This window comes from Paenibacillus sp. VTT E-133280 (genome assembly GCF_002264385.1).
In the GTDB taxonomy this organism is placed as follows: Bacteria; Bacillota; Bacilli; order Paenibacillales; family Paenibacillaceae; genus Paenibacillus_AQ; species Paenibacillus_AQ nitricinens.
In genome coordinates this window covers 1-57,671 of sequence record NZ_NFUX01000035.1, presented here as the reverse complement: position 1 = coordinate 57,671, position 57,671 = coordinate 1, and the positions used below count along the sequence as shown (strand labels likewise).

Sequence of the window (57,671 nt, the reverse complement as noted above, 5' to 3'; positions counted from 1 at the left end):
TCACAAGCTCTTCCAGCGCGCAGTTCCCGGTACGCTCGCCGACTCCGTTGACAGTGACTTCGATCTGCGTCGCACCTCCATCAATGGCTGCCAGACTGTTGGCTACAGCCAGCCCCAAATCATTATGACAGTGGGCACTGTAGCTTACCGTTTCTCCACCTCTTGCTCCCAGCCGCACACGTCGGAACATTTCCCCATATTCATGTGGCAATGCGTATCCGACCGTATCGGGCAGATTGATAATAGAAGCACCTTCCTCAATAACAGCTTCAATCATTTCAATCAGATCATCGATTCCTGTTCGCGCAGCATCCATCGCCGTGAATTCAACGACATCAGAGAATTGACGCGCATAAGCCGTCATCTCGCGGGCTTTGGCTACGACTTCGGCTCTGCTCATACGCAATTGATGCTGCAAATGAATATCAGAAGAGGAGATGAACAGGTGAATCCGCCGGCGTTCAGCATCTTGGGTTGCCCGGACTGCCGCGTCAATATCCCCTTTAACCGCCCGTGCAAAACCGCAAATTTCCACATTTCGCACCTTACGGGAAATCGTCTGTACTGCTGCAAAATCACCAGGGCTCGATATCGGAAATCCAGGCTCCATCACATCAACACCCAGATCCGCAAGCTTATAGGCCAGCAGTATTTTTTGCTCTGGGGTTAGACTTGCACCCGGAGCCTGTTCACCATCTCGCAGAGTCGTATCGAAAATTTGTATACGTTTCTTTACTGGAATAATCATCTGAATTCCTCCTGTTTTCCTCTTATTGGATATCTTACCTTTAGCTTATGCTTCAGCGCAGAGTCACACGTCGACTTGTGATCCTGCTAAATTCCCCACCCACTGCTGCCGGCAGCTGATACGAATGAATCCTCTGCACAATTGGCGAAGTGCAGAGCGTTCACTCTTGACGTCTTATGTAGCGATGAGTCCGTAACCCGAATCACTTCAATAAGAACGCAAAAACCCGCCGTCTCTAATAAAGAGACGGCGGGTCACCCCTCCGCGGTACCACTCTTTTTGACGCATAGGCTATTCATAGAATCAAGCCGTTAAGCTGCGTCCAGCTCTTCTTCCCGGTCCATCCTGATCGTGTCAGGAAGGACTGGGAAGGTCCGATAACGGGGACAACCGTAGGCAGCGTACTATTCTTTCCGCCGCTCCGCTCCCGGGCGAGATTCAAGACATCCGGTGACTGCGTCGCACCACCCCGCAGCTCTCTGTTCACCGTCATTCCCTACTACTCCCGTTCTTAGCGTGTATTATATACATTACTCACTACTCAAAATCCATACAAAAAAGCCTGCCATCTCATTCAAGAGACGACAGGCTGTTAACCTTCGCGGTACCACTCTTGTTGATGCTCTGTACCGGTTAAATTACTACCGATTCCAATTGAACATCCACTCAACGGCCCAGTATGTTAGTACTCGACCACCCTATCACGGAGGTTACCCGTAGACGGTGTACGAACGTTCCGGCGACAATTGCCGGTAATGCTTCCACCGTTCCGCTCCCAGACGAGTTCAGGTCCCCTTCGACTGCGTCGCACCTACCCGCAGCTCTCTTATTATCCCAGAGTATCCTTACTACTTCCGCTCATCGCGTTTCCTTATATAATTGAACTGATTATACTCGTTAGCTCCAAATGATGTCAATAGGCGGATACAGACCATTGTTCCAGTGAGAATCCAGGGTCTGCAACCATATCCAGCGGAGTACCGCCATCATGCTGCCACTTCACATAAGCAGCAGCTCCAATCATAGCTGCATTATCCGTGCAGTATACCGGAGGTGGAATAATAAGCTCAATGCCCTCCGCTTCACAGCGTGAGATCAATGCTGCGCGCAATCCAGCATTAGCAGCAACCCCTCCACACAACAATAACTGCTTGGAGTTAGTAGCCTTAACAGCGCGTACGGCTTTTTCCACCAGCACCTCGACCACAGATTCTTGGAACCCGCGGGCAATGCCTGCCACATCTGGTGTAAGACCTTTCATCTTACTTTGATTCACAACATTCAGCACAGCCGACTTTAGGCCACTGAAGCTGAAATCATAAGAACCCGGCTCCAGCCATACGCGTGGCAACGGCACAACCTCAGTCGCCTCGCGTGCTAGACGATCCACGTGGGGTCCCCCGGGATAAGGGAATCCTAGTGCCCGTGCCACTTTATCATAAGCTTCGCCTACTGCATCATCACGGGTCCGACCAATAATTCGAAACTCACCCTCCCGCTCCATATGAACCAGTTCAGTATGCCCGCCGGACACCACTAGTGTCATGCATGGATACTGCAACTCTGCCACTAAACGGTTAGCATAAATATGTCCTGCAATATGATGTGTGCCAATTAGCGGCTTCCCCCATGCGAGGGCAAGGCTCTTGGCAGCCACTACCCCGACAAGTAAAGCCCCCACCAAACCTGGGCCTTGTGTAACCGCCACCGCCGATAACTGAGCTGGTGTAACCCCTGCTGTAGCGAGTGCTTCTTCTATCACCAGTGTAATTACTTCCACATGCTTACGGGAAGCTACTTCTGGTACTACGCCGCCGAAGGCGCGATGCGTCTCAATCTGACTCGAGATGATGTTGGATAACACTTCAGAGCCATCTTTGACTACAGCGACCGACGTTTCATCACAACTCGTCTCAATAGCAAGTATTAGTACAGGCTGAGCTGCGCCCGTTTCTGTCTTCATTTCAAGTCCACGCTTCCTTCCATATTGCCATGCTCCTCGTACTCTGGCAGATCCGCCCACATAATGAGCGCATCCTCGCGATTATCGGAATAATATCCTTTGCGTATGCCAGCAGAACGAAAGCCTTTTTTACGATATAAATTCTGTGCTACCTCGTTCGATACCCGTACCTCAAGTGTAATAGACTTCATACCTACATAAGACGCCGTCTTCATCAGCTCTTCCAGCAGGCGCTCGCCCCATTTACGTCCACGATAGGCTTCAAGCAAGGCTATATTCGTCACATGCGCCTCATCCACGATGGCCCACATACCAGCATAACCGATTATATGACCTGCCAGCTCCATAACCATATATTTTGCAAAATGATTATGCGTTAGCTCGTTGCGAAAAGCTTCCTCTGTCCAAGGCATCGTGAAGGCTTCCCGTTCAATGATAAGAATGTCAGGAATATCCGTAAGCTTCATCAAACGAAAAACAAGTTCAGCCTCTTGAGCTATCATTGATTCCGCTTCCGTCATAGTTTCTTTAAGCCCCCTTCTCTGCTTAACCGCAGATTGGCCTCCGCTTCTGAGATCTGAGTATAGTTAGGGATCAAGCTATGGATATCATCTTTCCCTACCTGAAGCCGCGCTTCTCCAAGAAATCCTGTCCAGCGGCCTTCCATTTCATAAGGAACCGCAATAGAAATGCCAAGATCCTTCAAAGGACGAAGCGATTCCGCACTGCCATGAACTTCAGTCTCCCCAACAAACCAAAGAACAGCAGGCTTGTTTCCCTCGACTGACGCCTGTCCTAAACGTTCAGCTAAGTACTCCACCCAATCTGCCATCAGACGGATGGCATCAGGCTCAAGACGGCTAGGAGCATGATTTCCCTCAGCTGCGAATAATCCTGTATACACCTGTCCTCGGCGCGCATCCATTAGTGGAATGATCCAATCAGGCCCGTAGCTGTTATTCTCGGTAGTTTGTTCCGGCGCTTTGGTCATCACGTTATTCTTGAGGGCTGTTTGATATCCGCCCCATGCTACTGCATGTAGACTCGAAATACCGACAACGGGGACATCCCATGCCCATGCCAGCGTTTTGGCAGCGGTAACTGCGATACGCGTCCCTGTATACGATCCAGGACCCACACCAACAGAAATCCCGCCCAGCATTGCAGCAGTAGTTCCTGTTGCTTGCAGCGCCTGCTCAATGATCGGCAGTAAATGCACCGAATGATTCCGTTCTCCGGAAGCATTTATTTCATGCAGTAGTTCCCCATTCTCTGTAACTGCCACGCCTAATACTGCAGTTGATGTATCCAGCGCTAAAAGCCGCTTGCGCGGCTCTGTATTCTGATTCGTCATATTCCTTAACCCCACTTCTGGATCAGCTGCCGGCAAAGCTCACCATACGGCTCTCCGATTCCGGTCACCGTAATCATTCTTTCATCTGGCCCCACTGTTTCCATGTATATATGCATATGCCGCGGCGGCATTAAATCCGTAATAATACTGCTCCATTCCACCAAGCAGACCCCTTGCCCATAGAAATACTCATCAAGTCCAAGCTCGTCCGCTTCCTGAAGCGAAATCCGATATACATCCATATGATATAGGGGCAGACGGCCCTCATACTCTTTAATAATTGTAAAAGTAGGACTGTTTACAATCCCTTTTACGCCGAGATGCCGAGCATACCCTTGTGAGAATGCTGTTTTTCCTGCGCCCAGATCGCCATCCAAACCGATAATCATCCCTGGCGTTGAAGCAGTAGCTAGAGCAGCTGCAAGCAACTCCGTATCCTGGAGGCTGTAAGAACGGTAAGTGAACACCGTTTCGTCTGTATTGTCCAACTACAACTACCACCTTTTAAAATGTACCTGCCAAAAACCATTACTATTAATTATATCGGTATGCTCCATCCACCGCAACAACTGTCCCCATTCAATCTTCCATGCCAGTATGCCAACAATAGAAAAAGAGACCTCTACGCAAAGATAAGCATACAGAGTCTCTTTTATAAAAGTGTGATTTAGATTATCTCAGCTCTTCGAACAAACCCTGTTAATGTTCTTGCTCCTCTAACCGTTCAACACCTACCGTATGCGTATTCGTTGGCCGAGAACCCACTTGAACCGTAGCCATTCCGTTCTGTGCATCCACATGCTCAATCCATACAGCCTCGCCATCCAAATGTACACTTACCGTCTCTTTCGAAGCATAAATATCCTGTGCTCGCTTGACGTCCATAACTATTCTCCTCCTTTATTTTTCCTAAAGTTTACGATTCTAAGGGTGATGTATCTTCGAGGGTTCGTTCTGCATCCAGCTTCTCCGAATCAGATACCTGACTAGCCTCCGGGGGAGCAATAATACTATCCCAATCCACAACCGCCGCTGGAATATCCTGCTCACTCAATGCATCGCTCCACTCGTTATCCCTGGGTTCCATTCCTTGTATTCTCCTCCTCAGCTTTAAAGGCCTGATTTTATATTTTCCCATGCTTCTCAAAAAATGCACCCGGCTAGAAAAGCCTTTCCTGCCTCATACTAACCCAAAGCAGACTAACTTAGATCAGGAGGTGTTTCTCATGCATACCGTTTGGAAAGGAGCCATCAGTTTCGGGCTAGTGCATGTTCCGGTTAAAATGTTCTCCGCTACGGAAGATAAGGATATTTCTCTGCGTTATATCCATAAAGAATGCGGCAGCCCTCTGTCGTATGTACGTAAATGTCCAGTGTGTGACAAAGAGGTGGCTTGGGAAGAAATCGGCAAGGGTTATGAGTATGAGAAGGGGAAGTTTGTTCTCTTCGACAAAGAGGAACTGGATCAGTTGACCGACGAAAGCAGCAAAAGCATTACCATTCTCGACTTTGTTGACCTGACGGAGATCGATCCGATTTATTTTCAAAAAACCTATTATTTATCCCCGGATCAGGCAGGATCAAATGCTTATCGACTTCTAATGGAGGCCATGAAGCAAACAGGTAAAATTGGCATTGCTAAAATTTCAATTCGCTCGAAAAGCAGTCTGGCAGCGATTCGTGTGCTCGAAGATTGCTTGGCAATAGAGACCATTTTTTATCCCGATGAAGTACGGCCGATCTCGCAAGTGCCGGGCCTGCCCGAAGCAGGGGCGGTGAATGATAAAGAGCTGGATATGGCCAAGCTGCTGATTTCACAACTGTCCACTCCTTTTGATCCGGCCAAATATACCGATGATTATCGCCAGCGTATGCTTGATCTAATCTCACATAAAATTGCAGGCGAAGAATTTCATATCGCTCCTGCCAAACAGGAAAGCAATGTAATTGATCTAATGGCTGCATTGCAGGCCAGTATTCAAGCAGTACAGCATGTTCCTACAGATCCAGGTCCTTCAATAGCAGGTTCCAAAAAGACAAAAACAAAAGCGACTCCGGCTGCCAAAAGAAAAACTTCCAAAACCAAAGCCGCAGCTCAACCTGCCGAACTGCAGAATGAGGCTTCTGGGCCGATTCCAGTCATCGCACCTAAACCGAAGCGTCGTAGCCCCAAAAGTAAAACAACCGTATCTTAGGAGGCTCTGCTGATGAAGCTTCAGCCTATTATTCCTTTTGAACCCATACTGGCTGGGCAGCTTCCAGCAGGCAATCAGTGGATCGCACAGATTAAATGGGATGGTGTGCGCATGTTGTCCTATTACGACGGAAGCACTACTCAGCTTATTAACAGACGTGGCAATTACCGTACAGCGCAATACCCTGAGCTTACCGATGTATCTGCTTACTGCAAAGCTGACTCCGTTATTCTTGATGGTGAGATTATTGCACTCAAGGATGGAAAACCTTCATTCCACGAGGTCATGCGGAGGGACAGCTTAAAGAATGGCTCCACTATTTCTGTCGTTAGGTATCAGGTTCCTGTCATTTATATGATTTTTGATATTCTGTTGTACAATGGCCAATCGACGATGAATCAACCTTTATGCTCGCGGCAGCAGTTGCTAAGTGATATTCTGCTGCCCCATCCTCATGTACAAGTCGTACCGAGTTATACCGATCCTGTGGAACTGTTTGCCGCCGCTCAGAATCAGAGCCTTGAGGGAATCGTCTGCAAGGATATCCACAGCACTTATGCTCCGGGCGGAAAAGATAAACGCTGGCAGAAACGTAAAATCATTTCTGACATTGTGGCTGTAGCTGGGGGTGTAACGTTCCGAGATGGCATCGTAAACGCACTACTTCTTGGGCTGTATGATGATGATGGCAATCTACACTATATCGGGCATGCCGGACCTGGCAAATTGACTGTACAGGATAAACGCGACTTAACTGCGGAGGTACATCAATTAAAAATAGATCAAATGCCCTTTGCAGAGGTTCCACAACGAGGCAAGAATGCTTTTTGGATAAAACCAAAGCTTGTCTTCAAAGTTCATTTTCTGGAATGGAATACCTCAGGCACTCTGCGTCAGCCAGTTACTCAAGCTAAAGTCGATCTTCCTCCGGATTCATGCACTATGGAGCAAAAAGGATGAGCTCTTTCCAAAAAAACGTCCTCCCGACCGTATCGGGAGGACGTTGTTTATTGCGCTGTAAGACTTGTTACAATGGCCTCCAGCTCCGCTTTTGTCTGTGCAGTATTTTTTGTACTCGTAAGCTTATAATCAATACTTCCATCCGCACTAGACCATACAAGCTGAACTTTAAGATCTCCATGATGAGGTCCAAACACAGTGTATACAGACTCAACTCCATTAATGGTCAAATTCTCATCTTGGTCTCCAGGCAACTGCGCTAAAGTAACCCCTTCCGGAAGCGTAAATGCTGGAGCAGATTTTAAATTCACTCTCTCCCCATTTCGCAAATAGGTGATAGAAGTTTCTGTATCGCTCCACTTCAAGCTTTGCGAAATCACTTTTTTACCCGCAGCTTTTGCTTTGGTTTTTATCTGATCTCTGAGGGTCTTATACTCTGTACTGAAAAACATCGGAATCACTGGATTTAAAACGACATCCTGCAGCTTATAATCTTCTGGGAGTGAAGCTGGAATCAGGAGTGACTTCCCGCTTAATGAAGATAACTTCTGCGCTGCTTCGTTTGTAGAACTAAATCTGAATGGCATATAGTTTATACTCAAGGTTTCATATGGATTAGATTTTAGGTCATTTACATATAGGATCTTAATTTCGCCCGCTTTTAAGGGAACCGTATTCTCTTTGACAATCAAAGCTTCAATCGTTGGCGATACTGGCGTATTCTGTTCAACAGGTGCGGTAGCTTTGCTTTTATTATTGCTTCCCGCAGGCACTGCGCCTGCTGTTCCACTCACCGCACTCATTAACACTAACAAGCTTAAAGCCGTAATAGCCGCGCTTTTTTTAATAATCACTACGATATCCTCCTTTAACCATTTGGTTATTTGATCATGCTTTTAGCTACAGCCAACATTTCATTTGTCGTCAGTTTACTGGCCCGATTGTCTGAAAGGGTATATTGTACTGTTCCTGAGTTATCCAACCACACTAGTTTAGTATTGAAGCTTGCATCTTTAGCGGAATCGGTTGTAAGCACTACTTTCTTTCCGTTGACCGTCAGTTCTTTCTTAGTTTCCGTAGCTCGTACAAAAGGTACCGCTCCTTCAGGGAGTTTGGCGGGCGGCGTCCCAGTTACGATGCTAAAATTGGCTTTTCCTTTGGCATACAGTTGCATAGACAATTTAGTCTGGCTCCAGCTAACAACTTTGCTGAACAACTGTTTATTGGGCTCACCTGCCGCTGCTGCTGCCTTTAGTTCCTGCTCTAACTGTAAATACAGATCTGAATCATTAGCTACGACCGGTGGGTAAATGATAGCTGTAGCCAGCGCGAAGCCTTTAGGAAGATTGCCAGGCTGCGGAGTAGACGGCCCCTTTAACGTTTTAAATTTAGCTGCAAAAGATTTATAGTCTTTAAAAACAAATCCTTTGCCAGAGAAGCTGATCGTATCCTGAGGATTGGAAACTTTATCACGTACATAATAAGCCATTAACGTTCCTTCCTTCAATCCTGCTTCGAGAGCATCCAATTGCTTCTGAATCTTCTGATCGATTGGTGCTGAAGCCTGCTGTCCAGATGCCGACGCGGTCGAAAGGAACAAGCCAGATACTTCCCCACCCAAGACCACTCCTATTCCCAGCAGGGCTGCTGCAGAAATCGCCATCAGTATTTTTTTGAATTGATTATTAAGCTTCAAGTTCTAATCACCTCCTTCTAACAGGGTAGATGTAATTTCACCCTGTTTTTCAACTACACTTCTATAACACTTCAGCATGGGAGAAAGGGACTTTTTCTCATAAAAAAATCCTTTCGTCAAAAGACGAAAGGATCATAAAGTACGCGCAGCAGCAGCTAGCGAATAAAACTATTGGCAATCACTTGCCATTGTTCACGGGTCAAACTGTTGTTCAGTTCATCATTTAGACTACGGATCATCTGGCTGGCTTCATCATACCAATACATAAGATTCCGAGAAGACCAAGTCTGTTCCCTCTTCTCTGTACTCGCTGCGATAAAAACCGCCTCTTTACCGGTACCTGTGATAGACCATTTTTCAGCAGTCTGACCTTCCAAGATAGACACTTGTGTTGGATAACCCCTAAAGGCGCTCTGCATCAAGGATAGTGTAATTCTTTGATCCCCCTTGTGATAGGTAACCTCAGCACTCTCTATGGCATTCACAGTTATCTTCTCCATAAACAGCTTTTGGCCTGTATCATCGGCCTTAGCTTTCTTTTGAAATTGTTCAAACATTTCTTTATGCTCCGTGTTTATCGACCCGTAAGGAGAAGCGGCTTTAAAAGTTGCTTGCTCAAATTCATAACCATTAGTGAGCTTGGAAGGCAGCTCTGGCCAGAAATCGCCAGTCCCTTTTAATTCATTTGCGAAATCTTGATACTTCGTATACACAGGAGATTTGAAGGCGTACTGCAATTGATTCCCATAACCTAAACCTTTGACCAACTTAGTAAATTCAGGATCATTCACATAATAAGCAGCCATTTCTCCAACGTTCAAGTAAGCAAGCACCTGCTCTTTATAAGTCTCTAATAAGCTTAGATACTTCTCTATCGCAGTAGAGGTTGTGGGAACAGGGGTATTATTGTGAACCGTCTGAACAATAGCTTTACCTCCACTGCTTACTAATGTAATAGCGCCATCCGAAGGCTGTGTGATATCAATTGTAGACTGGCTCCCATGTTCCGCTAAATCCCCAAGTCCAGACAGCTGAAGAGCACCAAATCCGATCATTCCCAGCAATGCAGCTGCGGATACCCCTGAGAGAAGTCTTTTTCTAAACCTAGATGGATGCGGGAGTATCTTCTCTTGCTTTTGCATAACGGGATTTCCCGGCTTTGAGAATGAATCCAGCTCGTCACGGAAGTGGGCCATTTCTCCATCTATTATTTTCTGTTGATCATGAATCGCCCTTACCCGCTTCATAACAGCTGCTTTTACATCTAGATCGTCACAGTCACCCCATGCGTCCATTTTTTTTATCATTTTCTCTTCAACAAAGCTTCGTTGCCGTTGCCCCACCATTCCGTCCCCCCTTTCTGAGCATTCATCATTTTGCCAAGCTTCGTAATCGTACGCCTGTATCTCTTCTTCACGGCATCCGTATTTTTATCGAGGATCTCCGCAATCTCCGGAAAGCTCTGTTCCTCAAAGATTCGAAGTACTAACAGATTTCGCTCATCCATTTTCAGCTTTGAGAGGGCAATCGTGAGCTGTTCGTTAAAGATGTAACGGTCCATCAACTGTTCCGGACTTTCTGCAGGAGGCTCGGGTTGAAAAAGCGCCATAATCTTTAAATGTCTTTGGCGTTTGCGGATTAGACTAAGGCAATGATGATAGGCAATTTTATATAACCATGATGAAAAGCTCGCGATAGGGCGGTACGTGCCTATATGCTGATAGGCCTTTACCAGAATATCTTGTACCGCATCCTCTGCTTCCGTGCGGCTTCCAAGCAGCCGGCAGCAATAGCGGTAAATCGGCTTTTGATAAGCCTCGACGATAAGGGCATAGGACTCTACCTCGCCTGCCTGTACCCGAACGACGGTGTACTCGATTCCGTCCAATATCAGCAAACTCCCCTTTCACGTAATCGTATATCCTTATAACTCCTATGATCAACCAAAAGGGACACTTTGGAAATATTTTTTTCATGAAAAGAAACAGACTGGCACATAATACCCTCATTCCTATAATGCAAAGGAGGTTTCAGATGCCCGCGGCGATCAAAGGTACAATTACCGTAGACGGAGAAGAAATCATTATCACGAACCCAGAGAAGCTGCTCTGGCCAGAATGTGGCATTACGAAGCGGATTTATCTGCAAAAGCTTGCTGCACTTTCTCCCTATCTGCTGCGCTATTGCCGAGATCGGCTGCTGACCGTCATTCGTTATCCGCACGGTGTCTCTGGAATGTCCTTTTATCAGAAAAATGCACCTGATCCTCTTCCAGCCTTTGTCCAGACCGCTGTACATGAGAATATTAATTATATTAAGCTACAAGGTTTACCTGAGCTGATTTGGCTGGGTAATCTGGCTGCTTTGGAATTCCATCCTTCTTTGCATTATGTCGGCAGCGCTCTACCTTGTGAATGGATGATTGATCTAGACCCGTCACGTGAGGTTGAGCCTCGTATCATGGAAGCCACTTCAATCGTTGGGACGGTCTTAACCTCCCTTGGTTTATCTTCTGTACCCAAAACCTCTGGCGCTACCGGGGTGCAGATCATTGTTCCTATCGAAACTGGTGTTACTTTTGATGAATTGCGAAAAATCGGACATTTCGTCGGTCGTTATGTCACTGAAAAGCACTCCGATTTATTCACCTTGGAGCGTCTGAAGAAGAATCGGGGAGATAAAATCTATTTTGACTACCTCCAGCATTACAGTGGCAAAACATTAGCTGCACCTTACACACCACGTGCCAGACCGCTTGCTACAGTATCCACACCCTTGCTATGGAAAGAGGTTCAGCAAAACGTATCTCCTACTGATTTTCATCTGCTCAATATTGAGGAACGCCTGCAACGGATGGGAGATCTTTTGGAAAAGGTGCCTCCGCAACCCGTCAAACAGCTCATTGCTAAGCTTCCGTAGGGATGGAATGACACGAATAATGAGCCAAAAAACAACAATAAGCCCGCAGCATCATTTCATGCTCCGGGCTTATCAGGCGTCCCACTCAAGGACAGAAGGTATATTGTATAAGAATACGGCATATCGAGTCTTGTTCACCGTATTTATTGCTCCATTATTCGTAAAAATACCTTCTTTCAGTTAATAATACTAAAGTGCCAAGCTAATGAATGGCTTTCTTCTTGAAACGGCCACCTTTAACATCATGAATGTTACCTATTGCGATGAATGCACCAGTATCCCAATCCTCAACAATGGATTTAAGCTTGGCTTCTTCCAAACGGGTGATAACCACGAAGATTACTTTCTTATTCTCCCCGGAAAATCCGCCTTCTCCATCTAAATAAGTAACACCACGTCCAAGACGTTCCGTCAAGGCTTCACCGATATCACGGAATTTATCACTGATAATCCATACCGATTTCGATTGATCCAGACCCTCAAGTGTAATGTCAATTACCTTGAAAGCAATGTAATAAGCAATTAGTGAGAACATCGCATTATTCCAACCGAACACAAATCCAGCTCCGGACAAGATGAACAGGTTGAAGAACATAACAACTTCACCTACAGAGAAGGGAAGCTTCTTGGCCACTAGAATCGCAACAATTTCTGTACCATCTAGAGATCCGCCAAAACGTACTACTAACCCAACACCTACACCAAGAATGATCCCCCCAAAAACGGCTGCAAGCATTGGCTCAACCGTAAAGGCATTCACATGATGCAACATTGAAGTACCAATAGACATAAGCACAATTGCATATAAGGTAGATAAGGCAAAGGTCTTACCGATTTGCTTATAACCAATTAACAAGAACGGAAGGTTTAACAGCGTCAATAAAATCCCCAGAGGAATGTCGAATAGATGTGATAAAATAATAGAGATACCGGTAATCCCACCATCAATCATTTGATTCGGTACGAGGAATATCTCAAGTGCAACAGCCATCATTGCTGCCCCAATGGATAACATGATCATACGCTGCGCGAACTTAGCCATTTTATGTGTTCCGGTCTTCTGCAGCTTGTTCTTTTCCTCTTTGGCAATCATTTGTGGACTCACATTCATAGAACTCCCCCTACAATTTAACAGTATAGTGTTGAAACATTCGGAAGTATAATTATAATCTATACTTTCTTACATTTCTTCTTATACAATTATTATATCACAAAATAAGCCCTAATAATGAATGGAACACGTTATATCCTTCGAAAAATTCAGATTTAGTCCTCTTTCCGCTCATAATAGCGGAGATAACAACTGACACAGCCCTTCACCGAGTTTGACAATTCGCCCTCTCTCCTTAAACTTTACAGGATCAATAAATTCACTGTGCTTCTGATCCTTCTCAAACCCTTTGACTATCGGAGAGATAGCATCAGGATGTAGCAGCACAGCTGTCATTTCAAAGTTAGAATAAAAGCTGCGCATATCCAGATTTGCACTTCCCACTGTAGCGAGCAGATCATCGATAATCATAATTTTGGCATGCATAAATCCTTTGGTATAGCTGTAGAATTTCACTCCTGCGTCTTGTAAATTTTCTAAATAAGACAAAGAAGCATGATAAACAAGCATATTATCAGGCTTCGCCGGAATGATAATTCTTACGTCCACTCCACGAAGTACTGCACTTTTCAATGCCCGGCATATGGCAGGATCAGGAATAAAATACGGTGAAGTAATCCAAATCCGCTGTTTAGCTGCGCATAAGGCGGCAAAATACATCTCCTGAGAAGCGTCTATTGCAGCATCCGGGCCACTCCCAACAATCTGCACGGCTTCTTGCGCCTCACAAGTATGTTTTGGGAATAGACGCGGATGACTCATACTTTCGCCAGAGGCCAGTGTCCAATCCTTTAAGAACACATACTGAATGTAATATACCGAGTCTCCTTCCAGACGCAGATGGGTATCACGCCAATATCCCATTTTGGGATCCTTCCCCAAATAATCATCCCCTATATTCATTCCACCCGTGAAGCCAACGAGCCCATCCACCACCAGGATCTTCCGATGATTGCGGAAATTAAAACGACGATCCAACAGTGAACTAATCGGAGGTAAAAAAAAGTGGAACTCTACTCCCGCATTACTCAATGTACGAATGAATCTCCGGCTTAATTGATGGCTGCCCAAACCATCACAAAGCAAGCGTACCTTAACGCCCTGTCGCGCCTTCCGAATCATAACATCTTGAAATTGCTCACCAATCTCATCATCACGATAAATATAGAATTCCATGTGTATATGTTCTTTCGCCTCTTCCATAGCTTCCAGCATAGCATCATACGCTTCTCTAGCAGTGGATAATACCCTGCTCTTGTTGTGACCAGTAATCGGTCCTTCTGCGATTTTCGAGAGTAAATCCAATAGACCTTTATTATTCTCAAACTGAGCGTTTCCACTCTCAGTAACATCCTTTACTACCTTAATATTGCCAGAGACATGTGAACGAATTTCACGAAATAGTGAAGTACATCTTTTGTTTAATTTCCGATTCTGTCTATAATCACGGCCCAGAAAATAATAGAATGCCAGACCCAGCGGCGGACAACAGAATGAAATGAACAACCACGCCATAGCCCTTTGCGGGCGACGGAACTCCAAAAATACAATAACTGCGAGCTGTACAATAAAAAGACTTAGAATTATCGCAAAGGTCTTCAATTCCCTACCCCCTCCATTAATAAAACAGTTGCAATAGACTCGCTGCGGCGACTCTAGTACAGGTTTTGCCGTAACTCTCTTTCTTTATTCAAACAAACCGTTGTCATGTTCCCGAAAGATATGGAATACATAGAGTAGTAAGACAATTCGGGATGAGCCTAATGCAAGTAAGGTCGTTAGCTTCGTGTATCGTAAGGCGGCTGCCATATGCCGCAGAAAGGAGAAGCCATGAAGAGTCAGCCAGATCATAACCGGATTACGCTGCTCGTCGTAAGGGACGCCGGACGCCCAGTCAAACAACTCCACATCTCCAAGCCACTTGCGTTCGCCCTGCCGGCAGCAGCAGCCCTGTCCCTCTCCAGTCTGGTCACCTCTATGCATTTCCATGCCTCGCAGTCGATCTCACAACTGGAAGCTGAGGCAGCCGCACTATCACTAACCAATCTCCGCATGGAAATGAAGGTCGCTGACAAGGATAAGGATCTAATGCAGCTTCGTACTCAAGTCAGCGAGCTATCAGAAGAGGCAGATCATATTAAAGACAAGCTGAAGAGTGTAAATGCGCTGGAACAGGAGCTGCAGTCTTTGATTAACAAAAGCAAAGGCTCCGCCACTGAAACAAAAGAATCAAAAACGGGATCTACTGCTTCAAATTCAACCTTAGGCTTATCGAGCCGTAACGCTATGCCAATCCCAAATGAGACATCTTTTAAAGCTACAATCACATCACAGGTAGGCGGAGAATATATCGCGTCTTATCAGAACGAATCACTAAATCTGGTGGAGGAAACAAAAGACGATTTCGAAGAGATCCACGGTATGCTCGATGAAATGGTAGAAAGTATTACTCAGACTATCACTCTGGCCGAGCATGAGAATAACGTTCAAGCAAATCAACAGGCAAAAAAAGCTCAGGCTGAAAAAGCCAGACTAAATGCAGCGGTACTCTGGCCTACCGATTCTAGGGTCATCTCCTCAAGCTTCGGCTACCGAACAGATCCTTTCAAAGGCTTATCCGCGTTCCATTCAGGTGTCGATATTGCCGGGAACTTAGGCGATCCTGTATATGCCGCCTTAGACGGAGAGGTCGTTACCTCCGAGCAGATGGGTGCGAGAGGCAAGTATATCGTGATAAAGCATTCGAACGGGCTTGAAACCTGGTATATGCATCTGCAGGCAATGAATGTATCTGCGGGAGACAAGGTTAACAAGGGGCAGAAGATTGGCTTACTTGGAAACACTGGTCGAAGCACAGGACCTCATCTTCATTTTCAGGTAGTGAAGCAGAATAAAACTGTGGATCCATTGGATTATGTTAAACCCTAAATGTTAATGTGAAAATATATGAACTAGGAGGAATTTATACATGTGGAACAAGCGGCAGCAGCGTGCCCCTTTCAAGTCTACGGACTCTCTGATTGGTCATGGGGGTACGCTCGAGGGTAAAGTACATTGTGATACGAACCTGAGGATTGAAGGTACCTTTAGCGGAGAAATTATATGCAGTGGTGTAGTCACTGTAGGGGAGGAAGGCACGGTGCGCTCCAGTATTAGAGCAGAAGAGATCGTTATCGCTGGTAAAGTATATGGAGATGTTACCGCAGATCGTAGGCTCATTATGACTGGTACTGGCGAGCTACACGGTAATATTTCTGCAGGAGCACTCAGTATTATGGAGGGCAGCCTGCTTAACGGGTCCATCGCCATGCAGGAACAGCCCACCTCTGAACAAGCAGGTGAGCTCAAAAGTAATACGAAAAAGGACAAGTCAGCAAAACGTTCCTCCAAAGCAGAAGAAACGCTTGAAGCCGGTTAATCCTATTTTTTATCCAGCAACGTCCCGTTTACGGAAGACAAACCAGGAAACTGCTAAGAATATAACATAATACACTGCTAGCACAGCAATGGAGAAGCCTAGTGTGGCACCACCTGGACCAACATCAGATCCCATGTAGACCCTTAGATCCATATGAGTGAAAATTAAATATCTGGCCCATTCGAACACATCCGGATTAAGCAAAGCAGCGAAAATACCTTGGGCAAACATGATGAACATAGATAAACCAATCGCCAATCCACTTGCCCGGAATACGGAAGAGATCATAAAAGCAAGTGTAACCGTCAAGAAAAGAGTGACATAGCGGCATAGGAGATCTATAAAGGAATACTCAGCAGGACTCCAAGCTGCAATCGAAGACAGTGTGTCTCCAGTTGGTGAGGCGAAAATAAACGATGCAGCTAAACCAAAAACAATCAACACTGCAGTACAAAGCAAGCTAAACAACACAATGCTAATGTATTTCGAGAGCAAGATCTGGGAACGGCTCCACGGGCGAATCAGCAGCATTTTGATGGTTCCCCAGGTAAATTCGCCCGCTACGGAGTCAGCGGCTATAACAACAACGAAGATCGTATTCAGGAAGAATACAACACTCACTATCATTTGGAAGCTGTCCCAAACGCCTAAGCGTGATGCAGGGTTATCCGTTGTGAAATACATAAGAGCCGGAAGAAACGCACTAAACACTGCTAGAATAATCAGCATAATCCATGTGCGAGCACGACTGTATATCTTGATGTTCTCATTATGTATCAACGCTGTAAAATTACTCAATTCCTTCACCTCCTGTAACCTCTAAGAATTGATCCTCAAGTGTACGGGCAAGTGATTTGATACTGTACACTTTAATCCCACCAGCCACTAGTCTGGCATTAAACTCCGCAATATCTTCACGTGCCGCCTCAACTACAAGCCCACCGCTCTTTAATGTTCCTTGTCCAATGAGAGCAAGTGCAGCTTCAGCATCGTCAACCTCAAACAAGGTTTCTCCGACAGGCATTGTAACATTGCCCACCTCTTTTAGCTGTTTTACCTCAAGCAGTTGCCCATTCTGAATAATGGCTACACTGTCACACATGAGCTCCATTTCGGAAAGTAAATGGCTGGAGACAAATACGGTTGTTCCTTCTTCACGACAGAGTAGGCGCAGATAGTCACGAAGCTCACGTATGCCTTGTGGATCAAGCCCATTGGTTGGTTCATCTAGAACCAGTAGCTTTGGTCGGTTTAGTAGTGCCTGAGCTACTCCAAGTCTCTGACGCATACCTAGGGAATAAGTCTTCACTTTGTCATGAATTCTTTGACCAAGCCCGACCAGCTCCACAACCTCATCAATCCGTTGCTTACTGACTCCCGGTACCATCCGTGCAAATTGTCTAAGATTCTGATACCCGGACAGAAACTTGTACATTTCAGGATTTTCTACAATAGCCCCAACACTTGCAATAGCCTCTTTATAATTATTTTTAATACTATGACCACTAATCAGGACATCCCCACTGCTAATGGAAATTAATCCCACCATCATTCGTATTGTTGTCGTCTTCCCTGCTCCGTTTGGTCCCAAAAACCCGAATATTTGACCCGGTGGGATATCAAGCGTTAAATTGCTCACCAGCGTCTTAGAGCCTATTTTCTTGGTAACTCCCTGCAGACGGGCAACAGGTTCAGACATCATTTCTGTATTTGACACAGTATCACTTCCTTTCATTTACAAACAAGTTTACCATACCGTTTTTTTCAGAAAATTACAAAAAAGAAACAGTCTAACGTTGTTTAGACCGAGAATTCGATTCAATTGGAACAAAAAAGGACCTGGCCTCCCGCAAACGAAAGAGTCCAAGTCCCTTATATTACTTCATTCAATATTACCCGTTTTTTCAGAATGCAGGTATTTAGCCACCTACACGTGCAAGCTCGCGCATATTCGCTTCAAATGCAGCCATCAAAGCAGCCTCGCCGGTCAATCCGGTTTGCTCCACTTTGCGAATCTGCTCCATCATCCGTTTGTAATCCTTCGGAATGACCCGAACAAACTTCGGCAAGCTATCTGCCCAGTGATCCAATACCCGCGCTCCCGCCTCACTGCCTGTAAGCTCTACATGACGGCTAATCAGCTCGCGCAGCTCTTCGATCTCTTCTGGCTCTTCCACTCTCTCGAGCAAGACCATTTCGAGATTGCAGCGGCCGATGAAGGATCTCTCTGAATCGTAAACATAAGCGATACCACCTGACATCCCTGCCGCAAAGTTACGGCCTGTTTCACCAAGAACCACCACACGGCCTCCGGTCATGTATTCACAACCGTGGTCACCCACACCTTCTACAACAACCTTCGCTCCAGAATTTCGAACGGCAAAGCGTTCACCGGCGATACCGTTGATATAAGCTTCTCCAGCTGTTGCTCCGTAGAATGCAGTATTTCCGATAATGATATTGTCCTCAGCTGCAAAGGTAGCTTTTGGAGAGGGTTTGATAATAATCTTACCACCCGACAGTCCCTTACCAACGTAGTCATTGGAATCGCCTTCCACCGTAAGTGTGATCCCCTTAGGTACGAATGCACCCAAGCTTTGACCAGCAGAACCGGTGAAATGAAGACGAATCGTATCATCAGGCAAGCCGGCTGCCCCGTATTTACGTGTCAGCTCGCTGCCAAGGATGGTTCCAACGGCACGATTAACGTTCGTAATCGGTAACGATGCTTCTACAGCCGTTCCAGATTCCAGTGCAGGTGCAGCCAGATCCAGCAGTTTAGAGACATCAAGCGTCTCTTCCAGACCATGATTCTGACGTTTACTGCAGAAGCGTGTGCTTCCCTCTGGCATTTCCGGTACATGCAGCAGACTACTCAAATCTACGCCCTTCTTCTTCCAATGCTGCGAAGCTTGAGCAGCGTCTAAGCAATCTGTACGGCCAACCATCTCTTCAATCGTACGGAAGCCAAGACTCGCCATAATTTCGCGTAAATCCTGTGCCACAAAGGTCATAAAGTTAACTACATGCTGAGGATCACCCGTAAAGTTCTTACGAAGATCTGGATTTTGTGTTGCCACGCCAACCGGACATGTATCCATTTGGCAGACACGCATCATGATACAACCCACAGCTACTAACGGAGCAGTAGCGAAGCCATACTCTTCAGCACCCAGTAATACAGCTACGGCTAGATCGCGTCCGCTAAGCATTTTTCCGTCTGTTTCCAGTACAACGCGGTCACGCAGATTGTTCAGCATCAACGTCTGATGCGTTTCAGCCAAGCCAAGTTCCCATGGAAGACCTGCATGACGAATGGAGTTCATTGGAGATGCACCTGTCCCCCCGTCATAGCCACTTACCAGGATAATATCAGCACGCCCTTTGGCTACGCCAGCAGCAATCGTACCTACACCGACTTCAGAGACGAGCTTAACATTAATGTTTGCACGTGGATTGGCATTCTTCAGATCATAGATCAGCTCTGCCAAATCCTCAATCGAATAAATATCATGATGCGGCGGAGGTGAAATCAAGCCCACACCCGCTGTTGAACCGCGTACTTCAGCCACCCATGGGTAAACTTTACGTCCTGGAAGCTGTCCGCCTTCCCCTGGTTTAGCACCCTGAGCCATCTTAATCTGGATCTCATCAGCGTTAACAAGGTAGTTAGATGTAACTCCAAAACGTCCGGAAGCTACTTGTTTAATCGCACTGCGACGGGAATCGCCGTTGCTGTCCGGGATATAGCGGGCCGGATCTTCTCCACCCTCACCAGTATTACTCTTACCACCGATCCGGTTCATTGCAATAGCGAGGGTCTCATGCGCTTCCTTACTAATGGAACCAAAGGACATCGCACCCGTCTTGAACCGTTTCATAATGGACGCTACGGGTTCTACTTCTTCTAAAGGAATCGGTTCATATGCTGACTTGAACTGCAATAAAGAACGAATTGTCTGATGCTTCTCACTTTCACCTTGAACCAGTGCAGCATATTTCTTGTACATTTTATAATCTCCACTACGCACAGAGTGCTGAAGCAGATGAATGGTCTGCGGGTTGAACAAATGATCTTCCCCATCGTTTCGCCATTGATAATCACCACCGGAATCAAGCACTTTATCATTTCCGTCTTTTTCAGTGAAAGCACGGTTATGATGGATAAGTGCCTCGGTTGCTACTTCCTCCAGACTAATACCGCCAATGCGGGAAGGTGTCCAAGTAAAGTAACGATCCACGAACTCCGAGTTCAGACCCACAGCTTCAAAGATCTGCGCGCCCCGGTAGGATTGAATAGTAGAAATCCCCATTTTGGAAAGAATCTTAACTACGCTCTTAGTCGCAGCTTTAATATAGTTCTTCACAGCCTTCTCATGCGAGATTCCCCGCAGTAAGCCTTGGCCGATCATATCATCCAAGCTTTCAAAGGCCAGATACGGATTGACTGCACTCACACCATAACCAAGCAGAAGTGCATAATGATGGACTTCACGAGGTTCACCGGATTCAAGTAAAATACTAACTTTTGTCCGTGTTCCCTGCCGGATCAGATGGTGATGCAAGCTCGATACCGCAAGTAGAGCAGGAATCGCAGCATTCTCACGGTCCACACCGCGGTCCGTCAGAATCAGAATGTTATGACCTTTAGCCATAACGCGATCCGCAGCCTCGTTCATACGCTCAAGCGCGATACGCATTCCTTCTGCTCCGAGCTCAGCCGGGAAAAGAATCGGAATAGACATCGACTTGAAGCCTGCTCGACGAACATGACGAATTTTAGCAAAGTCTTCATTCGAAAGAATCGGTGTGTGCAGCGAGATTTGGCGACAGCTTTCTGGTTCTGGTTTAAGCAAGTTACGCTCTGGTCCAATCGTAGTCGTAGTAGAGGTAACCAGCTCTTCGCGAATCGCATCGATTGGCGGATTCGTAACTTGAGCAAACATTTGTTTGAAATAGTTATATAGACGCTGCGGACGGTCAGAAAGCACAGCGAGCGGCGCATCATACCCCATGGAACCTACAGCTTCAGCGCCAGTAGATGCCATTGGCTCAAGCACCTTGCGCAAATCCTCAAAAGTATAGCCGAACGCTTGCTGCAGCTGCTGCACATTGTCATGCTTAGGATTGGGTAGCTCAGGCGCATCTGGAAGCTCTTCGAGACTAATCAAATGCTCATCCAGCCACTGACGGTAAGGCTTCTCGGTGGCGATAGCCGATTTAACTTCCTCATCGGAGATAATGCGGCCTTCCTTCGTATCCACGAGCAGCATGCGTCCAGGCTTCAGGCGGTCTTTATATAAGATGTCCTCTGCTGGAATGTCCAGTACACCCGCTTCGGAGGATAGAATAATCATGTCGTCCTTTGTTACATAATAACGAGCAGGCCGCAAGCCGTTACGGTCCAAAATAGCGCCGATTTGCACACCATCTGTAAAGCCCATTGCAGCAGGTCCGTCCCATGGCTCCATCAAAGTGCTGTGATATTCGTAAAAAGCTTTCTTGTCGGCGTCCATACTGTCATGATTGCTCCATGGTTCAGGGACCATCATCATGGCTACCTGCGTCAAGGAGCGTCCGCTCAAATAAAGAAACTCAAAGGTATTATCGAACATTGCAGTGTCCGATCCATCCGGGTTTATAACAGGTTTGATCTTGCTCAGATCTTCGCCGAACACTTCACTCTTAAACAGCGACTGGCGAGCATGCATCCAGTTCACATTTCCGCGCAAGGTATTAATCTCACCATTGTGGATCATAAAGCGGTAGGGATGCGCACGTTCCCAGCTTGGGAAGGTATTCGTACTGAAACGGGAGTGAACTAACGCGATTGCTGATTCCAGCTCTTCGTTCTGCAAATCCAGGTAGAATTGTCCGACTTGTTCTGTAGTCAGCATGCCTTTGTACACGATCTTACGACATGACAAGCTTGGGATATAGAAGGCTTCAGCCTCTTCTACACCACCGTAGCGAATCGCAAGTTCTGCACGTTTGCGAATGACATAAAGCTTACGCTCAAAAGACAATTCGCTCGTAACCGAGGCCGAGCGACCGATAAACACTTGGCGCACAAAAGGCTTTGCAGCCTTCGCTGTTTTGCCTAGCATTTCATCATAAGTAGGTACATCACGATAGCCGAGTACTTCCTGACCTTCTTCAGCAATAATTTTGCTTAAAAGAGCCTCATGCTGAGCCCGAACTTTCTCGTTTTGAGATAGAAAAATCATGCCTACGCCATAATGGCCTTGTTCCGGCAAAGCAAAGCCAAGCTTCTGGGCTTCACTAGCAAAGAAACGGTGCGGAATTTGAAGCATGATACCTGCTCCGTCACCAGAGTTGGGTTCGCTACCTTGTCCGCCACGATGCTCCATATTAAAGAGCATTGTTAAAGCGTTACTAACAATATCATGGGACGGTTTGCCTTTAATATGGGCTACAAATCCCATGCCGCAAGCATCTTTTTCGAACTGGGGATCATACAGGCCCTGTTTTCCGGGCAGTTCAGTGTGTCTCATCGAACGCAACCTTTCTATTATAAAGTATGGCGTAATCTTTGGAAAATTTTTCAGATTAAAATTTTAATAATTATTCAAAGCCAGATTAGTGCTATTATTTTATCACCGAGGTGACAACAGCGCAATTTAAACTTTTTTATGATGCTGATTAACATTTCTTTTTGCGACACAGCTTTAGTGGACAAAAGTTTAAAAAAACTCATACGTGTATAATTATGCATAATTGACGCATAAGAACTTATGCAATGAAAGCGTTTCAAGAATTTTCATTGCCCTTGAATGTTTGCAAGAAAAAGGGTTCTATGATTTGAACTCAAAAAAAGCGTCTCCCTGAGGAGACGCTTTTAAATTACTTTTTTTTTCAAATTATACAGTCAGAGCCTGTTCACTTTTCATTCCAGCTTCATTGTCCCGACTGCGGGTCATGAAGTAAGCGAAAGTAAGAGCAAGGAATCCAAGACCGAAGATTGCAAGCACACCTACATCACTCCACATTGCACTGAAGTCCCCTGTAGAAATTACTGATTTAAAACCACTAACTGTGTAAGTCATAGGAAGCAGTGGGTTAAAGAATTTCATCCAGTTCGGGATCAATTCAAGTGGGAATGTTCCAGCACTAGTTGTTAATTGGAAAATAAGAATAACGATAACAACAAAACGTCCCGGTTGATCCAGCCAAGTAACAATGGATTGTACTACCCATGTGTAAACTAGACTAGTCAAGAATGTAAACAGGAAGAATAGCGGTACACTTTGTACTTCTAGTCCAAGTCCGTACAATACAACCACAGCAGCCAGCATAGACTGGATAAAGCTCATGATTGAGAACGTAAGCGTACGGCTGATAAAACGATTCAAACGGCTTGCGCCAATTACAGCTGATTCACGCATTGGAATAACAATCGTAGAAATCAGAGCACCTACGAACAACCCAAGAGATAAGAAGTAAGGAGCAAACCCTGTGCCGTAGTTCGGTACATGATTTACAACCTGATCCTCAACCACAACCGGTTGTGCGAACATTTCCATCATTTTATCTGACTTATTCACGCTGCCTGTTTGTTCAGCAGCTTCACCAAGCTTAGTTGCAAGTTCTGTGGATCCAGATTTCAGATCATCCATCCCATTCTTCAGCTCGCCTGCTCCATTAGCCAATTGTTTGGAACCATCAGCTACAGCACCAATGCCGCTACCTAGTTCACCAACACCACTGAGTAATTTCGATGTACCATCTCCGAGTGCTTTACCACCCTCAGCAAGTTTGTTACCTCCAGCTGCTGCTTCACTAAGCTTCGCGCCGAACTGTTTCATACCTGCTTGTAGCTTATCGCCACCCGTTACAAGGGCTGACGAACCTTGTGCCAATTTTTGTTGTCCTGCCAAGAGCTGAGTGCTACCAGCATTTAATTGCTGTGCTCCATCATGCAACTGGGTTACTCCAGCAGAAACCTGCTGTGAACCAGCATGCAGCTGAGTTGCACCTTGTGCAAGCTGCTCTTGCCCACTGTGAAGTGCGCTTGCTCCTTGGGCTAACTGTTGTTGGCTTTGTTGCAGTTGTTCACTGCCTTGTGCAACAGCTGCACTAGCTGCCAGGAGCTTCTGTACGGCTGGATTTTGTGCCAGCTCAGGACTAGCCTGTGCCAATTGCTGCAAACCTTGAGCGACCGCTTTAGCACCCTCAGTAACCTTTGTGCTACCTTCTGCGGAAGCCTGCAAGCCTGCTTCCAGCTTCGCGCTGCCATCAACGGAAGAGGTCAAACCTGCTTCCAGCTTCGCGCTGCCGTCGACTAAAGATTGTGTTCCTGCTTGTAGTTTAGCAGTACCATCCACAGCAGACTTCGTACCTGCTTGAAGCTGTGTGGCACCTGTTACAGCTTGCTTCAAGCCATCACTAAGCTGTTTACTGCCGGCAGCGCTTTGTGCAACGCCATCTTGAAGCTGTGTATGAGCAGCCGACAATTGTTGCAAACCGCCTGCCAAAGTGCTAGAACCCGTTTGAATTGCGGTAGCACCTGAATTTAAATCAGTCACACCTTTAGTCAGTGGTTCTAAACCATTTTGAAGCTTGCCCGTACCTTCAGTCAGTACAAGAAGATTCTCTTTCAGCTTCAGTGCGCCGTCATCCAGCTTACCTGCACCATCAGCGATCTTGCTAGCTCCATCTCCCGCTTCGCCAAGTCCTTTAGATACATCAGTAATCTGATTGAATACAGAATCCACATAAGCCTCAGTTACCTTAGCGGATACTTTAGATTTAATTTCTGCTACAGCCGTTCCGCCGATTTGACCGGCCAGGAAGTTGTAGCCTTCATTTGGCTCATAAATAATTTTTGCCGGTTGTGGTTCATCATCCAAAAGCGTTGTTGCTTTAGCAGAGAAGTCTTCTGGAACAATAATCGACATATAATAGGTATTGTCCTTCATTCCTGCTTGCGCTTCTTCTAGTGAAACAAAGTTCCATTGAAAGCCATCGGTTACCTTAAGCTCTTCAACCAGATCATCTCCGGCCTGAAGTTGTTTTCCTTCATAATTAGCACCGACGTCTTGGTTGACCACAGCAACCGGTAACTCATTCATCTTGCCATACGGATCCCAGAATGCCTTTAGGAAGAATCCGCTATACATCACCGGAATAAATAGGATGGCAATCATCGGAATCAGCACCTTTGGATTTCTCAGTGCTGCGCCAAGATCCTTGGTAAATACGGATAATGATTTCATTCTGGTTCTCTCCTTATGAGCTTATGCTCTCTTTAAAATGCTTTGTTTGCGAAATATTACGTAACACTAGGTGACCACTTTCCCCATTCGGTCAATTCAGGGGATAAAAAAACGCCTCTCGGCTCTTCTTCAATGCCTATAACAGCTTGGAAATTGTTAAGGGAAAGCGAATCTGATCACGCCATCCCTACCCTGAATCAACGCTTACTGTGCCAATCCTTCGGCGAGAAACAAATGAAAGTACATCTTGATCTGTTCCTTGTCCAAGGGAGTATGTGTTTTATTCAGTTCAGCAGTCAATACAATATATAGCCTGAACATGACTACAGATACGATTTTAGGATCGCAAGGTTTGATTTCTCCCTTTTGGAGCGCTTGTTGCACCTCCCGTTCTAAATATTCTAAAACTAAGTTCTCGATCTTCTCGAGCCCTTCTCCTGCCTGCGGCGTTCCGAATTCGCGACTCTCCTGGGAAAGCTTGATGAATAGCTCCTGCTCACTTCGAAATTCCAGCAGGGCATCCAGCACACGATGCAGGTTATCAAAGAAAGGTCTGTCTCGCCTGATCTCGCGATCAGCAATCATCTTCATTTCTACCATCATATCGCGCAGGATCTCATCAAACAATTGCTCTTTGTTTGTAAAAAAGGTGTAGATGGTTCCTTTCCCAACATTTGCGATCTTAGCAACCTGATCCATGGTAGTCGCCTTATAGCCGAATAATGAAAAAGATTTTGCTGCGGCCTGAAGCACCTGCTGTCTTCGATCCACCACTGCCACCTGTGCTCACTTCCTTTCTCCAGAAAATATCATTACCGCTGACTATCTGACCACTTTACTAATCCGGTCAATTGGTCATTCATTACTTTAACATGAAGCCTTGCAGTTTGCAATACTTTAGAAAATCTTTTATTTTTTTATTTATTGCAGGGTTTTAACTTTCTATTTACGTCTTATTTGTATAATGTGATTAGAGAACAGTTTTCCCTCATCTATATTAAGAAGAAATTCCGCATTTCTATTGAAAAGGAAAGTAGCAGGTGAACTTATGCGAAAGAAAAGAGTACTGCTGTTTTCGGAAGGCTTCGGTACGGGCCACACAGGAGCAGCCTATGCTCTGGCCGAAGGAATAAAGCTGCTGAATCCGGATGTCCAGTGCCGAGTCATCGAGCTAGGTAAATTTCTTAACCCGATGGTCGCCCCATGGATTCTTTCCGCTTACCGAAAAACAGTTAGCAGCCAGCCTAAGCTGGTCGGCATGATGTATAAGACACAATATCATAAATCATTGAACCCGTTGACTAAGATGGCACTTCACCGGATTTTTTATACACATGCCTCTCAAGTGATCGAACAGCTAAAACCTGATTTGATTATTTGCACACATCCCATTCCGGCTGCTGTCATTTCCAGACTAAAACGTCGTGGATTGGAGGTTCCGCTGTATACGTTAATTACAGATTATGATGCACATGGTAGCTGGGTAAATTCCGAGGTCAATCGATATCTCGTCTCTACCCCACGCGTCAAATCAATTCTAACAGGCCGAGGGATTGCTCCTGAGCTTGTAACGGTCACCGGCATTCCTGTGCATCCGAAGTTCTGGGAACGATCCAACAAGACGCTGCTCCGTAAGGAACTAGGTCTAGCCGATATCCCTACTGTTCTTATAATGGGTGGAGGCTGGGGACTGATGTTCGGCAAAGAGATTATGAATTCACTCACAGCCAGAATGGATAACATCCAGCTCATCTTCTGTATGGGCAGTAACGAGAAGCTTATAGCCAAAATGAAGTCCAATCCAAGACTTAATCATCCTAACGTCAGGATTCTTGGATACACCAGTGAAATCAATAAACTGATGGATGCTTCCGACCTTCTAATCACAAAGCCTGGCGGTATGACCTGTACCGAAGGTCAGGCTAAAGGAATTCCAATGCTCTTCTATAAAGCTATTCCAGGTCAGGAAGAGAAAAACTGCCAATATTTCGTAGAGCTTGGACTAGCAGAGGTACTTGACTGTGAGGTAGTAAACAAATGGTTCTCTATGATGCTCCGTGAGTATTCTGTTCTCGAAGAGCAGCGTAAACGCCGTCTTGCCCCTGATAAACATCAACCGCAAAGTTGCGCGACTACCGTTCTGCAGATGTTAGGCAACCCCGCAGACAAAACAGCTGATATTAGAGGAGCAAGATCTCAAGCCCGAGGCGAAGAGGCTGTGTGCATTACACCATAAAACATCCCCACGAAGCGGAGCTTTTCTTCGATACGTAATCAGGTACTTTGTGAGGCCCCAATTATATGTAAAGAAAAGTAGATAGCCGGGAAAATCCCCGGCTATCTACTTTTTTGTGTAAACATGTGATCGGGATTTATTAAATCTCTATACTTTCACCAGCTTTAAGCGGGAACCCCTCTATCCCCTCTTGTCGCAGACGAGCACAGAAATCCTTAGCATCTTGGGCAATATCCGGAAATGTATTGTAATGAAGTGGGATGACCTTGTCCACTTGAAGCCAGCGCGCAGCAAGGAGCGCATCATCCGGTCCCATGGTCAGCATATCGCCAATTGGCAGAGCCGCCAAATCAATCGCAGTTCTTTCACCAATCAGACGCAGATCGCTGAATAGTGCGGTATCGCCTGCATGGAATAACGTCTTCCCCTCAATCGTCAATAAAATACCTGCGGGCTGTCCAGCATAAATCCAAACGTCGCCTTCCTGAATCGATGAGGAATGAAACGCCTGAGTATATTTAACGGTAATGGCATCATAAATATGACTGCCGCCTATATTCATATGTTTTACCTTGGCACCCTTCATTCGGCAGTATTCTGCAAGCTCAAAAACAGCAAAGATCGGACAATCATTCTGTTTGGCAATTTGCACAGCATCACCTAAATGATCCGAGTGACCGTGAGTCAGCAGGACAGCATCTACAGTAATGTCATCAGGTGAAATACCGGAGTTCGGATTTCCTGACAAAAAAGGGTCAATAATAACTTTCGCTTGCTCTGTTTCTACCAGCAGCGCTGAGTGTCCGTAATAAGTGATCTTCATGACAATTCTTCCACCTCCAGGGTTATATAGTCTAGTTTACCCTATAAATAGCTGAGGTTCACAGAATAGGTCAATTATTTATAAAACGTATGATTACCAATGGTCTTCACATACTCCTGCGAATGATGTACGGTAAGATCCTGCGCAAGCTTAAGTGATAGGAAAAAATAAGTATTATCAGGAACTTCCTTCACGCCAGAGAGCGCTGCGTTCACCGCTTTAATACTATCATCATTAGGTTTGACACGTTTAAGACGCCCGTTAGCTACAGGACTGAATTGATGCTTTTGATAAATGACCTTATATATCGTGTCGGGGAAATTGGCTGACCGCAGCCTATTCAGAACAACGTTGGCAACTGCCACCTTGCCCTGGTACGGTTCACCTTCCGCCTCTGCCATTACAATCTTTTGTAGCAGAAGCAGTTCTTCTTCGGATACTGCGTAGCGCCGGGTTGCTTTACTTTGCTGCTCCTGGCTTAATAGCTCGGTCCGAGAGAAGTATAATGTTGTGAGGGGATTTTTCTGAGATGCCGAGACTGTCTTAACTACAGTCTGAGCGCTCTTTTTCGCTGTCGCTTTCTGCGCAGCTGAATTAGATTGTGCTACATCAGCCTTTACCCGAACTATGGAAGCCTGCGATGTATTTTGTGGCTTTATTTTATTCTTACTAAGCCATTCTACACTCTGCTCTGGTTTCCAAGTGGAACTGAACAGATTAACTGTGTTGTAAAGCTTATTCGTTTGTGAAACTTTTGTAGTGCCCCTCGTCTTACTAGATTTTGATTCTTCTTGCAAATAATTAATTACCGATGCTCGGCTGGTGGATTGCAGCTTATCCATCTGCACACTATCTATTTTCCCCTCGGCAACCTGATTAGGCTGCATTAAGCTTATGGCAGAGAAACACACTAGTATAACGCCAACAAGCAACGCGATACAGCGGTTTTGTTTAAAGATTAACATGATATTCCTCCTATTTCACGGCACATTCCTATTGTATGTAACCGAAAACGGAAGCTTTGAAAACTTAAATACCGAATTTAAAATGTAATATTTTCAATCATTTCATACATAGGAATGGCATACATTCTGGTAGCATACAACACAAAACTATCAATCGTCCAGTCTCTATGAAAGATTTTCGATCTTTTTTCATCATCCAATTTCAGTAAGTTTTCCAGCAATTTATCATCAAATGAAATTTTTCCAAGGTACTTTCGAGCCACTGTGAGATGTGGTTTGTACTCCCTGGATTCGGCCGAAAAACCTAAAGGAAGTGTCGCAGCGTGTACTCTCGCAGCCAGTAAATTCAGCTCTTCTAATTCGCCGGAAACCCCTACCCATAAAACTTTTGGAGCCTTCGGTAGACCAAATGTATTCCATTTATCTAAGGATAGTTTGAAGGGGCGGCATTGCTCTGACATCTGCTTCAATGACCTGATTAAATCCGGGATTTTCGTCTTTGGGGTATCTCCTAAAAATTGCAGGGTAATATGATAATCCTCTGGATGAGTCCATTTTGCAAAATGAAACTTATGTGATAGGTTAGAGCACTCTTCTGCCACAACTTGTTGAAGTTCTGAAGGTAATTTCACAGCAATAAATAATCGTTCTGAATCTTTATCCGACACGTTAGCATCCATATCAATTTCACCTTCTCCTATAGATTTGGTATCCTTATCCTATAACATTATCCATTTTCATCAAACCTTATAGCAGGAGGAATACATCATGACTAAGTCCATAGTATGTTTACAACCACTTACAGCCGAACAACAAGAAAGGATTAAAGCAGCAGCCCCCGGTTATACATTCACACAAGGTGACGGCAAAAATCCGGATTTACAGCTGCTAGCTGATGCTGAAATCGTAATCGGCTGGGCTAAAGGCATCGCCGATACGCTTCTTCGTCCAGATTCGCCCCTTCGCTGGGTCCAATCCTGGTCAGCTGGAATTGAGAAACTCCCGTTAGAGCGTTTTAAGGAACGTGGAATCCTATTGACTAGTGGGAGCGGAGTGCATGCCGAGCCTATTTCTGCGGTAATTTTTGGTTTCATGCTTCTCTTCACACGTAATTTGCACACAGCCGTTCGCAATCAGATGAACCGTTACTGGAATTCTGACGGAAGTGAGAGTGAATTGTTCGGAAAAACAGCCGTTATTGTTGGAACTGGAGCCATCGGCAGCGAAACTGCCAGAATAGCTAAAGCATTCCGGATGAAGACGATCGGAGTAAGTCGCTCAGGCAAGCCACTCGCTGATTTTGATCAAGTATATACCACTGACCATCTGCCAGAAGCTGTGAGCCAAGGCGACTTCATCATCAATATACTCCCTATCACCGATGAAACTAAGCAATTATTTAACACTCCAATCTTTTCTGCCTTTAAACAAGGTTCCTATTACATTAACGTTGGACGTGGAGCGACTACTGATACTGAGGCTCTAATCCATGCACTGAATCGCGGTCAGCTTCGTGGTGCGGGATTGGATGTTTTCGAAACCGAACCCCTCCCGCAGGATCATCCGCTTTGGACTATGGAGCAGGTAGTCATCACTCCTCATTCTGCTGGCATAACCGATCAATACGCTAATCGAATCGTAAATATTTTTACCGAAAATATAAATTCCTATTTATCTACTGGCACTCCATCCCTAAATCTCGTTGATTACGCCCGCCAATATTAAATTTAGCATTTGATTATTAAGAACACTTGTTCTATAATAAAAAAATCCAGGAATCAAACATAAAGAGAGGTTAGCGAAATGGATGTTACTGTCACACAATACAATGAGGAATGGAATCTTATTTTCCAAGAAGAATCTCGTAAGATTAAAGAGATCTTCGCTGATGCACTTATTGATATTCACCATATTGGCAGCACTTCTGTTCCTGGGCTAAAAGCTAAACCAATCATTGATATGATGCCTGTTGAACGAAATATCCGAAGGACATTGAAGCCTATATGGATGGGAAAGAAGCATTTGTCACTGAACTAGAAAGAGCAGCGCTTGAATGGTATTCAAATCATTAACTATAAACTGATCATACAAAATAGTCCCTGCATGTCCATTAGACAATCCTAATGGACATGCAGGGACCCTTATTTCACACCTGGATCGCAGCGCTCTTAATTAGAAGCTATGATTTCGTCAATATAAGCTGTAGCGGTTCCACCCGTAGAAGGTGTAACAAACTGAATGCCAATGGCATCCACTTTTTTCAAATTATCAGGCGATAGATTGGAATTGTTGCTAAGATCAATCGTGAACTCCGTGAATCCATCCTGAGCAGCTATCTTCGCACCCGAATCGACCCATACTGCATAACCCCCTAATTGAAGAAACAGCTTGGCTTGGACATCAGGATGGTCAGAGAGTATTCTAACTTTAGCAGTAAGCTTGGAGAATAAGCTCAGATCAAGTGCAGCTACTTTTGTTGCTGCTATAAAAGGATCTTTATCTTCTCCATTCCATGCGAAATCAAGCTTCAAAGATTGATTACCTTCAGCATATACATCAGAAGATACTGTGGCTGTACCAGAATTAATAGACCAACCGTCGTTACCCGTCTCGAAGCCAAAGTGAACATCCGGGACAGCTTTCTCCAGAGATACTTCCTTCAAGTAAAGCTTCGCAGTTCCTCCATCATTGGAAACATCCTCAATTTTAATCCCAATCGTCTTTACAGCAGCCAAATCTACGCCCAAGCCTGCTGCTGCAGTCGGCAGTGAAATAGATAAGGTCGTATAGCCCTTAGAATCTATAGGCACAGGATCGCCGCTGTCGCTCCATTTCCAGTCCGCACCTGTCTTGATGAATAGACGCGCTTTAGCCGCACCACTCGAGAGCCTAACCTTAGCGCTGATCGTATCGAGCCCTGTAATATTCAGCTTCTCAGGATTAATAGCGAGTTCAAAGGATTCTTTGGAGCTGCCATTTGCATCATTGCCGGTATTAATCAAATCAAATTGTACACTTGCCGCTTCTTCATTGGCATCAAATGCTGGAGGTTGAGCGTTAGCGGACGAACCGCTTGTTGTAGCCCACCCTGTAATATCAGATGAGGTAGTGAAGGCGTATAACACGCCAGGCGCATGTCCCTGCGAACCTCCATTTTCTTCTCCCGACATATCCGGAAGTGTCCCGTCATAGACCGCTTGAATATCGTCAAAGTAGAGCGAACCTTCGTGGCTATGTCCGTCCATCGCATTCACATACAAATTGAAGCTCTGAACCTGCTTCAATCTTTCCTGTGTAAGCTCTCCCGCTTTTCCCCAGCTCATCTCCGTCAAATTCTTCAAACTTAATATTATTTTACCGTTCTTGTCTGGATTAATGACCGGATAAGCTTCGAAATATCCACCATCAATGACAAGCTGCACCACTAGCTTAAGCGGCTCACCTTTCTCAGCATAAGCGTTGTCTCCATCGGAAGCTACCCACATACTGAGTGCATTATAGTCGGACCAGTCCAGCGAACCCAGACTTTTACCTACTCCGGTATAACCTGCATTATTAATCGTATAGTGCAGTTTCATTCCGTAATCCCCGGATGCCTTATGCTCGGAGCTTAAAGATACGTTCACATCATCTCCGCCAGCCTTAGGATATTTGGCTACCAGCGCTTCATCACTTGAGCCATAAGATTCATAATTATCTACCAGTGCTTTGTCAGCAACAGGTGCAGTATACGTATTATAAAGACCGATATTATCTACATAGATCGGCAATTCACCTTCCACTTCCAAACCACTGCCAACCAGGGATATCGCTAGACCAGCGGCTTCGGCTGATTTAGCAGCATTATCCAGATCAACCGAAACATCAAATTTATAATATTGTGATCCACCCATGTTAACTTTCTCAAGGTCGGACAAAGATTTATAGGATGAGTCCATGCCATACTTTGTATCCCAATCTGGCGGCAGCTGAATCACACTGCGTACCGCAGCATTGTTAGCCTCATTCTGAGCAGCCTCCGGAATTAACACGGAGAACTTCACACGTGTAACTTGAGACAGATCCACCCCATCCAGTGCAAGATCATTCAATTGCAGCTTCAGTTCCTGCCAAGTATCCTCAGCAGACAGCCCTTCAGTAATGTTAATAACAAGCTTACCGTCAGCATCTAGTGACGCATGCTGCAAGACCGTCTTGATCGTCTCTGCGTTATTGGCGAGCCCTGACCAAGTACCATTATTTTGAATTTGCTCCAGATCCTTATCTGTATCAAAAGTGAGTACCTTTATCGGCGCTTCGCTGATTTTTAAGAACACTGAATTAGTTTGCGTAAGTGTAGATTCTCCAGTTCCATATGCTTTTACTGTAATCTCTTCTGAACTGCCATTCAGACCAGCTTCTGGCTGCCAGGAAGCGCTATAGTAACCGTCCGCACCTAGCGTCATTTCCACCTCCACTCCAGAATCACCCACAGTATAAGTCACTTTGCTAGGCACTGCATTTAATACTTTGGCCCGAATGACGGTTACAGCATCTGTTATTGTACTGATATTATTCGGAGTTACGATGTGGAGGAAAGGTTTCTTTCCTGCCACTTCAACCTCGAGATTGTACTTATTATCTTCTTTCACATCGCTCGCAAAAGCCGTGAAATCATCTTTATAGAAATTCACAAAATCAGGAAGCAACTCATGATCTGCTTTGTTAGGAACATTCTTATAAGGAACATACAGATTGTTACCTTCACCAAAGTTCGCCCAAGTCAGCATATATGATATTTTTGCCGCATCAGGGTCCGCCTTGATCGCATTCAATACTTTAGTAAACCATTCCAGCTCATTATTGCCTGTTGTTTTCATACCAGCAGCACTATAACCATACTCAGATAGGGTAACAATCTTACCTTTGTCTTGAGCAAGCTGAGAAATCATTTTAAGGTCTTTAACAAGACCACTCAGGAAAGCCTCCGAACCGGCATTCTCCTTGTTGTCATACTGATCCATTCCAAGAATATCAACAAATGAATCACCCGGATAAGTCGTTAAATATTCACTTTCATTTCCATTAAAAGATCCGTTTGGTGAGAATACATAAAGGAAGTTATGAACGCCTTTAACATCACGTAGATATTCAACTGTATATCTGTACAGTTCCGCGTATTCACTCTTTGTCGTTGTAGCCGCACCCCACCAGAACCAACCTCCATTTTGTTCGTGGAAAGGACGGAACAGCACTGGAATCAGGTTTCCATCGTCATCCTTAAGATTGTTCGCAAAATCAGAGATGCGATCCAGATATTTATTAAACTCTCCATTCCTATCTCCGCCCGGCAAAATACGTGATACTACGGAGTGCGTTGCTCCTTTGGAATTGCCTGTATCATTAAAGCTTCCCCCCGTAACAAAATTGTACGGATGTGTACTTAGCGTTACAATACCCCCCAAATCATGAGCCTGCTTCATGGCAGCTGATAACCCCAACCTACTCGCTTCATAATCTCCGCTAACGCCAGGAGGATTCTCATATCCATCTAAACTAAGAGTGTCCCAACCAAAAACCCCGGGATAATCACCAGTGGAGCTGTATACGTCAGAAATAACATTTTCGTTCTTATCCTTTCCGGCAAAAGAGACGGTAGTATCATGCTGATGACCGAACATCACTTGTTTACCGCTCATGCTATCCAGATAAGCAAATAACGATTTGGTAGCAGCCGATGCATCTACGTCAACGATATGAACACCAGCTTCCGGTGTTGCCGTTGGAGCAGCTGTTGCTGTAGGTTCCGGAGTAGCCGTCGGTACTGGCGTTGCTGCAGGCTCTACACTAGTACCACCTGAGCCCCCAGGCGCCGGTGTGCTTGTTCCCTGTTCTACAAGAACTCCATCCCTCACAGTGTATGTTCCTGCTACTAAAGTCACTCCATTTAAGACTACAGAGGAAGCACTTACTACAAGTTTGCTAATGGTACCTTTTGTTGTAATCAACGTTCCCGTTGCACCGTTACCAATCACAAGCTGATCGATTGTAGAACCTGAGCCTACTTCTATAATAGAAGCACTATCAATAGACAGTTGAGTGATGATCGTACGGCCCTCTATAACGACCCGAACTTTTCCTTCAGGACGATTCACTTTTACAGCAGCCAATTCAGAATTTTTTAAATGAATCGAATGCTCACCACCACCAGATATAAGTACATTTCCTTGTACAGTTACATTCTCCAAGAAACCCTCACCATTACCAATACCGGAGGTAAGATAAAGGTTGCCTGATGCAGCTATATTCTTTAGTTCAACCCCACTCTGGTTAATGACAACATTCCCTTGGATATCTCCCCCAGTGAATGTACCGGCTGTGTTGTAGTAGCCGCTAACCAATCTGTCAACGATAGTGACTACCTCTGCCCTTGTAATTGGGTCGCTCGGACGAAATGTACCATCTGGATAACCGGATAGAATTCCACTCAATGCTAGGGTAGCCCCTTTAGCGTAAGCGCTGATGGATGCTTGGTCTGTAAAGATACTCGCTTTAGTGTCAGGCTCTAGTGAAAAAACAGAAGCAATTAATGTTGCAGCATCCTGACGAGTTACTTCAGTATCCGCTTTCGCTTTATTATCAGGAAAACCTTTGTAATAGCCAGCTTGCTTCGCTATAGATAAAGCGCTTGCATACCAGGCTTTAGCGGGTACGTCCGAGAATGACATTTCCGAAAGAGTGCTAAATCCAAATAGCTTATTAATAATACTTACAAGCTCAGCACGCGTTACTTTATGATCCGGCTTAAAAGAGCCGTCCGGATAACCTTGAATAACACCATTACCCTGCCACTTCTCTAAACTTTCTCCAGCCCAGTGGGCCTTGAGGTTTTCATTTGTTTTTCCGTTAGCTAGCGCAGGCACAGCCATTGTAACGAGCATTACTGCTGTAAGAAATAGAGCAAAGCTTTTTTTGAACCTCTTCATTTGTTTTACCCTCCCGTTTTGTAAAGGTTTTCATTATTACTCAAGTAGAAGATTCGACTCCTTTATCAACCTCCCCATTTATTCCCAATAACAATTTAGTTATTATATTAGCATCAATATATTATAGTAACAATAACTTATTTTAATAAATAGCAATCTTTTTAGAAAAAGCACTGAATTTCAAGGTTTATAAGCATAAATATATTCGAATAAACAATAACAAAATACTAACAAAATATTTCCTGTTCTATAAAAACAAAAAAAAGGCCAGTTCCAATGAAATGGAGGCTGGCCTTAATTTAATCTTCTCTTTTATCTAATCCAAGTCATAAATCGATCCGACTTTCAACCCGTATAGCTCATTGTATATTTTCTCCGCAAAGGCATCCGTCATCCCTGCGATATAATCAATCACCATATGTTCCCACGTCCAAATAGGATTTGCTTGTTTCTGATCCTTCTCGAAGCGTTGCAGCCAGTCCGATGGAATAATGGCTTTGGATGTCTGCGGATCAAGAAAAGCTCCCCATAGACGGCGCAGAATCCATTCACTACGTTTCTGAAGCCGCTGTACTCGTAAATCACGAATCATCGTGACCCAAGCGAAGCTTTTTAGCACACTTACGGTCCGCAGCATATCCTCATCTTCTTTTCCTTCCTTTATAAAGGTGACCTTCTTCCAGTCTCCATCAGGAATCACCCCAAGACTTGCGACAAAGGTGCTGACCCAATAAGCCTTAACTTCACGCCGAGTTCTGGAATAGTCGTTCTCACAGGTTGGCATCTTTTCCATCCATACTCGAAGAAATGAACTAAGCACCTCTTCTACCTTAGCACGAATCCCGTCCTCCTCCCAACCCTTCCAGAAGAAATCCTCTAACGTTGTAATTTTCTCTACGATCAGCCGCTGAATATAGGAATCATGCATGAAGTGTTCATGCACTTCAATCTTTCCAGCCTTAATTCCATCCTCCAAATCATGTGCAGAATAAGCGATATCGTCGCAAAGGTCCATTAGCTGAGCTTCCAACGTTTTCTTACCTGCTGGAATTCCCCACTCTTTGCGAATCTCCGAAATATATGCCCATTCGTGAAGGTACATCCCCTTCTTCAGTGAGGTACCAGGAAACGGATATTTATTAATTCCGAGAAGCACAGCATCCGACAGATTTAAGCCATCAATATTCTCCCGCTTCTCCAGAAACATAATCAGCCGATAATTATGAGCATTTCCTTCAAAGTGCTCATAGCGCTGCTTCATCTGCTCATGAATGAGCAGCCTATCTGGACCTGTTGCTCCAGATTGCAGGGCAGCCTCATTCGTCTTCTTTTCAATAAGCTGGTCCAGAATGTTATCCAGTACCTCTTCCCCTTTATGCCCAAATGGAGGATGACCAAAATCATGAGCAATAGCCGCGCATTCTACGACCTCCGGATCAATTACAAGTCCTGGGTTCTCCGCTTTACTTGTCTCTACCTCTGGATAAGATCTAAGCAGACTTTTCGCTGCCTCACGAGCAATCTGAGCGACTTCAAGTGAATGAGTTAGACGCGTCCGGTAATAATCACCCGTGCCAGCCCCGAACACTTGAGATTTGCCTTGCAGCCTACGAAAAGTAGGCGAATGGATCAAGCGAGAATAATCACGCTCATAAGCAGCTCTCGACGTTTCTAGGCGGGTAATTTCCGGATATTGCCGGTGTTCTCTTTTTTCAATAAGTGTCATATTCCCACCCCTAACCAATTGTCTATATATTGAATTTCATTATAAGGCATTTTCATAACAATTTTCACATCAAAATACAAAATGCTATACCAATCCCAAACTGCAATGGAAGCAATCCACCAATCTAAAAGCCACTGAAATGGAGATATTAATCTTCGTAGGGAAAAAACATCTAGGAGGAATCCACTAAATGATTATGAAGAAATTGTCCGTAGCTCTTTTATCCACTTGCTTAATGCTATCCGTTGCTTCTGCGGCTTCCGCTTCTGCTGCACCAGTCGAAACGAAACATGAGAAAAAAATGATGCATGCTGAGAAAATGAAAAAAGAAAAAGAACATAAAATGCATGAAAAGAAAATGCATATGAAGAGCCACTCCACTAAAGGAATTCATGCAAAGAGCATGAAGGCTAAAAGCATTAACACTAAGAGCATTCAGATGAAAGCAACAAAAATGCCAAAAACAGGCCATGGCGGTGCTAGCGAACAAACTGAATAGGGAGGATGAAAGAGGGGAAATCCCCTCTTTCTTTTCTTAAACATGAAAAAATGGATCTCTTCATTAATCTTAACCTTCATCACTCTAACTACTGTCAGTTGTACTGACTCACATTCGCAGGAAAGCAGACCAGAAACGAAGTCACTACAAATACAGCAGCAAGAAACGATAACGCCTACTAAAGCCATTCAAAAGATCGATATTAAACCATCATTACCCAAACCTATCCTGCCTACTCAGCTTAGCATTCCAGCTATTAAAGTAAGCGCCAAAATAGAGACCGTTACGTTGCTTCCAGATGGACAAATGGACGTCCCTAAGGACAGCAATATTGCAGGAATTCTGTATCCAGGAATATTGCCAGGCGCTAAGGGAAATGTGATTTTAGACGGGCATGTGGATAGTTATATAGGTCCAGCTATTTTTTTCAACCTCAAAAAGCTTAAGCACGGTGATGAAATTACGGTATCCAATGCGGACGGGCGAAAACTAACTTATAGTGTAGAGTCTGTAGAAATCTTCACCACTGCTGAAGCACCCTTGGAACGAATCTTCGGTAAGTCTACTGAAGCCAGAATGAATCTTATTACTTGTACAGGGAGATATAGCAGAAAGAAGAAAGAACATGAAAAAAGACTGATTGTCTTTACAAAACTGAAACTATGAATATTTTGACCCTCCAAAGGAGCATTCTAAAATAAAAAAAACAGGTGAATTCATGAAAACTAGCAGCAAAATTATGATGACTACCCTCTCTCTCTTGTTATGCTTCACGAACTCCGCGCTAGGTAGCCCGAGCAAGAACCGCGACTACTACGAAAAAAGAGGAGACATGATTTGGGAAGTACATACTAACCAAAAAGTGATTGCATTAACGTTTGATGACGGTCCCGACCCTTCTGAAACCGATCAAATATTAAAGGTATTGAGTCAATATCATGCGAAATGCACCTTCTTTGCCATAGGAAAAAGAATTGCAGCGTATCCAGATGTGGCGAAACGAGTCATTTCCGAAGGACATGAATTAGCTAACCATACCTACAATCACGTTTATTTTAGAAAACCTATTAATAAAGCCCAGTTTGAGCGGGAGCTTAATTTAACCGAAGAAGAAATCATCAAGGTTTCTGGAAAGCATAGCGCTTTGTTCAGACCCCCGGGTGGCATGTATGACGAGACGCTAGTTGATACTTCAAATAATATGGGCCTAAAGCCAATTTTATGGTCCTGGCATCAAGATACTCGTGACTGGAATCGCCCTGGCGTGCAGAGTATCGCGAACAAGGTTATTCGAAATGCACATAATGGTGATATCGTCCTGTTTCATGATCATGTGCATGGACAATCTCAAACCAGAGAAGCGCTCAAAATTATTTTGCCGGAATTAGAAAAGCAAGGTTTTCGATTTGTCACCGTTTCAGAATTAATCAAATTATCCAATACACAGCAAGCTGGTAAACCACAGTAGCCTAATTGCACAGGACTTCAAAATAAGGTAGTCTTGTCCTATTATGAAGTTCTGGAGGCTTTTGTCATGTCTGATAACACATCCTATACGACTGAGGAAATTGCCCGTTTACTGAAGATCTCGAAATTAAAAGTATATGATCTGATTAAAAAAGGGGAGCTTCCCTCCTACCGTGTAGGAAAACAGATGCGTGTGGATCAATCCGATTTAGAAGCCTACAAACAGAATGCTCGAAATGGAATGACCCTATCGACATCGCCGCTCACTTTTGCTGGAGCAAATCTAACACAAGCTGCCACACATTCTGGCCAATTTAATAGTAAAGCTACAGGACACAGCCTTGTGATTACAGGTCAGGATATGTCACTCGATATTCTAGCGACCTATTTGGAGCGTTGTTTGCCCACTGAGCGCCCTCTTCGTTCTTACGCTGGCAGTCTAGATAGTCTGATTGCCATGTATCAGGGCGAATCGGACATCGTCAGTACGCATCTGCTCGACGGGGATACTGGAGAATATAACCTTCCCTATATCCGTAAAATACTTGTGGGGTTCTCTTATGTTGTAGTCCGTCTGTTGACCCGAAGTGCAGGATTGTATGTTCAAAAGGGGAATCCTAGAGGTCTCCATGAATGGTCTCATTTACAACAGGATGGACTTAAACTGATTAATAGAGAACGAGGCGCTGGTGCACGTGTGTTATTGGATGAACAACTCCGATTGCACGGCATTCCTGCTGCAAGCCTATCTGGATATGAGCAGGAGGAGAATAGCCATTTAGCGGTCGCGGGTAAAGTCGCAAGAGGCGAAGCTGATGTGGCCATTGGTACCGAAAAAGCTGCTAAGATTGTCGATGGCATTGATTTCATTCCCTTGATTCAGGAGTCTTACGATCTAGTGATGCTTAAGAAACCGGAGCATGAGCAATGGATCGCCACCGTGATTGATATTTTACGCTCGCCAGCCTTTCAAAGTGAGCTTGGGTCCATTCACGGATATGATCTCACGCAAACCGGGATGATTATTTATGAGACCTGATGAGTCGCTGACTTACTTAACTGTATAGCGAGCAATCGAAATCTGCGTTGGTGCAGTGCGTCGAGCAGTGCGGAGCATGCGGCGGAGGAACATTTAGTTGTATTTCGTACAACTACAATCCTGCTAATAACTCGCAAAATAGATATAACTGTATTTAGTACACCTATTTCACTTGATTTCTCCCCTATACGGGATTTTTCTAGTTTTTAGTTGTATAGAATACAGTTAAAATCTAAATAATCCCTTTTTCATCCGAAATAAGTGTACAGAATGCAATTATCTCAAAGGTTCTTCAATATTTGTGCTATAGATCTGCGCTGACGAGCTTCTGCTGAAGATTCATACTAAAAATAGCGATTTACAAAAAACACCAGCCAACGTTTCTCCATTCCTCGGAGAATCACTGGCTGGTGTTTTTAAGTACGCCGGTTCACAAACATCAACATTACAGCAGACATAACAATAATAGAGCACACCCACATCCAAGCAAGAGTCATGTTGCCGCCATCTACCGCAACATAGATCGCTGTAGGCACTGTCTGCGTGCGGCCAGGAATATTCCCGGCAACCATGATCGTAGCGCCGAACTCTCCTAAACCACGAGCAAAGCCGAGAACGTACCCTGCAGCGAGTGAACGGCCTGCAAGGGGCAATGTGACATAACGAAGTACTTGCAACTCGCTTGCTCCCTGCGCACGCGCCGCATCCTCAAGATCCGGTTCCACGCCTTCAAAGCCCGCCTTCACTGTGCGATAAACGAGAGGAAAAGCGACGACAACCGCGGCGATAACCGCAGCCCCCCATGTGAAAAGGATCGTATGCTCCGTCATCTGTTCATACCATCTGCCAATCCAGCTGCGGCGACCTAAGACGACCAACAGCACAAATCCGACAACTGTCGGCGGCAACACAAGTGGAAGCAGCATTACAGTCTCGACCAAGCTATAACCAGGGAATTTACGACCCGCCATAGCCTTGGCTGCAGCCGTTGCCAGAATAAAAACAATGATGCTGGTAAGTACTGATATTTTTACGGAAAGCCATACCGGGGCGAAGAAATCAGTCCAGTTTATTTCCATCCTTAACCACCCCGCTTCTACTTATGATCTCTTATTAAGGAAGCAAGAAGCCATAGCTTGCAAAAATATCACTAGCTTCCTTACTCTGAAGATAACTGTACAGTTCCTTGGCTTCCTTCTGATTCTTCGAATCCTTCACGATACCCGCCGGATAATTAATGGCTTTGTGGACATGCGGGCCAACAGTAAGGGCGATCTTCGTCTTTTTTGAAGTCAACGCATCTGTCTTATATACAAAGCCTGCATCGACATTCCCCGTTTCGACGTAGGACAGAACCTGACGTACATCCTTCGCAAATACAAGTTTGTTTTGCAGCGTATCCCATACCTTCTTCGCAGTTAACGATTGCTGAGCATATTGGCCAGCGGGCACAGATTCAGGCTGCCCTACCGCTACCTTCTTAAAGGATTTATCCGTAAGTTGAGTGATCGTATTTAATGAAGCTTTTGAATTCGAAGGTACGACAAGAACCAACTGATTCTTAAGCAGAACCTTATGGTCAGAGATCAGTCCAGCATCCACTAACGCATTCATCTGTTTATCCCCTGCAGAGAAGAACAGATCAGCCGGAGCACCTTGCTCAATCTGCTTCTGTAATGTGCCAGATGCAGCATAATTAAAGACTAAATCAATATCGGGATGTTTCTTCTCATAGAGAAGCGCCATTTTATCTAAGCTATCTTGCAAGCTGGCTGCAGCGGATACTATAATTTCTGTCTTCTTGGCGGCTGCCTCTACCTCCACCACTGCGCCCGCAGATAAATTCACAACCAAAAAAATTGCTAATACACCAAAGATTCTGATTGACCATTTCTTAGACATTTCCATTCCTCCCATTTTCACATATATATGTAGATGCTATTCTAGCATACGTTTTTTCGATTTTCTATAGATTGAGTTGTGTTTAGATATGTTTAGTTATATATTGTTATAATTAGATAGTTAGAAATGAGTACATCTTCGACTTACTCGCAAAAAAAGGATGCCTCCGGCAACCATTTAAATGGTTGCACAAGCACCCCATCTTTCGAATTGAACGAAGGTCAAATGAGCGTGTCACTACTTATAGTGCGAGCTCCATTTTTCCAACTGCTGCCTGATTACTTCACGATAATAGTACGGTTCAATGATTTCCGCTTCCTCTTCGAATCTCTTAATCCAGCGGACAAATCCTATATCTTGTTCCACTGCAACTTTAAAGTGAAAACATCTAGATTGACGATCCACTTTACTTGGCCTAAAAGGTAATTCGTCCTTCTTAATTCCTTCCATTACCCGTTCCGAGAATTTCACTTTAAATTCTACCTGTAAACTATCCCTATCTAGTGACCATTTCTGCTTCATAAAGGCTTGCACATCAAACGCTTCCTTCGAAAAAAAACGATTTAATGGCTTCACATTAGAAAAATCGTTGATATGATATGTACGAATAACACCCTGACGATGACAAAATCCAATGAGATGAAAACGACTTTCCAGCGGGACCAGACAATAAGGATCAATGGTGATCCCTTTCTCTTCTAATGCATTCTCACTATAATTCGCTAGAATACTCTTTTGTTTTAATAAAGCCTCCAGGATCGGAGTAAGAAATGAGTGTTGTTCCATATGTGAACTGTTTCTTGTTCTTTCTGCCCACCCCACCCCTACTTCTCTTCTTGCACGTTCTATTGATTCTTCTCTCTCTGCCTTACGTTTATATTCAGCTGCGACTATTTTTTCATACGCGCTTTCAAAATCTATGGGTAATGCTGGTTTTATATCTTCCATAATATAGCGTAATTGCGAAAATGCGTTTGCTTCTTCTTCCGACCAATCCAAGGGATAGAGTGCAAAATTTCCAATAAAAGCATAACCTTTTCCATGCCCCAGGTGGGTTATGGGAATATGCATGGCACTAAGCGCGTCCATATCCCGGTAAATCGTTCTCTCGCTGTTGCCGCAGCGTTCCGCCAATTCACGGGCTAATATCCCTGGCTTGGCTTGAACAAGTGTAATAATGCGCATCAGTCGGATTAATCGGTCTGTCATATTCAGTTCCCCTTGATTTATGGTTAAATAGACCCATTATTTTATGAAAAAAAGTAAAATTGTGATAGAACTTTTTTACTATGTTACCACATTTTATATTACAATTCTTCTTATAATTTTCCGCCGAATCCGCTGAAAAATCCAATTTATGTATAGGTCTTTTTTCGCTTATATGCATCCTCGTGCAGTGAGTCCTATATTAAATTCCACCAACGGCTTTACTTCGTTGCTGATGCTCGAACCCGATCTGTTTATATAACATTTCAGCCTCTTTAAGCAGCAAAGGATCTCCAGAGCGTACTGCGAGTAGCAACATCTTATCCGCATGCCGATTGAGCATTTCGTGAGCTTCACTATGCTGGCCTTTACTTCGTAGTGCCTCTGCTTCTTCAACCGTTTCAGCCGTCTTCAACAATTCCAGATGCTTCTCAACATAAAAGCAGCAAGTATCGCTCAGAATGCGCGTATGATGCGCGTACTCCAGTTCAAGTACCTTCACGGGAAGTTCACGAACGCGCTCTACGGTTGGTTTTTTATACTTCCACTGTAGGGATAATGCTTCATACTTACCTGCTACAGAACTAGAAGTAGTGAACTCCAATCCTATGAATTTGCGTTGTCCTGTTTTTATTTTTCCTAGTTTAAGCAAGAGAGAATTTCCTTCCCCTACCTCCATTTCACATCCATAACAGCGCTTAAAAGTTACATGTGGCTCAAGCCAAACTCGTAGTTCAATATCACGTGCAACCACTTTGTGGCTGCTTGGTCGGCTATTTTCTGAAGGCAAATTTCCTTTCCATTCGACAAGTAAAACTACATCACGATTTCCACCTGCAAAAATACGATCTTGACCCCACGTAAATATAGGAGTAATACTTTCCATCATATTTTCCACCTCTTTCTTATTTTGGGTCTTCTATTAATGTACCAATAATGGCGGACAACTCCATGTCATGGAATGTATGTTCGGTTCTATATTATCGACAAAAAAAGAGCCATTCTACATACTAAGTAGACTGACTCTCGCAAAAACAGCCCCTTTTGTCTGTTTATGACGAAAATTTTATATTTTTAACTTTAACGACTCTGAAGTTTAGGCTGCACTCGCTCCCGCTTAAAAAATAGTCCCAGCGCCCATTTGGCGCAAAGCAGAGAAAATATAAAAAATAGGATGGCCCAAAATATGGCCGGCACCGATGTCATCCTTGCCAGGTTACTGGCATCTCCCGCACGAGATGGGGATACAACGGCCGCATATACGAGAAATAAACTTCCCATTACAGACTCTTCCAAGGTCAAAAAAGCTAATAACAAATAATAATATTTGCTGGCCTTTTTCCACACCACCAGCATTAAAATATTCAGCGTAATAAACCCGCCTAACCACATCATTCCGAAGCTTCCCCGCACGTACATTACCAGCATAATCAATGCTACTGTAGTAGCTAAAATAAGTCCCCAATCATGCCGTCCTTTACTGTAGAGATAGAAGAGCAGCAATGCAAATAAAGAAGCCAGCACATACCCGGATAACGACACTAGTATCGCTCTGCCTCCATCTTGAATGGCTGAATAGGTGACCCCACTATGATTTGCATATAGCTCAATCCGTAGCACACTGCCAGACAGCAGTAGAGTCACCAGCGCATGACCAAATTCATGAATCATCGTGTCCAAATTCCGAAACAAAGATGAGAATGGAATCAACCTCGTCAAAAAAGCAGATCCGACCAAAAATAACATTGTCTTAAGCCATTTATTCATTCCGTAGCAGCCCCTTTCCGTCCAAAGTATACGATAAATAGTCCCTCTTCTCAATCATGTAGAGCACAGCCTTGTTGTTCTTCACAAGGATGTGTAACCTCACTTCAAGCAGGCAAATATTACTGATCCAAGAAGCCCTATTCACGTTTAGCGTACGCTGTCAGAAGCTGTCAAGCTGTGTTAAAATAAAAGAAATACAAGCCTAAATTGGGTGGTGATTATATAGATGAAACAACGTAAATACCGTAAATATCTACAGCTGTTATGTTCGCTCCTGCTTCTGCTGACCCTTTCCATATCTCTTCCGGCCCCAGTAGCAAAAGCCAATATATTCAGTGATATCTATAATGGATTCAAAAGCTTCTCTGAGCTTCCGAATGAAGTCAATGAATTGAAAGAAGGATTTCAGCAGACAGCTGAAGAGCTACAACAGGCGAAAGATAAGCTTACGAATACCATGCAGGAAATGGAGGCCTACCGGACACAGAACGAAGCCCTGCAGGAGCAGAATCGCCAACTAACGCAAATGGTGGATGAGTTGCAAAATGACCGGACGGCACGCGAAGAATATTATCATAAAATCAAAGTGACTATTTTTACGGGGATTGGTCTAATTCTGGGGTATTTTATACTCATCCGTATTGTTCGTTTCAGCATGCTTCACCGTTCTAGAAAAGGAGACCGCTTGCGCTAAGCTTGAACATTCAGTAAAGATCACGTCTACAGCATGAGGGAGATGAAATATGAACATCGATGTCCAAGATGAAAGCGACAGCGGGAGCGGACAAGCCGTAGCCTTCACCCTTGGGGAGAAGGAAGAGGTTCATGTGCTGCACCCACAGCAAATTATCGCTTATCAAGGACCTGCCACTGGACGGGCGGACAGATTTATGGATGTAAAGGGCATCTATCGCAAGCGAAAATTGATTCGTTCGGATATGTCTGGTCCTTGCCATTTTGTCGCAGCCCTTCCACCAGGTTATCGGGTAAAGATTCTGCAGCTTGATGGAAAGAGCGATTTATTGTACGACTTTAAACATCTCTTCTTCTACAGCAAGGGAGTTACGATGGATACACGAGTGCTAAGTATGAAGAATGTGCTCGTTACACGTGATATTGTGAAAGTGAAATTTACGGGTAACGGCATCATTGGCATATTGACCGAAGGTACGGTATGTGAAGCTGAGCTTCATCCTTACAACCCGCTCTATGTGGATGCAGGCAGCATTATTGCCTATCCTGAGAATGCGAAGCTGGAGCTTACCGTTTACGGCAACCATTTAGCTAGCCAGCATATGAGCTATCACTGGAAGATGACGGGCCACGGCCCTGTGTTGTTTCAGGCCGGACGCCAGAATCGCCGATTTGAAAGAGATAATAACGATGATGGAATTATTAAACGATTTCTGCGCGAAGCCGTGCCATTTGGTGGAGTATTTATTAAATAGAATGCTTCAAAAAAAGAGCGCCATGCGTTAACCATACGCAGGCGCTCTTTGTGTATTCTATCCTATAAGGATGTTGTCTTAGCCGATAAAGGCATTCAGCATCCAAGCATGTTTCTCAATGCTGCTTCTGATGCCAATCAGCAGATCTGCAGTTGGTTGATCGCTCAATTCTTCAGCAGTAGCAATTGCATCTTGCAGTTCTTTAGCAACAGTCTTAAAATCTCTCACGAGCTCAAGTACCATACCTTTAGCATCTTCGCCGCCACGAGCTTCTTGTAAGTCGGACAATTCAAGATATTGCTTCATTGTGGAGGCTGGTTGTCCACCAATAGAAAGCAAACGCTCAGCTAAATCATCTGCATAACCCGCAGCTTCATTGTATAGCTCTTCAAACTTCTCATGCAATGTGAAGAATTGAGATCCGCTAACATACCAGTGATAGTGATGAAGCTTTACTCCGAGCAGGAACCAGTTCGCAGTTTGGCGGTTCAAAGCAGCTTGCAGTTCAGTATGGTTCTTTAATTGTGTTGTCATTAATAAAACCTCCTATGGTTCATTTATTATAATTGTATTTAGACTCGTTCTAAATCTATATACAATTTAACACACTCATTCGTATTTTGCAACTATTCTGGAGATTATATGTTGTGCCGATTCTAGCACAGCTTATGTTATGAAGCCTATTATGTGTGTCACACTTTGGTAAAGAGTCTCTTCTCTAGATTAGAGAAACATCCTCCTCCGCGGTCTTTCCTTTCCTGCTGCGGAAGAAAGCCCTCATCTCATCTCGCTTACTCTTTGGACTTAGGACGTACACAGTATCCCCAGGCTCAATAACAGTACTGCCATGCGGAGTGACAATCTTTTTATTGCGGATAATGGCCGTAAATAAGATATCATCCGGCAGACCTATTTCTGAAATCTTCTGTCCAGCAATCGGCATATAAGGATTAATTCCAATATGGTTAAACTCCGAGTCTGTCTTGCCAAGAGCCACAAGCTCCATCAGGGAAGGCTGATCTGAATCTTCTTGCCCCACAAGCTTCAATCGGGATGCTAACGGGGATATACTAGTACCCTGAATCACCGCCGAGGTCAGTACGACAAAGAAAACAACATTAAAGAATAGTCGTCCATGAGGCAGGTCAGCCAGCAGCGGATAAGTCGCTAACACAATCGGAACGGCTCCACGAAGTCCTGCCCAAGAAATCAAAGTCTTCTCGCGGATCGTAAATTTGGAAAAGTGCAGGCTTATAAATACACCGATTGGTCTAGCTACAACCATCAGAATAACGGACAACAAGATACCTTGCCATGCCACTTCCGCCAGCTCCTGTGGAAATACTAACAAACCCAGCAGAATGAACATAAATATTTGCATCATCCAAGCAAAGCCATGACTAAAATTCATAATGGTACGGTGATACATGAGCTCGGAATTCCCAAGCGTAAGGCCCATAACATAAACAGCCAGCAGCCCGCTGCTATGTACCCATGCAGATAAACCATAGGTCAGAACAGCAAAGCCAATCGCCATTACTGGATAAAGACCTGTGGAATCCAGGTTAATTCGATTGATACAGAAAACTGCGATCTTCCCCAGCACAAAACCCAGTACTAAGCCAATGCCCATCTCCCATATAAAAGACAACAGAAGCCCCCATATCGCCATATCCGGATGCTGTATCCATTCGATTAGCGAGACTGTCAAGAACACCGCCATTGGATCGTTGCTTCCTGATTCTGCTTCTAACGTCGAGGTTAGACGTTTATCAATGTTCTTACCGCCGAGTACCGAGAAAACTGCAGCCGCATCTGTCGATCCAACGATCGCTCCAAACAGAAAGCTTTCCGGCCATGACACATCAAGGATTAGCTTAGCAAATACCCCTACAATGACCGTCGTCATGATTACGCCTACCGTTGATAAGGATAATGCTGGCCGAATAACAGGTTTAATATCCTTAATATTCGTCTGCATGCCACCTTCGAATAATATGACAACCAGCGCGAAGATCCCGGCCATTTGCGTTAAGGAAGCATTGTTAAAAAAAACAAATTGGCTTAGCACCATCCCCGCAGCAAGAAACAGCACTAAAGCTGGCATTCCAAATTTAGTGGAGAACTTGGTGGAAAATACGCCTACAAGCAGGAGTGCTGCCAGTAATAATATAATATTATCTGCAAGTTGGGACACCGATTATTCACTTCCCTTTCTCTTCTAGCTTTAAAATATAAGAAGCTTCCTTATTTATGTACTTTATTACCCTTTTCGATATCCTTTTGAGACATTGAATAATATAAACAAGATTGGAGATTTCATTCCCCGGGCCTTATACTTTATGTAAATGCTTTCTCCCCATCGTCTGTACATATAGGAGGTTGAATGTTATGCAATTGAGATTAATTAAACCTGCGGAGCTAGACCAAGCGGCTCGGCTCGCAGATTCTGTCTTTCGTGAACCGGGTGCCACTTCAATGAAAGAGCTGTTTCCACTTATTTTCCGCCCTGGACTCAGTCATTCCTACGCGGCGATTGCCGATGACGGAACGGTTGCTGCTTTTATGGGACTCGTACCCTCTACGATCAAAACTGGAGATACTTTCCTGAATGTATTCTCCATAGGTGCTGTCTGCACCGATCCCGCTTTTCGTGGCCAAGGGCTGGCGGGCCAACTTCTGCAGCTATGCCAGAGTCACGCTGCCGAGGCCGAGGCATCGCTGATTTTTGTCTCGGGTGATCGTTCGTTATACACCCGAGCAGGGTGCGTACCGTTCGGAGGTACGCAATTTGCCGAGCTGAACGCAAGCTCGGCTCAGGCACTTGCAGCCGCAGCAGGCGAAGAATGGACGCTGCGGCCAATGCAGCCGGGCGACTTCTTCGCCGTCTACCGGCTGCTCAATGAACGCGAAGCCGGACATGTGTACAGTCCGGGTGAGCTGGCGCTGCTGCTGGGGACCGGGGCTTACGCGGGTGTGATGGGCTTAGCCCAGCGCACACTCGTAGCCGTTCGGGACGGCAGCATCGAGGGGTTCGCCGCGGTGGCTGTGCCCGTGGCGGCAGAGGTGCCAGCGCCGAACACGGCGACGGCGGTGGAATGGGCCGGCCAGCCGAGCGCGGTAGCGGCATTGCTGGCCAAGGCGGGCTTGTGCGGCGGCGTTGGTGCGCTGCAAGTGCCTGTGCCGTGGCAGGAGCGCGGCTTGCTCGCGCTCTTGCGGGACGCCGGCGCCTCTTTAAGCGCCGGCGCGAACAGCGGAACGGTCTGCATCGCAGACCGGGAAGCGCTTTTGCGGCAGACCGAAGGCTGCCGCAAGGGCCACGACTTGTCGTCCGTGCAGGACGACAAGGAGCTGATCTCGCTGCTCTTTGATCCAGCGAGCCCGCTTCACAGCTCTGATTCCTCGGGGGAATCAGAGGCAATTCCCTTGCCGTATATGTCTGGTCTACGTTTCATTTGACGGATTTAAACAATAAAACGGAAACCGTCCTTTTAGGGACGGTTTCCGTTTCTGCAAGAAAGAGAAGGATAATTAATGCCGTGGAACATATACATTCTGATCTACAAGCAAAATCACCCTCGCAGGTGAATAAGCCTCTGTTAACTTAACATTGGAGTGTACGAGGCAATCATTGTTGTACCTTTTGTAAAATTTCATATCCCAAACTCCCCCACCTTCTGCACTCAGTCTAAGAAATTGTGATGGGGCGTTGGGGAGGGAGTTTTATGGGGAAAAACTCCCTCTATCTAGGATGATTTCCTCACAATTGCCCAGTTATGCGGAATTTCTCCCTATAATACGGAGGATTTTCTAAAAGACAGCGATATCCGCTGGAATACAGGGAGAAATTCCCTATATTCCACCTGTTCAACCCTAAAACACAAAATTTATAGGGAAGAATTCCCTATTCCATTGTAGATCTATCTCACAGTTATTTAGTGTGCGCTATATACGATTATATAAATTCAAAGGATTGCTTATTCTCTGGAGTACACCTGTAACTCTTGAATAGACCAATAATTTCCGCCGGCTGCGGTCTGTACAATTTTGATATACCGTGTCTTTACCTTAGAAAAGGATATCTTCGTAAGCTCTTTTGTGCCTTTTCCAGAGGTGAGTTTGTTCCAGTTTTGAGCATCGTCAGAAATATAAACTACATATTCTCTTGGATAATCAAAAGGAGATAGCGTGCTGTCCAAATCTATTCTTTCAATTTCATGTGCTACACCCAGATCAATCTGAAAATACTCTCCAGAAACCTGATGTTTTCCAGTGTCCCAGCGCGTACGCCGATCCCCATCGATGGCAAGACTTGGAGCCGATGCCACCGTATTCACATTTGAGGATACCTTCCATTTAGTACGATCCAGAGGAACCAGTCCGGTGGCTGTGATCTGAACTTTATCGGACAGTAAATTGGAGCCGGATACCCTTACCGCGTAGGTATATAAAGTTCCTTCATGTAAATTATGATCCGTGTACTCTGTTAGCTTCACATCAGTAGCGATCACTTTCATTTCCCCACCGCTACCATCAGCTCTAAGTAACTCGTAGCTTGCTCCTGGTGCCTCCAACCAATGTAATTTTACAGATAAACCTTTTGTTGCTGCGGCTTTGAATCCTTTAGGTGCCGACGGCTTTACTTCAGAGGAGAGCTGCAAAATGTACTGCACAGCCTCTCCTGGAGCAAGTGTCTCCGTAAAGGTTAACGTGGGAGTAGCCTTTTTCCCTGTTATATAACTTCTTGCTTTTTCATACGTATCCCCGTTTCCAAAACGCTCCCCTTCATACACACCGTTTTTCGGCATAGTCACATTTACACTCACGGTCTGTGGGGTAGACTCAAAGTTAACGAAATTAACCAATATCTTATTTGAGGTCGCTCCGCTACCCGCAAGAGGTTTTAATGTAGAAGTATCCACGGCGCGAACATAAACCAGCTTGTCGGCTAACACATCCTTGTTTGCAACTTGGTAAGTTAATGGAGCTCCATGCGTAGCATAAGCAAGACTGAGCCTTCTCATAATGCTGACACGTGAATCCTCGTTCTCTTTTGTATAGTAAATCTCTGTGGTTGCCGGATCATGCTCTTCTAAATTAAACCCGTATTTGAATAAACTGAAATCTTTAAAAAAAGCAGCATGTTGCACAAACATATCCGCATAACCAATATGCGCACGCATGATCCGGTCGAATACAGCCGCTGTCCGCTCCGTTGCCCCGTATTGATAGGCATCCACATGACTGTCCGAGGTACCAAATTCAGTGGTCAGCATTTTTTTGCCGAGCCCATTGTCTGCACCATCGAAGGTCTTCAAATTCTCAGTAAAGCTTCCCCCATTGCTAAAAATATAAGAGTCGCCGTAGGAATGTCCATTGGTCAAATCCGTGACCTTCTCCAGCTCCATACGCTGCTCTGGATCTCGTTCCCAGCCATCCGGATCTCCACATTCCTTCCCAGTTCCCTTCTGATTACCACAGGAATCCTCACTGTAGCTCGGCCAATACGCCCAGCCTGGAGCAACTGTTTGTAAATGGGGCGCGATTTGCTTGCCCTTTTTATTTAGCCAGTCCGCAATCGCCAAGTTAACTGCCTTAGAACGATTGAATAATCCTGGCTCATTATCTACCTCATAATATTGAAAATAGGGGCTATATTGTTCAAAATAATCTGTCAGCTTTTTCTCCGCATCAGCAGGCAACGATCCATCTGCCTTAAGCTTAATATCACCAGTATGCAAATACAGCGCAACCGCCTGCATGTTGTAATCCTGCAATACCTTGTAATATTCCATCATATCTGAGCAGGATCTCCCGACATCACTGGCACAGCTAGTACGCATCACATTACCGCTATAAGCCATCCCTAACCATTTGATAACATAAGGCAAATGCGTAACCGCACCTTCATCAAAATAAAATTGCTTATTATTCACTACTGTGCCGGTCAGTGTATAGCTGCCATGAATAGGCTCGGAAATTGGAGCGTTAAGAGATTCTAAACGGAGATTATCCCAAGTCCACCAAGAATATTCGTCTTCTTTGTCACTGCAATATAAACAGCGAACCGTTTGCAGCTTCAATTCGTTCGTTCCCAGCTTCAATTGCTCCTTGGGAATGTATAATTCATAGGACTTTTGAAAGCTATATTCACTTTCTGTGCCCGATACGCCAGCAATTTGAATGATCCCCGACAATTGATGATTGGAGAACACACTCATTTGCGGCACGGATTTATAAGCATTCAGAATACCTACGCTAAATAAGACCCCATTCTCCGGGATCTTATTTAGCTGATAAGTGATCGTTAATTCCGGCTGGGTCTTTCCATTCAAGCCTGCAGGCAAGCTCTGAAGAGCCGATAGTTTGAGTGCTGAAGAAGGAACATTAAATACCTTCTTACTGCCGGAAGTGCCACTCGCAGCGAATTCAGCTGCTGAGCCATCATGTTGTCCCAGATTCCAGATCACAGTACCATCCGGTATTTCTGCTGCAGCATCAGTTCCTGTAGATAGTCTCGGTATATTGGCACCTACCTTATAATCATTCGTCTTATTCGTTCCGAAAACTGAGACAGACAACAGAAACAAGACGGTTAATGCGGCGAATTTCAGTAATAACAGTAATGGTTTGTTTGTAGATATTCTATTTTTTCCATTAGATATTCTCCTCGTTATTCCCATCCATAGGTCCTCTCTTTCTTCCGGAATGTCTAACCCTATCATTTCATTAGATTAAGGAAGGAACAATGCTCCTTGTGGAATTACCTGCTGCTTCTGGCTTGAACTCTCCCACAGTAAACGAAGATTGGCATCTCCTTCATTCTCATAATATTCAATTTGGATATCATAAAGCGTTCCAGCTGTGAGCGGGATACTTCCTTTATGAAGGGTTGCACTTTGATTGTTCCAATTGTCGATGATCAGCTTTCCGTCAATCCAGACACGGACTCCATCATCAGAGGATGCCGAAATCGTATATTTTTCACTGAATTTAGGCTTGAGCTTCCCTTTCCAGCGTACAGAAAAACGATCTTCATTTATCTCCGGGGCAGGTGACCCGCCATGCCAATTAAAATCAATCTTACGGTCATCGCGGATAAGTACCGCTTCTCCCTCTAAATCAGTATTGTTATAGTATTCTCCAGTTAAACCCGTTGGCGTTACCGGAGCTGTCGAAGGGCCTCCTGATGTGAGAACGTAATCCTCTCTCGATACTATAAACGAGTCATTCATAAAGCTTTTAATTGACTGTAGCGTATTATTTTCTGTCAGTAATTTTCCCCAAGTCATCATATAGACCCATTTATTTTGTTTCTCGGTTAATATTTCCGGGTTCGGCAGCTGTCCGCTCTCCCCGATTCCGATAGGTTTACCTTCAGCAAGTGCAAGCAGATCCTCATAGTAGGACTGCTTATAATCGTTATTGTAGATATCCGCAGCCAGAACATCGAGTTTATCCGCATCGGGATAATATGCAGCATATGGATCTGCCCATTCATTCGGTGCATTTGGATTCCACACCCACAGTAGATTATTTAGCTTGTGTGTGTTTACAAAACGATCATAGACAATATTCCAAAGCGCTGAAAAATTGTCCTTTTTCCCCCACCAAAACCAACCGCCGTTCATTTCATGGTAAGGTCGCCATAAGACTGGAACTCCGGCATCACGCAGCTGTTCTAAATATCCAGCGATCTCGTCTAGATCAGAAATAAGATGCTTATACTGAGCCGTCCCAGGCGTAACATAAGCATTAAACTTTTCTTGACTGAGACTTCTGTTTACATTGGACCATTCTGGAGATGTCCCCGGCAAACTCTGATGGAATGTCATGGCTACAATGCCACCCTCTTGATGCCACTCAATTGCACTGTCAATAACAGCTTGCCGCTGTTCTGCGATCGTCCCCTTGGATTGATTATTAATCGCCCCTAATTCATAACCATGTAAAACGGCATTCTGTCCCGAAGTATTTTTCAGCTTTTGAACCAGTTCATCTGGGCTTTCTAGATAATCATGCTGGCCGGACAGGATTCCTTTGCCACGTAGATTCACCAAATTACTCAGCAGTTGCTTGGCTTCTTCAGAAGCTGATGGATTGCTTGGTATAGCCGGAGGTAGTGAGGAAGAAACACTCATAGCCTTCGGAAGACTCCTAACCTCTCCCCAAGGCAGCAAGGAAAAAATAATAAACACCGGTAATATAGTAAACAACAATCTGTTTTGCTTATAATATTTACGCAAATAAATCCTCCTTTCGGTAGCTGTACTGCCTCCACAGGTAATAAATGAACATACCTGTTATCGGACAATCGTCTTCTGACCTAATGAGGACTATAGCTTAGTAGCTCTGCAATAACGCAGAGCTACTAAGGATCGACCTTTAATTTTCATCAATCAGGAGACATCCGGAAGAAAAAGTGCACTTGCTGGAACTGTCTCTTTAGCTTGACTAGCACTTTCCCACATCAAGCGGACTCTCGCATCGCCTTCATTCTCGTAATACTCCACCTTGATATCGTATAGCTGGCCAGCCGTCAGCGTTATGGTGCCCTTACGCTCAGTACCACTTTGCTTAGTCCAGCTATCAATCACAGATTCCCCATTCACCCAGACACGGATGCCATCATCTGAGGTAGTGTAAAATGTATATTGCTCTTCATATAATGGCTTAATTTTACCGCTCCAACGTATGGAGAAACGATCAATCCCGAGGGCGGCATCCGGCGATCCTAGCCGCCAATTGAAATCGATCATCGCATCTGTTCTAGTAAGAGCTGCTGCTCCCGACAGCTGGATGTTGTTATAATATTCTCCTGCAAGCCCCTTCGCAAGAGGAATTGCTGCCTCTCCCTCTTCTTCGGAAGGTGCCGGCGCTGGTGCAGCGCTAGGCTTCGGTACCAGACTAGTATTTAATTTATCTCTAGTCAGGGTATAGTTGCTATTCATAAAAGTTTTGATTGTGTCTGCACTGTTATTATCGTAAAGCATTTTTCCCCAGCTCATCATATACGTCCATTTACTTTGCGATTGCTGTAGCTTCTCCAGATTAGGCACTTCACCATTCTCCCCGATCGCAATCGGTTTGCCAGCGGCTAGACTCAACAAGCTATCATAGTATTTTTGCTGGTAATCATTTTCGTATATATCTGCTGCCAGAATATCTACTTTATCTGCTCCTGGATAAGTTGACGCATAAGGATCTGACCAAACATTTGGAGCATTCGGACTCCATACCCATAACAAATTATTTAATTTATGAACGTTAACAAAACGGTCATACATAACATTCCAAAGTTTTGAAAAGTTGTTTTTCTTCCCCCACCAGAACCAGTTTCCGTTCATTTCATGATAGGGTCTCCAAAGTACCGGAACGTTGGCATCACGTAAGCTCTTTAGGGAGACCGCTACCTTATCAAGTTCAGCGATCAGACTGTTATATTGCTTGGTACCCGGTGTAACGTAACTATCGAACTCACTTTGGCTAAGCGTTTTTTTCACATTACCCCAGTCATAAGCGGTGCCTGGCAGGTTAGCATGAAAAGTCATAGCTACGATCCCGCCCGCTTTATTCCAGTTGATGGCGCTGTTCACCACATTTTGACGCTGCCAGGCCATCGTTCCTTCGGACTGGCCACTGATCGCGCCCAGTTCATAACCGTGAAGAGCTGCGTACTGTCCGCTTGTTCCCTTCAGCATATTGTTAATTTCATCTGGACTTTCTAAATAGTCATGTTGACCAGCAATAATACCTTTTCCTGAAATCGAGTAAAGATAGTTAAGCAGCTTTACGGCTTCGGGTGAGGCTCCTGGGGTAACTGGCGTACCAGAATTTGAAGCAGCTATGACAACAGACGGCGAAATTCCAACAGTAAGCGGAAGTGCAGTCAGAAACAGGACGAGTGACAGAAATGCGCCAAATAATCGATACGTACGGTAAGCTTTCAAAATAATCTCCCTTTCGGTAGCCAGGCTGCCACTCTTTCGAAGGCCCTATAGCTTTGCGTCCCTACCTTTCGATAGGTT

The 57,671-nt window shown here is 44.8% G+C and carries 48 protein-coding genes, 1 riboswitch and 1 other annotated feature (1 of these 50 running past the window's edge); of the genes, 15 read left to right on the top strand and 33 right to left on the bottom strand.

Going from position 1 to position 57,671, the window contains the following annotated elements; all coding sequences use genetic code 11:
• From CA600_RS16410 to CA600_RS31275, 7 genes are all read right to left on the bottom strand, one after another.
• Positions 1–748, bottom strand: partial view of a 2-isopropylmalate synthase gene (locus CA600_RS16410; protein WP_094871451.1) — the 5' end (the start) only. The gene continues 788 nt to the left of window position 1, outside the view; the window shows 748 of its 1,536 coding nt (coding positions 1–748); the start codon lies at positions 746–748; its stop codon lies off the left edge, out of view.
• Positions 749–987: 239 nt separating this feature from the next.
• Positions 988–1,270, bottom strand: a binding site (T-box leader).
• A 391-nt stretch (positions 1,271–1,661) separates the two neighbouring features.
• The gene (gene tsaD, locus CA600_RS16400) at positions 1,662–2,711 is read right to left on the bottom strand and encodes a tRNA (adenosine(37)-N6)-threonylcarbamoyltransferase complex transferase subunit TsaD (protein WP_094871449.1); all 1,050 of its coding nucleotides are present in this window, start codon (positions 2,709–2,711) and stop codon (positions 1,662–1,664) included.
• Positions 2,708–3,232, bottom strand: a complete 525-nt coding sequence (gene rimI, locus CA600_RS16395; protein ID WP_094871448.1) for a ribosomal protein S18-alanine N-acetyltransferase — start codon at positions 3,230–3,232, stop codon at positions 2,708–2,710. Before rimI ends, tsaD begins: the two co-directional genes overlap by 4 nt.
• Complete coding sequence (gene tsaB / locus CA600_RS16390) at positions 3,229–4,065, bottom strand: tRNA (adenosine(37)-N6)-threonylcarbamoyltransferase complex dimerization subunit type 1 TsaB (protein ID WP_094871447.1); 837 nt, start codon at positions 4,063–4,065, stop codon at positions 3,229–3,231. The genes rimI and tsaB overlap by 4 nt, the downstream gene beginning before the upstream one ends.
• A gap of 5 nt (positions 4,066–4,070) precedes the next feature.
• Entirely contained in the window at positions 4,071–4,553 is a 483-nt protein-coding gene (gene tsaE / locus CA600_RS16385) for a tRNA (adenosine(37)-N6)-threonylcarbamoyltransferase complex ATPase subunit type 1 TsaE (protein ID WP_042185258.1), read from the bottom strand.
• A gap of 211 nt (positions 4,554–4,764) precedes the next feature.
• Complete coding sequence (locus tag CA600_RS16380) at positions 4,765–4,950, bottom strand: H-type small acid-soluble spore protein (RefSeq protein WP_094871446.1); 186 nt, start codon at positions 4,948–4,950, stop codon at positions 4,765–4,767.
• Between the two features lie 31 nt (positions 4,951–4,981).
• A complete protein-coding gene (locus CA600_RS31275; RefSeq protein ID WP_179281640.1) occupies positions 4,982–5,152 on the bottom strand; it encodes a hypothetical protein in 171 nt (56 codons plus the stop codon).
• Positions 5,153–5,291: 139 nt separating this feature from the next.
• Here CA600_RS31275 and ku point away from each other — a divergent pair, with 139 nt between their 5' ends.
• Together ku and CA600_RS16370 are read left to right on the top strand one after the other, a co-directional pair.
• Positions 5,292–6,260, top strand: coding sequence for a non-homologous end joining protein Ku (gene ku, locus CA600_RS16375; protein ID WP_094871445.1), 969 nt, complete (start codon positions 5,292–5,294; stop codon positions 6,258–6,260).
• A gap of 12 nt (positions 6,261–6,272) precedes the next feature.
• Positions 6,273–7,220, top strand: coding sequence for an ATP-dependent DNA ligase (locus CA600_RS16370; RefSeq protein WP_094871444.1), 948 nt, complete (start codon positions 6,273–6,275; stop codon positions 7,218–7,220).
• Positions 7,221–7,267: 47 nt separating this feature from the next.
• Here the strand turns inward: CA600_RS16370 and CA600_RS16365 are convergent, their stop codons facing one another.
• From CA600_RS16365 to CA600_RS16350, 4 genes are all read right to left on the bottom strand, one after another.
• Positions 7,268–8,074 (bottom strand): hypothetical protein, encoded by an 807-nt coding sequence (locus tag CA600_RS16365; protein WP_094871443.1) that lies wholly within the window; start codon positions 8,072–8,074, stop codon positions 7,268–7,270.
• A 26-nt stretch (positions 8,075–8,100) separates the two neighbouring features.
• Entirely contained in the window at positions 8,101–8,916 is an 816-nt protein-coding gene (locus tag CA600_RS16360; RefSeq protein ID WP_094871442.1) for a hypothetical protein, read from the bottom strand.
• A gap of 155 nt (positions 8,917–9,071) precedes the next feature.
• On the bottom strand, positions 9,072–10,262 hold the full coding sequence (locus tag CA600_RS16355) for a hypothetical protein (protein ID WP_094871441.1): 1,191 nt from the start codon (positions 10,260–10,262) through the stop codon (positions 9,072–9,074).
• Positions 10,220–10,807 (bottom strand): RNA polymerase sigma factor, encoded by a 588-nt coding sequence (locus tag CA600_RS16350; protein ID WP_373455887.1) that lies wholly within the window; start codon positions 10,805–10,807, stop codon positions 10,220–10,222. Before CA600_RS16350 ends, CA600_RS16355 begins: the two co-directional genes overlap by 43 nt.
• A 143-nt stretch (positions 10,808–10,950) precedes the next feature.
• Here CA600_RS16350 and CA600_RS16345 point away from each other — a divergent pair, with 143 nt between their 5' ends.
• Positions 10,951–11,835: a DNA polymerase domain-containing protein gene (locus CA600_RS16345; RefSeq protein ID WP_094871439.1), complete on the top strand. Its 885-nt coding sequence runs from the start codon at positions 10,951–10,953 to the stop codon at positions 11,833–11,835.
• Positions 11,836–12,037: 202 nt separating this feature from the next.
• On the opposite strand, the gene CA600_RS16340 is transcribed toward CA600_RS16345, so the two are convergent.
• Together CA600_RS16340 and cls are read right to left on the bottom strand one after the other, a co-directional pair.
• A complete protein-coding gene (locus CA600_RS16340) occupies positions 12,038–12,877 on the bottom strand; it encodes a YitT family protein (protein ID WP_231573468.1) in 840 nt (279 codons plus the stop codon).
• A 240-nt stretch (positions 12,878–13,117) separates the two neighbouring features.
• Positions 13,118–14,548 (bottom strand): cardiolipin synthase, encoded by a 1,431-nt coding sequence (gene cls / locus CA600_RS16335; RefSeq protein WP_094871438.1) that lies wholly within the window; start codon positions 14,546–14,548, stop codon positions 13,118–13,120.
• A 207-nt stretch (positions 14,549–14,755) separates the two neighbouring features.
• Between cls and CA600_RS16330 the strand changes: the two genes are divergently transcribed.
• Entirely contained in the window at positions 14,756–15,874 is a 1,119-nt protein-coding gene (locus tag CA600_RS16330) for a M23 family metallopeptidase (RefSeq protein WP_256989880.1), read from the top strand.
• A gap of 40 nt (positions 15,875–15,914) precedes the next feature.
• A complete protein-coding gene (locus tag CA600_RS16325; RefSeq protein ID WP_094871437.1) occupies positions 15,915–16,364 on the top strand; it encodes a bactofilin family protein in 450 nt (149 codons plus the stop codon).
• A gap of 9 nt (positions 16,365–16,373) precedes the next feature.
• Here the strand turns inward: CA600_RS16325 and CA600_RS16320 are convergent, their stop codons facing one another.
• The 5 genes from CA600_RS16320 to CA600_RS16300 form a co-directional block, all read right to left on the bottom strand.
• The gene (locus CA600_RS16320; protein ID WP_094871436.1) at positions 16,374–17,162 is read right to left on the bottom strand and encodes an ABC transporter permease; all 789 of its coding nucleotides are present in this window, start codon (positions 17,160–17,162) and stop codon (positions 16,374–16,376) included.
• Complete coding sequence (locus CA600_RS16315; protein ID WP_094871465.1) at positions 17,155–18,066, bottom strand: ABC transporter ATP-binding protein; 912 nt, start codon at positions 18,064–18,066, stop codon at positions 17,155–17,157. Before CA600_RS16315 ends, CA600_RS16320 begins: the two co-directional genes overlap by 8 nt.
• Positions 18,067–18,283: 217 nt before the next feature.
• Complete coding sequence (gene gltB / locus CA600_RS16310) at positions 18,284–22,879, bottom strand: glutamate synthase large subunit (protein ID WP_094871435.1); 4,596 nt, start codon at positions 22,877–22,879, stop codon at positions 18,284–18,286.
• A gap of 366 nt (positions 22,880–23,245) precedes the next feature.
• The gene (locus CA600_RS16305) at positions 23,246–25,600 is read right to left on the bottom strand and encodes a YhgE/Pip domain-containing protein (RefSeq protein ID WP_094871434.1); all 2,355 of its coding nucleotides are present in this window, start codon (positions 25,598–25,600) and stop codon (positions 23,246–23,248) included.
• 204 nt (positions 25,601–25,804) lie between these two features.
• Positions 25,805–26,380 carry a TetR/AcrR family transcriptional regulator gene (locus CA600_RS16300; protein ID WP_094871433.1) on the bottom strand — a complete coding sequence of 192 codons (576 nt, stop codon included), beginning with the start codon at positions 26,378–26,380 and terminating at the stop codon, positions 25,805–25,807.
• Positions 26,381–26,648: 268 nt separating this feature from the next.
• On the opposite strand from CA600_RS16300, the gene CA600_RS16295 reads away from it, so the two are divergent.
• Positions 26,649–27,836, top strand: a complete 1,188-nt coding sequence (locus CA600_RS16295; protein ID WP_094871432.1) for an MGDG synthase family glycosyltransferase — start codon at positions 26,649–26,651, stop codon at positions 27,834–27,836.
• Positions 27,837–27,975: 139 nt separating this feature from the next.
• Here CA600_RS16295 and CA600_RS16290 read toward each other — a convergent pair whose 3' ends face one another.
• The 3 genes from CA600_RS16290 to thpR all read right to left on the bottom strand — a co-directional run bounded on the left by CA600_RS16290 (position 27,976) and on the right by thpR (position 30,304).
• On the bottom strand, positions 27,976–28,659 hold the full coding sequence (locus tag CA600_RS16290) for a metal-dependent hydrolase (protein ID WP_094871431.1): 684 nt from the start codon (positions 28,657–28,659) through the stop codon (positions 27,976–27,978).
• Between the two features lie 74 nt (positions 28,660–28,733).
• Positions 28,734–29,624, bottom strand: a complete 891-nt coding sequence (locus CA600_RS16285) for a cell wall hydrolase (RefSeq protein ID WP_094871430.1) — start codon at positions 29,622–29,624, stop codon at positions 28,734–28,736.
• Positions 29,625–29,701: 77 nt separating this feature from the next.
• A complete protein-coding gene (thpR, locus tag CA600_RS16280) occupies positions 29,702–30,304 on the bottom strand; it encodes an RNA 2',3'-cyclic phosphodiesterase (protein WP_094871429.1) in 603 nt (200 codons plus the stop codon).
• A gap of 88 nt (positions 30,305–30,392) precedes the next feature.
• Between thpR and CA600_RS16275 the strand changes: the two genes are divergently transcribed.
• Both CA600_RS16275 and CA600_RS16270 read left to right on the top strand, forming a co-directional pair.
• The gene (locus CA600_RS16275; RefSeq protein ID WP_094871428.1) at positions 30,393–31,349 is read left to right on the top strand and encodes a D-2-hydroxyacid dehydrogenase; all 957 of its coding nucleotides are present in this window, start codon (positions 30,393–30,395) and stop codon (positions 31,347–31,349) included.
• A gap of 78 nt (positions 31,350–31,427) precedes the next feature.
• Entirely contained in the window at positions 31,428–31,661 is a 234-nt protein-coding gene (locus tag CA600_RS16270) for a GrpB family protein (protein ID WP_256989879.1), read from the top strand.
• Positions 31,662–31,792: 131 nt separating this feature from the next.
• Here CA600_RS16270 and CA600_RS16265 read toward each other — a convergent pair whose 3' ends face one another.
• Both CA600_RS16265 and CA600_RS16260 read right to left on the bottom strand, forming a co-directional pair.
• Entirely contained in the window at positions 31,793–36,589 is a 4,797-nt protein-coding gene (locus CA600_RS16265; protein ID WP_094871427.1) for a glycosyl hydrolase, read from the bottom strand.
• Between the two features lie 316 nt (positions 36,590–36,905).
• Positions 36,906–38,315: a deoxyguanosinetriphosphate triphosphohydrolase family protein gene (locus tag CA600_RS16260; protein ID WP_094871426.1), complete on the bottom strand. Its 1,410-nt coding sequence runs from the start codon at positions 38,313–38,315 to the stop codon at positions 36,906–36,908.
• A 190-nt stretch (positions 38,316–38,505) separates the two neighbouring features.
• Here CA600_RS16260 and CA600_RS16255 point away from each other — a divergent pair, with 190 nt between their 5' ends.
• The 4 genes from CA600_RS16255 to CA600_RS16240 all read left to right on the top strand — a co-directional run bounded on the left by CA600_RS16255 (position 38,506) and on the right by CA600_RS16240 (position 41,320).
• Complete coding sequence (locus tag CA600_RS16255) at positions 38,506–38,814, top strand: hypothetical protein (RefSeq protein ID WP_256989878.1); 309 nt, start codon at positions 38,506–38,508, stop codon at positions 38,812–38,814.
• 42 nt (positions 38,815–38,856) lie between these two features.
• Positions 38,857–39,480, top strand: a complete 624-nt coding sequence (locus CA600_RS16250) for a class F sortase (protein WP_094871425.1) — start codon at positions 38,857–38,859, stop codon at positions 39,478–39,480.
• Positions 39,481–39,646: 166 nt separating this feature from the next.
• Positions 39,647–40,282 carry a polysaccharide deacetylase family protein gene (locus tag CA600_RS16245; protein WP_256989877.1) on the top strand — a complete coding sequence of 212 codons (636 nt, stop codon included), beginning with the start codon at positions 39,647–39,649 and terminating at the stop codon, positions 40,280–40,282.
• A 66-nt stretch (positions 40,283–40,348) separates the two neighbouring features.
• Positions 40,349–41,320 carry a substrate-binding domain-containing protein gene (locus CA600_RS16240; RefSeq protein WP_094871423.1) on the top strand — a complete coding sequence of 324 codons (972 nt, stop codon included), beginning with the start codon at positions 40,349–40,351 and terminating at the stop codon, positions 41,318–41,320.
• A gap of 416 nt (positions 41,321–41,736) precedes the next feature.
• On the opposite strand, the gene modB is transcribed toward CA600_RS16240, so the two are convergent.
• The 5 genes from modB to CA600_RS16215 form a co-directional block, all read right to left on the bottom strand.
• Positions 41,737–42,399 carry a molybdate ABC transporter permease subunit gene (gene modB, locus CA600_RS16235; protein WP_094871422.1) on the bottom strand — a complete coding sequence of 221 codons (663 nt, stop codon included), beginning with the start codon at positions 42,397–42,399 and terminating at the stop codon, positions 41,737–41,739.
• A 34-nt stretch (positions 42,400–42,433) separates the two neighbouring features.
• Positions 42,434–43,222: a molybdate ABC transporter substrate-binding protein gene (gene modA / locus CA600_RS16230; RefSeq protein ID WP_094871421.1), complete on the bottom strand. Its 789-nt coding sequence runs from the start codon at positions 43,220–43,222 to the stop codon at positions 42,434–42,436.
• Between the two features lie 237 nt (positions 43,223–43,459).
• Positions 43,460–44,431 carry a helix-turn-helix transcriptional regulator gene (locus tag CA600_RS16225; RefSeq protein ID WP_094871420.1) on the bottom strand — a complete coding sequence of 324 codons (972 nt, stop codon included), beginning with the start codon at positions 44,429–44,431 and terminating at the stop codon, positions 43,460–43,462.
• A gap of 199 nt (positions 44,432–44,630) precedes the next feature.
• Positions 44,631–45,317 (bottom strand): hypothetical protein, encoded by a 687-nt coding sequence (locus CA600_RS16220; protein WP_094871419.1) that lies wholly within the window; start codon positions 45,315–45,317, stop codon positions 44,631–44,633.
• Positions 45,318–45,508: 191 nt separating this feature from the next.
• Complete coding sequence (locus CA600_RS16215; RefSeq protein ID WP_094871418.1) at positions 45,509–46,195, bottom strand: M50 family metallopeptidase; 687 nt, start codon at positions 46,193–46,195, stop codon at positions 45,509–45,511.
• Between the two features lie 226 nt (positions 46,196–46,421).
• Between CA600_RS16215 and CA600_RS16210 the strand changes: the two genes are divergently transcribed.
• Both CA600_RS16210 and CA600_RS16205 read left to right on the top strand, forming a co-directional pair.
• Positions 46,422–46,889, top strand: a complete 468-nt coding sequence (locus tag CA600_RS16210; protein WP_094871417.1) for a hypothetical protein — start codon at positions 46,422–46,424, stop codon at positions 46,887–46,889.
• A gap of 49 nt (positions 46,890–46,938) precedes the next feature.
• On the top strand, positions 46,939–47,643 hold the full coding sequence (locus tag CA600_RS16205; protein WP_042185200.1) for an AIM24 family protein: 705 nt from the start codon (positions 46,939–46,941) through the stop codon (positions 47,641–47,643).
• A 78-nt stretch (positions 47,644–47,721) separates the two neighbouring features.
• On the opposite strand, the gene CA600_RS16200 is transcribed toward CA600_RS16205, so the two are convergent.
• Both CA600_RS16200 and CA600_RS16195 read right to left on the bottom strand, forming a co-directional pair.
• Complete coding sequence (locus CA600_RS16200; protein ID WP_042185198.1) at positions 47,722–48,177, bottom strand: Dps family protein; 456 nt, start codon at positions 48,175–48,177, stop codon at positions 47,722–47,724.
• Between the two features lie 184 nt (positions 48,178–48,361).
• Positions 48,362–49,840: a potassium/proton antiporter gene (locus CA600_RS16195; protein WP_094871416.1), complete on the bottom strand. Its 1,479-nt coding sequence runs from the start codon at positions 49,838–49,840 to the stop codon at positions 48,362–48,364.
• A 194-nt stretch (positions 49,841–50,034) separates the two neighbouring features.
• Here CA600_RS16195 and CA600_RS16190 point away from each other — a divergent pair, with 194 nt between their 5' ends.
• Positions 50,035–51,102 carry a GNAT family N-acetyltransferase gene (locus CA600_RS16190; protein WP_094871415.1) on the top strand — a complete coding sequence of 356 codons (1,068 nt, stop codon included), beginning with the start codon at positions 50,035–50,037 and terminating at the stop codon, positions 51,100–51,102.
• Between the two features lie 518 nt (positions 51,103–51,620).
• On the opposite strand, the gene CA600_RS16185 is transcribed toward CA600_RS16190, so the two are convergent.
• The 3 genes from CA600_RS16185 to CA600_RS16175 all read right to left on the bottom strand — a co-directional run bounded on the left by CA600_RS16185 (position 51,621) and on the right by CA600_RS16175 (position 57,593).
• Positions 51,621–54,326: a discoidin domain-containing protein gene (locus CA600_RS16185; protein WP_094871414.1), complete on the bottom strand. Its 2,706-nt coding sequence runs from the start codon at positions 54,324–54,326 to the stop codon at positions 51,621–51,623.
• Positions 54,327–54,377: 51 nt separating this feature from the next.
• On the bottom strand, positions 54,378–55,889 hold the full coding sequence (locus tag CA600_RS16180; RefSeq protein ID WP_256989876.1) for a glycosyl hydrolase: 1,512 nt from the start codon (positions 55,887–55,889) through the stop codon (positions 54,378–54,380).
• A 153-nt stretch (positions 55,890–56,042) separates the two neighbouring features.
• The gene (locus CA600_RS16175; protein WP_094871462.1) at positions 56,043–57,593 is read right to left on the bottom strand and encodes a glycosyl hydrolase; all 1,551 of its coding nucleotides are present in this window, start codon (positions 57,591–57,593) and stop codon (positions 56,043–56,045) included.
• 12 nt (positions 57,594–57,605) lie between these two features.
• A riboswitch (cyclic di-GMP riboswitch) is annotated at positions 57,606–57,671 on the bottom strand. This riboswitch is flagged as partial in the annotation.

Excerpts from the sequence above, each read along its gene's own strand:
- CA600_RS16295 (WP_094871432.1), top strand. The coding sequence starts at position 26,649 with ATGCGAAAGAAAAGAGTACTGCTGTTTTCGGAAGGCTTCGGTACGGGC.
- CA600_RS16245 (WP_256989877.1), top strand. The coding sequence starts at position 39,647 with ATGATTTGGGAAGTACATACTAACCAAAAAGTGATTGCATTAACGTTT.
- CA600_RS16330 (WP_256989880.1), top strand. The coding sequence starts at position 14,756 with ATGCCGCAGAAAGGAGAAGCCATGAAGAGTCAGCCAGATCATAACCGG.
- rimI (WP_094871448.1), bottom strand. The coding sequence starts at position 3,232 with ATGACGGAAGCGGAATCAATGATAGCTCAAGAGGCTGAACTTGTTTTT.
- CA600_RS16315 (WP_094871465.1), bottom strand. The coding sequence starts at position 18,066 with ATGATGTCTGAACCTGTTGCCCGTCTGCAGGGAGTTACCAAGAAAATA.
- modB (WP_094871422.1), bottom strand. The coding sequence starts at position 42,399 with ATGGAAATAAACTGGACTGATTTCTTCGCCCCGGTATGGCTTTCCGTA.
- CA600_RS16265 (WP_094871427.1), bottom strand. The coding sequence starts at position 36,589 with ATGAAGAGGTTCAAAAAAAGCTTTGCTCTATTTCTTACAGCAGTAATG.
- CA600_RS16260 (WP_094871426.1), bottom strand. The coding sequence starts at position 38,315 with ATGACACTTATTGAAAAAAGAGAACACCGGCAATATCCGGAAATTACC.
- thpR (WP_094871429.1), bottom strand. The coding sequence starts at position 30,304 with ATGGATGCTAACGTGTCGGATAAAGATTCAGAACGATTATTTATTGCT.
- CA600_RS16185 (WP_094871414.1), bottom strand. The coding sequence starts at position 54,326 with ATGGGAATAACGAGGAGAATATCTAATGGAAAAAATAGAATATCTACA.
- CA600_RS16190 (WP_094871415.1), top strand. The coding sequence starts at position 50,035 with ATGCAATTGAGATTAATTAAACCTGCGGAGCTAGACCAAGCGGCTCGG.
- CA600_RS16275 (WP_094871428.1), top strand. The coding sequence starts at position 30,393 with ATGACTAAGTCCATAGTATGTTTACAACCACTTACAGCCGAACAACAA.
- CA600_RS16380 (WP_094871446.1), bottom strand. The coding sequence starts at position 4,950 with ATGGACGTCAAGCGAGCACAGGATATTTATGCTTCGAAAGAGACGGTA.
- CA600_RS16345 (WP_094871439.1), top strand. The coding sequence starts at position 10,951 with ATGCCCGCGGCGATCAAAGGTACAATTACCGTAGACGGAGAAGAAATC.
- CA600_RS16240 (WP_094871423.1), top strand. The coding sequence starts at position 40,349 with ATGTCTGATAACACATCCTATACGACTGAGGAAATTGCCCGTTTACTG.
- CA600_RS16290 (WP_094871431.1), bottom strand. The coding sequence starts at position 28,659 with ATGAAGATCACTTATTACGGACACTCAGCGCTGCTGGTAGAAACAGAG.
- modA (WP_094871421.1), bottom strand. The coding sequence starts at position 43,222 with ATGTCTAAGAAATGGTCAATCAGAATCTTTGGTGTATTAGCAATTTTT.
- CA600_RS16215 (WP_094871418.1), bottom strand. The coding sequence starts at position 46,195 with ATGAATAAATGGCTTAAGACAATGTTATTTTTGGTCGGATCTGCTTTT.
- CA600_RS16355 (WP_094871441.1), bottom strand. The coding sequence starts at position 10,262 with ATGGTGGGGCAACGGCAACGAAGCTTTGTTGAAGAGAAAATGATAAAA.
- CA600_RS16340 (WP_231573468.1), bottom strand. The coding sequence starts at position 12,877 with ATGGCTAAGTTCGCGCAGCGTATGATCATGTTATCCATTGGGGCAGCA.
- ku (WP_094871445.1), top strand. The coding sequence starts at position 5,292 with ATGCATACCGTTTGGAAAGGAGCCATCAGTTTCGGGCTAGTGCATGTT.
- CA600_RS16220 (WP_094871419.1), bottom strand. The coding sequence starts at position 45,317 with ATGATGGAAAGTATTACTCCTATATTTACGTGGGGTCAAGATCGTATT.
- tsaD (WP_094871449.1), bottom strand. The coding sequence starts at position 2,711 with ATGAAGACAGAAACGGGCGCAGCTCAGCCTGTACTAATACTTGCTATT.
- CA600_RS16285 (WP_094871430.1), bottom strand. The coding sequence starts at position 29,624 with ATGTTAATCTTTAAACAAAACCGCTGTATCGCGTTGCTTGTTGGCGTT.
- CA600_RS16325 (WP_094871437.1), top strand. The coding sequence starts at position 15,915 with ATGTGGAACAAGCGGCAGCAGCGTGCCCCTTTCAAGTCTACGGACTCT.
- CA600_RS31275 (WP_179281640.1), bottom strand. The coding sequence starts at position 5,152 with ATGGAACCCAGGGATAACGAGTGGAGCGATGCATTGAGTGAGCAGGAT.
- CA600_RS16250 (WP_094871425.1), top strand. The coding sequence starts at position 38,857 with ATGAAAAAATGGATCTCTTCATTAATCTTAACCTTCATCACTCTAACT.
- CA600_RS16200 (WP_042185198.1), bottom strand. The coding sequence starts at position 48,177 with ATGACAACACAATTAAAGAACCATACTGAACTGCAAGCTGCTTTGAAC.
- CA600_RS16305 (WP_094871434.1), bottom strand. The coding sequence starts at position 25,600 with ATGAAATCATTATCCGTATTTACCAAGGATCTTGGCGCAGCACTGAGA.
- CA600_RS16270 (WP_256989879.1), top strand. The coding sequence starts at position 31,428 with ATGGATGTTACTGTCACACAATACAATGAGGAATGGAATCTTATTTTC.
- gltB (WP_094871435.1), bottom strand. The coding sequence starts at position 22,879 with ATGAGACACACTGAACTGCCCGGAAAACAGGGCCTGTATGATCCCCAG.
- CA600_RS16255 (WP_256989878.1), top strand. The coding sequence starts at position 38,506 with ATGATTATGAAGAAATTGTCCGTAGCTCTTTTATCCACTTGCTTAATG.
- CA600_RS16225 (WP_094871420.1), bottom strand. The coding sequence starts at position 44,431 with ATGACAGACCGATTAATCCGACTGATGCGCATTATTACACTTGTTCAA.
- CA600_RS16210 (WP_094871417.1), top strand. The coding sequence starts at position 46,422 with ATGAAACAACGTAAATACCGTAAATATCTACAGCTGTTATGTTCGCTC.
- CA600_RS16205 (WP_042185200.1), top strand. The coding sequence starts at position 46,939 with ATGAACATCGATGTCCAAGATGAAAGCGACAGCGGGAGCGGACAAGCC.
- tsaB (WP_094871447.1), bottom strand. The coding sequence starts at position 4,065 with ATGACGAATCAGAATACAGAGCCGCGCAAGCGGCTTTTAGCGCTGGAT.
- CA600_RS16370 (WP_094871444.1), top strand. The coding sequence starts at position 6,273 with ATGAAGCTTCAGCCTATTATTCCTTTTGAACCCATACTGGCTGGGCAG.